We start from the raw sequence: 57,671 nt of genomic DNA on the forward strand, positions 1-57,671 counted from the left end.
AAAAAACATTAGTGTGAGACCTAGCGATCTCACTCTAACCGACCCAGGTAAAGGTTAGGTGATCGTTAGGTTAGCGGGAGTATAAGCTTTATCTACATTCAAATTCTGTATCAACAATTACTCAAGCTATGAGTGTGACATTGCTCAGAGTATCGTCGGAATATGTAATTTAAATGCTCAATAGCTTAAATTTTAAACATTATTTGAATCCCAATACGGTTCAGTTAAGACTGTCAATATAGATAAAATAACGATGTATAAAATAGACTTTGCGATTGCTTTCCTACGGCTCACGTTCATAAGATGGTTCCTTGCAACGACCAAAAAATACTAACCAAGCGTATTGAGTTAAATGCGAATTTGATATCACATACTCTTAAACTTTCAAGGTGATTAATTGAGCAATTTATTCAGTCTAAAAATCTAAAGCCATCTGCTTTCGACTTCGGGAATTACTTGCACATCATCAAGTTCGGTGACTGCTTCTTCAAATCTGAGCCAGCGAACAACAGCGGTAAATGCGTGACAGCGTGCAGGAATGTCCCGCGCGATCGAATATTCGCCAAAAACCAGGCGTTGCTGATTTACGGTATGAAAGGCTAAATATGCCAGTCATAGAAACCAGTATCGACAAAGCTTGGGGATTTTCAACTTATTTTTTTTCATACCCTGATTAAGCAACGCAATTTTTATATGATGAGAATAAAACGGCATTGCGTCGCAGCCCCCGCACCCTGAGGAGTCGTGAAGCTCGATCGCCCTTCCGAACTGACCATTTGCTGCGACAACCTTCAAGAACTTCTAAAATAGTTCCAGCAGTATCAAAAGACAAGTCAGGTTTTTCATGGCCGATCAATTAATTCGCGCTACAGCCGCAGATGGTGGAATTCGCGCTGTAGCCGTCATTACCACCCGCCTCACCGAAGAAGCAAGAGGGCGGCACAAGCTCTCCTACGTCGCTACAGCAGCCCTCGGACGCACAATGTCAGCAGGGCTGTTACTCGCTTCCAGCATGAAGCGGCCCGAATCGAGAGTCAACATTCGCATCAAAGGAGATGGGCCCCTAGGCGGACTTCTGGTTGATGCGGGACTTGATGGCACGGTTCGAGGTTATGTCAGCAATCCCTCAGTGGAATTGCCGCCCAATGCTAAAGGCAAACTTGATGTCGGCGGCGCCATCGGTGACGGCTATTTGTATGTGGTGCGCGACGCTGGATACGGCTTCCCTTACTCAAGTACGGTAGAATTGGTTTCCGGCGAAATTGGGGACGATCTGACTCACTATTTGGCAACCTCGGAACAGACTCCTTCGGCTCTGGTTTTGGGGGTGTTTGTGGGGGCGGCGGGGGTGCAAGCTTCTGGGGGCGTGCTGTTGCAGGTTATGCCGAAGGCGGCGACGGATGAAGAACTTGTGCAAACTCTAGAATCTAGGGTGACTGCACTGTCGGGCTTTACGCCGTTGCTACAATCGGGCAAAACGCTGCACCAGATTCTGGAAGAGTTGCTGGGTGATATGGGCCTGGAAATTTTCCCGGAAACTCAGATGGTGCGCTTTCACTGTGGCTGTTCGTTCGATCGAGTTTTGGGAGCTCTGAAAATGTTGGGTGAAGCCGAACTTCAAGACATGATCGAAAAAGATGGCGGGGCTGAGGCTACTTGCCATTTCTGCAATGAGGTTTACAAGGCTAACACCGAGGAACTTGCCGAACTGATCGGGGATTTGCGATCGAATTCCGGTTCTTGAGACCATAATGTGTAATTGGCTCTATTGAGTGCGAGTTGGGGATGACCGAAAAACCAGGAGCAAGCCCCTGGCGACCGACTTGGGGATAAGCCGGAGGCGACTTCAGTCGCCTAGAACTCTACGTCGAGGAATTTGAATAAACGGAATATTATTTATTCAGGCTGGTTGTAAAATGGTGCAATGTTGAATCTCACCTACGAATACAAACTCATTCCCACCGACGCACAACGCGAAACTATCGACCAGTGGCTGACTATCTGCCGCAAGGTCTACAACTTTGCATTGCGAGAACGGAAGGATTGGGTGAACTCCCGTAAGTGTGATGTCAACTCATGCAGCATCCGGCAGGAATACATTATCCCCGCTGATGCACCCCGTCCAACCTTTGCGCGGAGCGTGCAAAACGCTTTCCCAGGCAAAGCAGTTGATTCCTGAACTGAAGCTACCTCATACCCATGTCTTGCAACAGGTGTTGCGCTTTCTTAGAGGCAGCGTTTGTGGCGATGTGCGATCGGGGGCACGGGTTTCCTAGGTTTAAAAAGCCGATGCGCTCATTTGTGTTTCCGCAATTAAACCTAGAATCCGTTCAACGTTTTGAGGGTGCAGACTGGGTTAATTTGCCTAAGATTGGCCCCGTCAAGATACATCTATCGCGCCCGATTTTAGAGGGGTTTGAAGTTAAGCAAATTCGTATTGTGAAGCGAGCATCTGGTTACTATGCCATGCTCACTTTGCAATGTGATGTTGAAGTTCCTCAAGCATTGCTATCGGGACAATGGGTCTAAAGCCCCGTCCTTATAGGACGGCTTTAATTATTCCTGACTTTTTTGGCAAAACCTAGTATAATAGAGCAAGAACAAAAGTAAAAAAATGAAAGCAAGGTATCAATACAGATTTTATCCAACCGACCAACAAAAACAGAGCTTGGCTCAATTATTTGGTTGTGTTCGAGTGGTCTGGAATGATGCACTTGCACTTTGCAAGCAATCTGAAAAGAAACCCAAATCAGCAGAACTTCAGAAACTAATAATCACTCAGGGTAAGCAAACAGAAAAGAGGGCATGGCTGAGTGAAGTATCGGCAATCCCCTTACAACAGTCAATAGCAGACTTAGAGACAGCGTTTAAAAACTTCTTTGAGTCTTGCAAGGGACAAAGAAAAGGGCGCTCAAGCGGCTATCCCAATTTCAAAAAGCGCGCAAACAGTCAGTCTGCAAGATTAACTCGCGGGGGGTTTTCAATCAAGGGAGATGGGGTTTATTTAGCCAAGATTGGAGTTGTTAATCCAGTCTGGTCTAGGAAATTGCCGTCAGTTCCTAGTTCTGTAACCGTTATCAAAGACTGTGCCAATCGCTATTTCTTAAGCTTTGTTGTAGAGATTAATCCCGATCTAGTCGAAGCCAAAAACCACAGCATCGGCATCGATCTGGGCATTAAAACCTTTGCAGTAATGAGTGATGGAACATCAGCTCAAAGCCCAATCTACAAGCAGCTAGACCGAAGAATTCGCTCTCTTCAACGCAAGCTAGCAAGGCAACTCAAAGACTCAAAACGCCGAAATAAAACCCGGCTTCAAATTGCCAAACTGCATAACCAAATTGCAGACACGCGCAAAGACTTCCTGCACAAACTGTCAAGCAAAATAGTTAACGAAAACCAAGTAATTGTTTTAGAAGATTTGAACGTGTCTGGCATGGTCAAGAATCGCAAACTTGCGCTTAGCATTAGTCAGCAAGGATGGTATGAGTTTAGGGTACTGTGTGAGGCTAAATCTGAACAGCTAGGCAGGGAATTTAGGGTAATTAGTCGCTGGGAACCTACCAGTCAGGTGTGTGCAGATTGCGGGTTTAAGTGGGGCAAATTAGACCTCTCTATTCGTTCGCTGTTGTGCCTTAATTGTGGCACTCAGCAAGACAGGGATTTGAATGCTGCGAGAAATATAGAAAAAGTCGGGATAGGGCATTGCCACGACTCTAAACGGGCGCAGAGGGGACGTAAGACTACTTCGGTAGCAGACCCCTGTGAAGCGTCAAGAATCACCGCACTTTTAGGGCGGTGAGTATGTCAACTAATCACGAAATTTTGTTTGGGGCGTTGTGGGCGATGGCGTCGGGCCCCGCAAGCTACGGCTCTTGCAGTGTTCCGCCTGCAGGAGTATTTCATTCAGTTGACAGTTGACAGTTGACAGTTGACAGTTGACCTCTACCTAGAAGGAAGTGGATTGGAGTAATGAATAATCTTCTTTTAAATTATCCCCATAAGGGATAGGCTTGAAACCAATTCTTTCTGGTAAAAGTGATGGATACATTCTATAGAGCAGTAGATATCAGCGATCGCAGTTTTAAAATAACTAACACTGGCTGGTTGCTGTTTGTGGTGAGCGGAGATTTATGAGTCAAGATCGCAAAACACCAGGCCGTTGGTCTGCATCAGAATCCTTGGAGTCAAAAAAGGATACTTCCTCGCTAGTGCCAATTCCAGCCAGGAAAAATCGCGCTGAGCGACTTAAAGAAATCCGAGATTTGGTTACTTCAGGAAAACTGCCGGGAGGGCATCTGGAACAGCAGCCGAAAGAGTCTGGAGAAAACTCGCAACCGCCACGTGACCCCTATCGGCTGTGGCGCTTCTGGTCGAAAAAATGGCAGTTTTGGCTGGCGGTGAGTTTGCTGATGTCGGTGGGTATGGGGTTTGTGGCAATTTCGTCTTTGCTAAACCTAACCTCGCAGTCGAATTGCTCGAAGATTTTTTGGCCGACGGCTTCTGCTAACGATCGCTTTTTTTGCGCTCAAGAAGCAGCCAGCAAGCGGACGGCGGATGATTTGCTGCGCGCGATCGAATTAGTGAATGCTTTGCCACAAGACCACCCGCTGCGATCGAGAATTAACGGTCAGATCGATCGCTGGTCGCAGGATATTCTCAGGTTGGGAAATTCTAGTTTCCAAGAAGGAAAGCTGGATGAGGCGATCGCGATCGCCCGCAAGGTTCCTCAAGACGTTCCCGCTTACGCGACGGTGCGACAGCAGATTGAAAAGTGGCAGTCAACATGGAGCGATGCAGAGAAACTTTACCGCACGGCAGAAGACCACTTGCGTCAGGAAGAGTGGGGGCTGGCTTTCCGCCAAGCTACTCTGCTGTTGGATACGGGAAATACTTTTTGGGAATCGACGAAGTATGAGGAACTCACTAAGGTAATTCAGACGACAAAGGCTGAGGGCAATAAGTTGGTAAAAGCCAGGAATACAGCCTCGGAGGGAGGGCTGGACAATCTGGTGACAGGGATTAAGCTGGCTCAGGGCATCGATCAAAAGAGTTATTTGTATCAAGCTGCCAATAAGCTGATCGCGGAATTTAGCAAGAAAGTGATGGCGATCGCCCAAAAACGCTTGCAAGCAGGGGATTGGCAGCAGGCGATCTCGATCGCTAACAAGATTCCAGAGGCTGCAAATTTAAAGGAACAAGTACAGGATTTTAACGAGTTGGCTCAGGCTACGGCTCAGGCTTTGACCGGCTCTGTTGATGGTTTGTCTAAGGCGATCGATCTGGCTCAAAAGTTGAAAGACGGCCGCCCTTTGTACAAACAAGCTCAAGATTTAGTCGGCCGCTGGCAGCAAGAAATGGCTGATGTGAAAATTTTGGATTTGGCAAGTAGGCTGGCAGCGCCGGGAGGGGTCAAGGACTTGAGGGCTGCGATCGGCCAATTGCAAACAGTCCCGGAATCAAATCCCCGCTCTAAGGAAGCTCGGACTCAAATCGATCGCTTGAGCCGTCAAATCGAACTGCTAGAAGACAGTCCGTACCTGCAAAGAGCTAACGATTTAGCGACTACGGGCGATCCAAATTCTCTGGAAGCAGCCGTAGCTCAAGCTTCTCGGATCGGCCAAGGAAGAGCGCTTTACGGGGAAGCTCAAACCAAAATTCAAGCTTGGATCGAGAGAAGACAGCGCCTTCAAGACCAGCCGTTTTTGGAGAGAGCTCAGCAACTAGCGGCTAGGGGGAATTTGACCGAGGCCATTGATATAGCCCGCCGGATTCGATCGGGACGGGTGCTATATGAAGAAGCTCGATCGAACATTCGGACTTGGGAAGCTCAATTGCAGGGCGAGCAAGGCTTGCAGAGCGCCCGTCAGGCCGCCCAAGCGGGAACTGCTGACTCCTTGCAATCAGCAATTACGCTGGCGCTTCAGGTACCCGATACGAGTTCGCTCCGCTGGCAGGCTAGCGAAGCGATTGAGGAGTGGAGCCAGCGAATTTTGGCGATGGGTGTGGAACAATCGTCGTCGGATCTGGCTGGGGCGATCGCGACTTTAAAGAAAATTCCCTCCGGTTCTCGGGCTTTTGAGCAAGCGCGATCGCAAATCAAAATTTGGGAGGAATCGCTGAATCCTCCGGCTGCTGAGTCACCGACTGTGGCTCCCGAACCCCCGGAAACCGAGCCACCAAGCCGGTCTCCGAGCCGTTAGGCTATACCATTTTGGATTTGGGATTTTTAAGTTTTCCGTAAGGTGTGTCGCCATAGCCAATCTTCAAAAAAGACCGACAATCTAATAGCGACGCACCAGGGAGCTTCAAGGGTGAGAAGACAACCCTTCGTTTCACTCCGCCCAACATTTTTGTTGTAGCAAGCTTTTTTATGAATACTATAAAAATGATGCAATAGTATTTGCAAACAGTCACCGTGAGATTGTCGATTGAGTAGAGAAATTGTTTATGGTGACACACCCTACACACCCTACACACCCTACACATCTTTCCTTCTTCCTTCTTCCTTCTTCCTTCTTCCTTCTATCAATTAAACATCCGCCGGATTCAGGTGCATCATCGCCCAAGTCGTGTAAGTGCCGATCGGACTCCAGAGTATGTAAGGCAGCAATAACAAGGTCGCTGATTCAGAAACTGGCAACACGCTCAAAGCTAGCAGCACGCTTAAAATTGCGCCAGTTCCGCCGATTATCGTACCGACTTTGAGGCTCCTAACTTTGCACATAACCGACGTGTAAGACATAGTTACTATTTCTAAAAGCAGGTACAAACCCATTCTCAACCAAGTCTCCTGAGTTCCCGGTGCTTGCTCCCAAACAATCACTGCTGACCAAGCTCCACAAATAAAAATTACTGTCCAAATTATGGGAATTGCTGCTTCAATTTTTAGCCATCTCGGACGCACTAATCGGTTGAACCATTGGATGTCACTGGTCGAGATTCTGTTAATCGCCAAAGCTACTATCAAGACGACTGCTCCAATTACCATCCATGATTTAATCATTTCTCTACCTTTAGCTAGATTAACTGTTTCAATTAAACCTATATTTTAGGTAATTCCGAGGCAAAGCACATCTCTCTCCAGTCTTAAATTGATAATTGCAAGGTAAATTAGGCTGTTCAACAGTTGACAGTTGACAGTTGACAGTTGACAGTTGGAGAGCGACCTCTACCTATAAGTCCTAGGAATGAAACAGTGAATAATTTTGTTTTATTTCTCCCTCGAAGGAGGAGGCTCTAAACCCATTCTTCTTGGTTAAAAACAGCAAGTTTATTGCCTTCACAATCCCGGAAACATAACCTAATTATGTAGGGTGCGCGACGCGCACCTTACCGCGACAAGTAGCGCTTAGCCTTGCAAATCAATCGGCTAGCCGAGCCGGTGATGGTGTTCTAATTCTAAACTAGAGTCATCATCTTTTCTGGGAACCAGAAGCGTATTTTCACTGCTCGGTTGCAACACAGCTTTAATTACTTGGAGAAAACGGTTGGGTTTTTTAGTTTGGCCGTTGAGTGTGCGACGATCTTTAACTTTTTGAGAAAGGTGTCGCATCACAGATAAATCGAGTTCATCGATGAAATGATCTGCTATACGTTCTCCCATTAAATCAATAGCTTCTGAATACTGATCTGTCAGCATTTCTATGGCATCGTATGCTTCATCAGCAACTTGACTTGCTACTGTTTTATTTTGATCCCCTGATGTCTGAGAATGGCTGCGGCGCCGGTCTAAAAGACTTTGATACTCAGCAACACTCATTCCCAAATTGTAGAGGTGATGGTGAGCGTGATCCATCAAATCTACTTCACTAGGATAGAAGAAACCGCGAGTGCTGTTGATGCCGTGCAGTTTTGCCCAACGCCGCAGAATAGTCTCATCTTGTAGTTGGTATCGCTCCAACATTTGAGCTGTATTCAGCTCCACTTCTGGCGTAACTTTGAAATCGCTCATCGGTAAATCCTCACTGGTGAATAGATGAATACACTTGAAACTTAAAATCAGTAGTTTGGGCGCAGTCTGAAATGACGATAAATCCTTTGACGGCATTCAGAGAAGTCTTGGGGGCATTTGCTAGCCGTCGATCGAGTCAGAGGATTTCAGGGTAGCGTAGTATTGGGCTTGGTCTCGATCGCATTCGGGAGCAACTGCACAGGGTTAATAATATAGCTGATTTGCTGTTTCAACAACCATTAAAAATAGTAAACTTTGCTTTTTTGACTTGAATTGTTAGTAATTTTGAGTTATAATACTCACTGTTACCGTGCAATTAGTAATTTTAGTAGTTGCAAGCGAGATTCTTAGTATGCCTGTATACGATTATTTTTGTCCCACAAACAACCAGCAGTTAGAAGTTTCGCACAGCATGAACCTGGAAGTTTCGACTTGGGCCCAACTATGCGAGTTGGCTAAGTGCGAACTTGGGGATACTCCTGGAGATACTCCGGTACGCCGAATGCTGAGCGCTCCGAGGTTGATGAAGCCGACATCCGACACTGATTACAAAAATCAGGGCTTCAGCAAGTATGTGAAGCGAGATGAAGGGGTTTATGAAAATGTCACGGCTAAAGATGGTGAAAGCCGTATTATCAATCGAGAAGGTAAGCCGCTGAAAGACTGAGAATCCACAATCACTAAGTTCGTAGTGAGGACTTCAGTCCTTCTTAAAAGTTCGTAGTCAGGACTTCAGTCCTTCTTAAAAGTTCGTAGTGAGGACTTCAGTCCTTCTTAAAAGTTCGTAGTGAGGACTTCAGTCCTTCTTAATTTTTAAGTTTAGCAGGACTAAAGTCCTTACTACAAACCTGATAAGATTATTTACCAAACCAATCACTCATTTTCTGCTGTGCTTGTGCTTTAGTTTCAGCATTAATGTATACTGAAACAGTCGCTATCGCCGCCAGCAACACCCCCAAATCGTCTGTAAATCCAACACCGACTAATATATCTGGAATCGCATCAACCGGAGATATAAAATAAGTCAAAGCTCCCACAACAACGGTTTTAGCCCAAGCCGGTACGTTGGGATTTTGAGCAGTATAATAAAGCGTCAAAGCTTTTTCAACTACTTCTCGGCCAGCGGTTAAAGCAAATTTTTTAAGTTTTGCCCAAAAACTTTCATCGGAATAGTCTGGTTGCGGATTGCTGAGGTTTATTGGGGTTCTTTTGGGGTCAATTAAATCGATAGGAATGCCCTTGTTTTTGAGATGGGAAACAGCAGTATTAAATGATGCTGATGCTTGATTATTTTTGGGTGCAGCCTCCTGTATTTGTTTCATGTCTGCGATGAATTCTTGCATGGCTTGAATTTGCAAATCGGAAACTGCGAGCATTTTTTTCGCGGATTGAATCGCCTCGCTTTCTGTGGGATGCAGCGTATTATTTGCCAAAGCAATGCTGATTAAAAAATACATAACTCCCAAGCGCAGCGGTTCTTTTGACTGACTGAGTGTTTGCAAACAGTCGGCCAGAGATGGTGGAGTCGCAGTGTAGGATTGGATTTGAGCCTTGGCTGAATCCGAAAACTTGTCTAAATTTATGGTTTTAAACAACAAATTTAGTTCGTCAATATCAACAGAACCGTCGGCGGCTGCGATCGCAAATAAAGAACCGTAAAAAGCTAAAAGTTCGGTTTCTGAAGATGTAGCAAAAATATCTTGTTCGGACATGATGCAACTGGGATCGCTCGCGACGATCTCGATCGTACCACAAACCTGACCTCGAATCTTCGCAAAAACCGGCAATAATCTTAGAGGCTAGGACAAAATGGAGAATTTTTGATGAAAGTTGCGATCGTCGGCTGCGGTTATGTGGGTACTGCGACAGCCCGACATTTACGCGGTAAATCTGATTGTACCGTGACGGCGACAACTACGACGGCGAGCCGAGTTAGTGAATTGGAGGGTGTCGCCCAGCGGGTAGTTGTGCTTAAGGGAAATGATGCAGGTGCGATCGCGAGTTTACTGCAAGACCAAGATGCTGTTATGCTGTGCGTCGGTGCTCGAAATGCTGATGCTTATCGAGAAAGTTACTTAGAAACTGTGACAACTTTGGTATCAGTTTTACAGCAAACACCGACAGTCAAGCAGGTGATTTATACGGGTACTTATTCAGTGTACGGCGACTGTCAAGGTAAACTGGTAAACGAAGAATCACCCGTCGCGCCCGCCAATCCCAACGGTGAAATTCTCGCCGAAACCGAACGAGTTTTATTAGCAGCATCGAATCCAAACCTGCAAGTTTGCATTCTCCGTTTGGGTGGCATTTACGGGCCCGGGCGAGAATTAGTTAAAATCTTTGGACGTTGGGCTGGGACAACTCGTCCGGGCGCCGGGGAAGATGCGACAAATTGGGTGCATCGAGATGATATTGTTGGGGGATTGACCTTTGCATTGGACAATCGATTGCAGGGGATTTATAATTTAGTCGGGGATGTGTCGCTATCCAGTCGCGAATTAGTCGATCGCATTTTTGAAACTCACAATCTACCGAAAGCTACTTGGGATACATCTGTGAGCAGCGTGCGGCCTTATAATGCGAGGGTATCGAATCAAAAAATTAAGGCGGCTGGCTATCAGTTTATCCATCCTGAAATTAGTGAGTTTTAATTATCTAAATTTAGATCGTGTCCGCCGTTATAAAGTTCGTAGTGAGGACTTTAGTCCTCATAGTTTAAAGAGGACTAAAGTCCTTACTACAAACCTATTTTATCGTGCTACTGACTGCGGACACGATCTTGCCAACTCGCCACAATAAAAGCCAGTTTGTCCGTAATTCCTGATGCTATATTTTCCCTTTAACCCAAGTCCTAAAAGATTTCAGCAAAGCAATTTCCCCCATCGTTTGAGTGCGAGTGAAAAAAATAGCCATTTCCGCTGCTGATACAAAGGGAAAAGCAATACTAAATTCGCGCTCAATATATTCTGTTTCTACCAACTGATAAAATTTCAAAACTCGCCCGTTATATAGCCAGAGTTCCGGGACTCCAAGTGCTGAGTAAATGGCAAACTTATTAATTGAACTGCTGGTAATATCTATTTCAATGGCTAAATCTGGCGGTGGGGCAGTTTCTAAGTCTAGTTCTTGCCTACCTCTAACTGCTGGTTCATTTGGGATATAATAACAGTTATCTGGTTCTATGCCTTTTTTAGCATTTTTGAGTTTGAGAGTAGTTGAGCCAGCACTTTTAATTTCAATGTCGAGTTCTTCTGCTAAAGCAATGATGAAATTACCGAAATTGCTCTTGTAGTTCTCATGTTCAAATAATGGCGCCATAATTTCCAGTCTCCCTTCATCGTAAGCTATGCGATAACCTCGCTTATCGCCTATTTCTTTGAGCAAGGTTTCAAAGGTTGACCAGCTAATATTTTCTAGCAGGGTTCTCTGTTCGGCTAAACTTGAAGTGGTAGCAATCATCTCAAAATCTCCTTGAGCTGAGAAAACTCTGGTTTTATTGTAGCACGGGCAAAGTTAGTTCCCAAAAAGCGTTCTTTTTTGAGCCGCGGATGCACGCGAATGAACGCGGGTTGTATTAAATCTTATTTGATGACACCGCTAATTCTTTCTCTTCTTCCCAAGACAGCGATTTTTGAAGTTCTCCTGATGCTGTAAATGTTTGGGCTGCCAACAGTGCAGTCTCTAAATTCACACACATTTTGGCGGAATAATTGCCTTCTTGTCCGCCGACAACTAGCTTTTCTATTGCATCTGGTTTTGATGGCTCTACTAAATTATAGAAGCTAACGTTATCAAAAGTTATGTTAACAATATATTTGCCGAATTCACCACCACCAATGCTCATATAAGACTCGTCATCTGCACCCAAGGTAACTAAAGTTTTAGTTTTCCCATTCAACTCGCGAATGGCTTGTTCTATTTGATTCCAAGTAGGACTTTTTATTAAATTACCTTCATCCTGGTTGCCAACCCAATTTTCTGCTGACAGGTTTAATACAAACATTATTGCCTCCTTGTATTTGGCGGTTTAATGGTTATTGTCTTACTTCCACTGGGAGTAATAATTTCTAATTCTTCTATATTTAACTGCCAAGCCATAGAGTTTACTCCACCTCTTAAGCCGCAGGCGGCACAAAGTTCACGATCGCAAATCAAACGTGCTTTACCTCCTCTAATTCCCGCATCGGCTGCTTGTTGAAAAGCATCGGCTTCAGCGTGGGTTTTGGTGATAGGATTGACATTAAAGGTTATTTGCCGACGATTGGGGTTGCTGCCAGAGTTGATGCCAAAAAAACTTTTACCCGCTATTTCTACTTTAGCTATGGTTGATTTATCGGTTTCGCTGCCAGCCGGTGGTAAACCTAGGCTTTGTCTATATGCACCTAGTTCATCTAACACACTTTATATTTTTGCCTTTCCTTTGGGTTGACAGCCCAATTTTACCATGTTACGTTCTGGTTTTGGGATTTGGGATTGCGAATCTGAGATTTATCATATTACTAGGGGGTGGGCAAAAGCCCACCTCACCAAATTACCCCATCATCTCACCAAAAAAGTCGATCGTCTCTTTCAACGCTTTGACAAACACATCAATCTCCTCATAGGTATTGTAAAAATACACACTCGCCCGTGCAGTAGATGAAATGTTCAAATAGCGGTGCAAAGCTTGCGTGCAGTGATGCCCGGAACGAATCGCGACGCCCTCCTGATCCAACATCGTAGACAAGTCTTGAGGGTGAAGTTCTCCGGCGCTAAAGGATGCTAGCGCTGCTCTACCTTCGCCGTTGCTGTCTGGTTGTGGCCCGTAAATCTTGATCTGGGGAATTTGCCGCAATTGTTGGAAGAGATAAGCTGTCAAGTCGGCTTCGCAGGCGTGAATCTGCTCCATGCCTATGTTACTAAGATAGTCGATCGCAGCACCAAGGGCGATCGCCTCACCGATTGCCGGAGTCCCCGCCTCAAACTTGTGCGGCAAATCAGCATAGGTGGAATATTCGAGAAACACATCAGCAATCATCTCGCCGCCGCCGAAAAACGGAGGCATTTCTCTCAGCAAGTTTAGTTTACCGTACAGAAAACCGATACCAGTCGGAGCGCACATTTTGTGGCCGGAAGCAACCAGCCAATCGCAATCCATTGCTTGCACGTCTACTACCATGTGCGGCACGCTTTGGCAAGCATCAATTAAAACTTTGGCGCCGAAACTGTGGGCAATTTTGCATATTTCTTTGACTGGATTGATGCAGCCTAAAGTATTGGAAACGTGAACCACAGATACCAACTTAGTTTTGTGGGAAACCAGGGTTTTAAACTGTTCCAAATCAAACTCGTAAGTTGCAGTCAACTCTACAAACTTTAACACCGCACCAGTTTTTTGAGCAATCATTTGCCAGGGAACGAGATTGCTGTGGTGTTCCATCACCGACAGGATAATTTCATCTCCCGCTTGCAGATTGCTTAAACCCCAAGAATAAGCAACTAAGTTAATTGCTTCGGTGGCGTTGCGAGTGTAAACAATTTCTTGTCGCGATGCTGCATTGATAAATGCTGCAACTTTGTCTCTCGCACCTTCGTAAGCATCAGTTGCTTTGGCGCTGAGAGTGTGGGCGCCGCGGTGGACGTTGGCATTGTATTGTTCGTAGTAATCGCGCCAAGCGTTGAGTACAGCTAGGGGTTTTTGGGAAGTCGCTGCGTTGTCTAAATAAATTAGCGGTTTACCGTTGACTTTTTGCGTCAAAATGGGGAAGTCGGCGCGAACTTTTGAGGCTAGAGTTTTTTCTTGAATAAGTGTCATATTTTCTGAGTTAACAATGAGAAGTTATTTTTTTGCAAGATTAGGGCGCAATTCCATTTTAAACGATTTTTTGCATCAATAGGTACGTTGTTGGGCTTTAGCCCTTTTTATATATGTCTAAAGAGGGCTAAAGCCCAACAACGTACTTTAATTAATTCCGCTTTTTGGCTGCGGACTGAAGTCCGCACTACAAACGAATCTTACTGCGGTTAATTGATCGGACACGGCTTTGAGGGGGAAAAGTCAATTTGGATTTTGGGATTTGAAAATCCAAAAGCCTTTCGAGTCTAACTAGAGCTTTTCTCTAAAAGATGAGGTATGACTGACAGCTTATATAATACACTAAGAGGGCTAAAGCCCAACAACGTACCTCACCTATCTGAGAAGGGCTATAATCTTGATAAATCAAGACACCACCTACAAAATTTGACTAATCTTTCACTGGCCGCATTGTCGGGAACATTACGGCATCTCGGATGCTTTGAGTATTAGTTAAAAGCATCACCAATCTATCTACGCCGATGCCCATTCCCGCACAATTCGGCATTCCCAAAGATAGCGCTTGGATGAAGTCTTCATCCATGGGATGCGCTTCGTCGTCGCCTGCGTTTTTCTGCGCTAGCTGTTCTTCAAAGCGCTTTCTTTGCTCTTTCGGATCGTTCAATTCTGAGAAGCCGTTCGAGTATTCTGTGCCATTAATAAATAGCTCGAAACGTTCGACAAATCCCGGTTTGCTGCGGTGTCCTTTGGCTAGAGGACTGACTTCGACGGGATAGTCGATGATGAATGTCGGTTGAATTAGTTTGGGAACAACTAATTTGTCAAAAACTGCGTACAAGACGTAGCCTAAACTTTGTTGTTCTAACTTTGACAGATGCAGTTCTAGCTTGCTTGCAGAGCCGATCGCACTTTCCAAGTCCAAACTGTCAAAATCCAGCCCAAACTCGTCTCTGACAGCTTCCACCATCGTTTTAACTTGCCAGTGTTTGCCGCTAAAACCGGGATATTTGTCGCTGTAGTCGAACTTGCGCTCTAAACTGATGGTTTCTCCCTGATTTTCAATTTCCACGACATCTCCAAAGACAGCCGCCGCCGCAAAACACATCACATCTTCGACAACTGTTAAAATGTCGAACACATCTGCATAAGCTTGGTAAACTTCTAAGGAGGTAAACTCGGGATTGTGAGTGCTGTCAATACCCTCATTTCTAAAGGCTTTTCCTAGTTCAAATACTCGCTCAAAACCGCCGCAAATAGCTCTTTTTAAGAACAGTTCCGGTGCCACTCGCAAATATAAGTCTACTTCCAAAGCATTGTGGTGCGTCATGAACGGCTTAGCAGCAGCACCACCGTAAATAGCTTGGAGTGTCGGTGTTTCTATTTCGTAAAAATCTGCTTTCCAGAGATAGGAACGGATGCTTTGAACGATGCGGCTGCGGAGCATGAAACGGTTGAGCGCATCTTGGTTGCTAGCCAAATCCATTTCGCGGTGGCGGCGGCAAACTTCGGGGTCGTTAATGCCGTAATAAGCATCGGGAAATTGGATTGTAGCTTTTGATAAAAGGGTGAATTCCCGCACTAAAATAGAAAGTTCTCCCCGTGGCGTGCGGCAGCCAATACCTTGGACGCCGACAAAATCGCCGATATCAAGCAATTTTTTAATTTGTTCAAAGCTCAAACCGACTTCACCGGTGACGATTGCTTTCTCGATTTTGAGTTGAATTTTGTCTGTGGCGTCTTTTAAATCGATGAAACCAATTTTGCCGCTGTCTCGCTTGGAAATAATCCGGCCTGCTAATCGCAGGGAAATTTCTTCGGGATCGCTTTCTCCGTTGGCGAGTTCTTTTCCCGGCTGACTAAATATTTCGCGAACTTGTTGGGCTGTGTGCGATCGCGCGTAGGATTGGCTAGGATACGGTTCTATGCCTTGCGATCGCAGTTCTTCTACTTTTTGACTGCGGACTTCGGCTTCACTCAGAGTCATTACTTATTGCCTGGTTAAAATTACCAATATCTTACATCTTGCACTATTCTCGTGCTGGCGCTCCGGGCGGGCTCGCCTGCTCACCCCACCAGAAAATTCACTCTTTGTGGGACAAGCATCTTGCCTGTTCCTGACCAAGCTGCAAAATGTGAGAAACACTAGACTTTATCATAACCGCGCAACAGGGATGAATTTTTCAAACAACTAAGATACACTTGCGATCGTCAGGCGTGCCTTAACTGTTGACTAACATCTGCGATCGCAACCGCCACATCCGGCGCAGACGTAAATAATCTCACAAAAAAAAACTAAACTCCTTACAGATAAACGGTTTGATTCCCACTCTCAACTGCCAACTGTCAACTGCCAACTGCCAACTGCCAACTGCCAACTGCCAACTACCAACTGTCAAAGCGGGCGAAACCTTAAAAAATTAAGTTGTCTGTCGATCGCAAGTGGTGAGATGATATGTAGTGCAGCCTCACGGCAGTTCCACAGAAACTGAACAGCAGAGACGCGGGCGATCGAACTCGACTCATCGCACCTCTGCCACAATCGACCACACATATCATGTCCGGTCGATCGATCGTACTATTTGGGTCGGGGCGGGTTTACTAAAACTCTGGTTTTCATTGGGGATTATTGGTGAACCCGCCCCTACAAGAATTACGATCGATTGACCCGATATGATATCACACACACTCTCTCTTAACATATAAAAACCAGAATTATGGCTGTTGCAACTCAATCACTCGAAGAACTCTGCATCAACTCTATCCGCTTTCTCGCCATCGATGCGGTAGAAAAAGCAAAATCAGGACACCCGGGACTGCCGATGGGCGCTGCTCCTATGGCCTTCGTGCTGTGGGATCGGTTTATGCGGTTCAACCCCAAAAACCCCAAGTGGTTCAATCGCGATCGCTTCGTCCTCTCGGCCGGACACGGCTGTATGCTACAGTACGCCCTCATGCACTTGACCGGCTACGATAGCGTCAGCCTCGACGACATCAAGCAATTCCGTCAGTGGGAATCCAAAACCCCCGGACACCCAGAAAACTTTGTCACCGAAGGCGTAGAAGTTACTACAGGCCCTCTGGGACAAGGCATTGCTAACGCCGTCGGTTTGGCAATGGCAGAAGCTCACCTCGCTGCCAAGTTTAACAAGCCCGGTAACACCATTGTTGACCACTACACCTATGTCATCATGGGTGACGGCTGCCACATGGAAGGCATTTCCGGCGAAGCTTGTTCCTTGGCTGGACACCTCGGACTCGGCAAATTAATTGCCCTGTACGATGACAATCACATTTCCATTGAAGGCGACACTAGCTTGGCCTTTACTGAAGATGTCGGCAAGCGTTTTGAAGCTTACAACTGGCACGTTATTACAGTAGACAATACTGCTCTAGACAACGATACTAACCTAGAAGCAGTTCACAAAGCTATTGAAGAAGCGAAAAAAGTCACGGACAAACCGTCCATGATTAAAGTCCGCACCATCATTGGTTACGGTTCTCCCAACAAGCGCAATTCTTACAGTTCTCACGGTGCTGCTTTGGGTACCGATGAAGTGAAAGCAACTCGCGATTTCTTGAAGTGGGAATACGCACCGTTTGAAATTCCTAGCGATGCTTTGTCACACTTCCGCAAAGCAGTTGAACGCGGCGCTCAATCTGAGCAAGAATGGAATCAAGCTTTTGCTGATTATAAAGCAAAATATCCCGCAGAAGCAGCGGAATATGAGCGCACCGTTGCTGGCACACTTCCCGAAGGTTGGGATAAAGTTCTCCCGACTTACAAGCCGGAAGATAAGGCAGATTCCAGCCGGAATCATTCTGGAAAATGTTTGAATGCTTTGGCTGCTGTCCTACCTGAATTGATCGGCGGTTCCGCTGACTTGGCATCTTCTAACATGACTTTGCTCAAGGGTGAAAAAGATTTCCAAAAAGGTCAATACGAAGGACGCAATCTGCGGTTTGGTGTGCGGGAACACGCTATGGGCGCGATCGCCAATGGTATGCTCTTGCACGGTGGCTTAATACCTTACTGCGCCACATTCTTAGTATTTGCCGACTATATGCGCGGCGCAATTCGCCTCTCTGCACTCTCCGAAGCCGGAGTCATCTACGTCATGACTCACGACTCCGTAGCCTTGGGCGAAGACGGCCCCACCCACCAACCAGTCGAAACCATCGCTTCCCTGCGCGCCATCCCCAATTTATTGGTAATGCGCCCAGCCGACGGAAACGAAACATCCGGTGCTTACAAGGTGGCAGTTGAAAGCCCCAAACGCCCCACTTTGATGGCTTTGTCTCGTCAAAACTTGCCCAATTTGGCCGGAAGCTCGATCGAAGGAACAGCCAAAGGTGCTTACACTTTGTCCGACGACGGCGGCACTCCCGACATCATTTTAATCGGCACCGGTGGCGAAACATACCTCTGCGTTGATGCCGCTGAAAAATTGCGCGCCGCAGGCAATAAAGTCCGCGTCGTTTCAATGCCTTGCTGGGAATTGTTCGACTTGCAAGATGCCGCTTACCGCGAATCTGTACTACCAAAAGCTGTTACCAAACGGTTAGCAGTTGAAGCAGCTTCTAGCTTCGGCTGGGGACGTTATTTAGGTTCCGAAGGCGACAGCATCAGCATCGACACCTTCGGCGCTTCTGCACCAGGCCCCGTTGCTCTAGAAAAGTTTGGCTACACCGTTGATAATGTCGTAGCTAAGGCTAAGGCGCTGTTGGGTTAATCAATAGCAGCAGCATAATTTTGGATGGGGCGGGCTTGGGGCTCGCCCCTTTTTTTATGGGTGAAGGAAGAAGGAAGACGGAAGAAGGAAGACGGAAGAAGGAAGAAGGAAGACGGAAAAAGATAAAACTTCAACCCGCGGAGGCGGGTTTTGTTTGTGTAGCCGCGAATGACCTTCGCCCGGTCTTCTGTAGATTTTTGAATTTTGAGATAACTTATAAGTTATTGGGTTAAATTTTCCATTCCCCATTACCCATTCCCAATTACCAATTACCAATTCCCAATTCCCAATTCCCGATTCCCCATTACCCATTTCTTTATCATGTGGACTGTTTTAAATAACCTCTTATTCATCGGGAATTACATTCCTCACGGTCACTGTTACCTTTGGCAGCGAGAGCTTGTCGCGCTGCATATAGTATCAGACTCGATAATTGCCCTGTCCTACTATTCCATACCCCTATCGCTAATTTATTTTATCAGTCAGCGAAAAGACTTGCCATTTCGCAACATTTTTTGGCTGTTTGCCGCCTTTATTATCTCCTGCGGTACTACTCATGTAATGGAAGTTTGGACGCTTTGGCATCCTGTTTATTGGGTTTCTGGCTGTCTAAAAATGATTACCGCCGCGATTTCTGCTTACACGGCTTTTGCATTAATTCCTTTAGTTCCCCAAGCATTAACTCTCCTGAGTCCAACTCAATTAGGGATGATCGATCGCATACTGCAACAAGAAATCATCGAACGCCGAGAAACAGAAGCTCGCTATCAAACCTTAACTGAAGCTTCGCCGGTGGGAATATTTTATGCAGACGCTATAGGAGATTGCTTGTATGTCAACGAGCGCTGGTGTCAAATTTCGGGAATGGGCTGCGATGAAGCTTTGGGTAAAGGGTGGTTCCAAGGCATTCATCCAGACGACCGCCAGCGGGTTTTTGACCAATGGTACAGCGCCGCTGCCGAGAAATTGCCGTTTAAATCTGAGTACCGCTTTCAAGGCATCGATCGCACTAAAATCAGTTGGGTATTCGGTCAAGCTGTCGGTCAAGTCGGAGAAAATGGGAAGGTTAAAAGTTATGTTGCTACTATTACTGATATTACAGAACGCAAGCAGGTAGAAGAAGAAAATCGACTGCTCAATGAAACTCTGGAGCGTCGAGTAGTCGCTCGCACTGCTCAAATTGAAATTTACAACCACAAATTGCAAAAAGAAATCGCCTACAGACAAAAAATTGCGTTCACTTTGTTAGAATTGACGCAACTGCAAAATGCAATTCTTAATAGCCCTAACTACACAATTATTTCTACCGAACCAGACGGTACGATTAAAACATTTAATCTGGCAGCCCAGAAACTTTTAGGCTATTCCTCCGAAGAAGTGGTGGGAAAATTTACGCTAGCAATCATTCACGATCCTGTGGAGGTCGGTAAAAGAGCAGAAATTCTTTCTCAAGAATTGGGAGTAAAAATAGAGCCGGGGTTTGAGGTTTTTGTTGCCTGGGCGCGTCGGGGAATAGCTGACGAAAATGAATGGAGTTACATTCGCAAAGATGGTTCGCGGTTTCCGGTACTGCTGTCTGTGACTGCCTTATTTGACAACAACGGAAATATTAACGGTTTTTTGGGTATCGGTCAGGATATTAGCGATCGCAAACAAGCTGAAAAAGATTTCCGCGACCTCACCATTGCCCTGCAAAATGCCGTGGAAGGCATTTCGCGACTGGACATTGAGGGACGCTACGTCAATGCTAACCGAGCTTACGCTCATACCTGCGGTTACGAACCCGAAGAAATGGTCGGTATGGAATGGATACTCACCGTACATCCTGATGATATTGAGATGCTAATCTCAGCTTATGAGGAGATGCTAATTTCTGGCAAAGTAGACGTGGAAGCTAGAGGAGTCCGGAAAAATGGAACGTTTTTTTACAAGCAAATAACTCTGGTAAAAGCTTGCGACGCCCAAGGGACATTTAACGGTCACCACTGTTTCATGAAAGATATCACCGATCGCAAACTAACTGAAAGAGCCTTGCAGGAAAGCGAATTCAAGTACAGACAAATAGTTGAATTAGCAGAAGAAGGTATTTGGGTAATTGACAGCAATTCCCTCACGACTTATGTCAATCACGCAATGGCACGAATGCTTGGCTATAGTGAAGTAGAAATGTTAGGTAGACCGCTTTTGGATTTCACGGACGAACCGGAAAGAACATCAAATCTCTATCCTGTGGATTGGCGCCAGCAAGCTATTGGTGAAAAACGTGAAGTACAACTAAAAACTAAGGAGGGTAAAGATGTTTGGACTTATATTTCTACCAGTCCAGTATTCGACAATCTGGGGAATATGCTGTCTTGTTGTGCGTTGGTTTACAACATTACAGGCCGCAAAGAAGCAGAGGAGCAAATGCTGCAACTTACAGAAGATTTGAAGCGTTCTAACGAGGAACTAGAACAATTTGCTTATGTGGCTTCCCACGATTTGCAAGAACCGCTCCGAGCCGTTACCAGTTACACTCAATTACTCGCCCAGCGCTATCAAGAAAATTTGGACGATCGCGCCGATAAGTATATTAATTATATTGTTGACGGCGCGACCAGAATGCAACAATTGATTAATGATTTGTTGGCGTATTCGCGACTGGGAACGAGGGGTCAGGAGTTTGAGCCAGCCGACTGCAATGCTGCTGTTAAGCAAAGTTTGTGCAATTTGCAAATTGCGATCGCCGAAACAAAAGCTGTCATCACCTGCGACGCGATGCCAACGGTGATGGCAGATGAATCTCAACTGGTGCAATTATTCCAAAATTTGATCGCCAACGGCATCAAATTTTGCCGCGAAGACATCCCGTTCATTCAGATCGCTGCCCAAAGGCAAGAGGGCGAATGGCTGTTCAGCGTCCGCGATCGGGGCATTGGCATCGCTCCTGAGTATGCCGATCGCATTTTTATCATTTTTCAACGCCTGCACGGACGCCGCGAATATTCCGGTACTGGCATAGGTTTGGCGATGTGCAAGCGCATTGTGGAACGCCATGGCGGGCGGATATGGGTGGAATCTCAGGAGGGAAAAGGAGCGACTTTTTACTTCACTATTCCTATAATTAATAGCTGAAGGGTCAAAGTTCAATTTTTTTTCCTCTAATCAAAAGGATACGCCAGTTATGAGCGATCGAAGCACTGTTAGACCCGTTGAGATTCTGCTGATTGAGGATTCGCCCAGCGACGCCGATTTGGCAATAGAAGCCTTCGGTCAGGGTAAAATATTGAATAACTTACATTTTGTGGAGGATGGAGTTGAAGCAATCAAGTTTTTACGCAAAACAGCACCCTATCTGGGCGTACCCCGTCCTGATTTAATTTTGCTGGATTTGAATCTGCCCAAAAAAAGTGGCGTTGAAGTGCTAGAAGAAATTAAAACTGACCCTAATTTAAAATTAATTCCTGTAGTGATTCTCACCACTTCAGCAGCTCCGGAGGATATTGCCAAGTCCTACTCGCTCCACGCCAACTGTTACATAACTAAGCCTGTAGACTTCGTACAATTTACTAAAGTAGTCAGGTTAATTGAGGAATTCTGGCTCGCAGTCGTCAAACTTCCTCTAAATTAAACAACAGATACTTTGCTGATGGCCAATAGAAAAATTTTTCAACTTTTTGAAATTCGGTATAGGAGGATTCACCCAGCAGTCCTGATATCGGTAAAAAATGCAAATGTAGGCTAACTGCAAACCCCAGAGCCATTTCTCATGCCAGAATCGCAAATAGTATCACTTGGCTAGAAAAAGTCTGGCAAAAAGCATTTTTTTCACAAGTGGCATAAGAGTGGAAGATGGAGTTTGATACTCCCCATGCCTAAAGGCGAGGGGATTCTTGAAGAAACCATAATCGGATCTACAAAGGCGCTATCAATTCGCCGCTACTCGCTCAACTTGAATTTCTTCAAGCATTGCGTATACTTTAGTTTTTTTTGCTTTCAGAGTCCATCACTAGCCAAAAGTTACGGTACGCTCAACAACCAGCCTTTTGTTTGCCCTTTAACTATTCCGAATCAAGTCGGATATGTCCGTTGCCGGGATTGCACCGTACTAGGTTGTTTCAACACGTAGATGGTTATTCCTACTCAATCTTCTTAATCATAACATCAATTTTCGATATGTTTCATTGATCGATAGTTCGGACAGTTTTTTAACGACTCTGTAAGCGTTACAGACTAAGCCCTGGCATTTTTAATGATTTTTTGAAACGAGCGGGCTAGACTTAAAGATTGAAAAAATAGTCAGCCCTATAGCCATCAAGGGTTTGAGATACTCGATCAGATCTAAAACTGTCCTTCGTATTGATTGATGTATGTAAAGAAATATTGAAGGCGGTTGAAACCGCTACCGACTTGGATCCGTGTCGTTAGCCCGGGGCTTGCGTTTCGCTCTTCGGTCAGCAAGGATTTTTTTCCAGCCAGAAAGTTTGTAGTGGGCGTACCCCGTCTTGATTGCATTATGCTTGACTTGAATTTGGCTAAATAAAGTGGTTTGGAAGTGTTACCAAATAATAATTTTCAAGTTGCAAATGGCAGGGTCAAGAAAAAAAGTTTAAGCTGAGATTGATACGCCGTGAAAATGTTACAGCCAAAAACCTCTAAGCTATGTGGATTAAGATTCTGTTAATAGAAGACAATCCCGCTGATGCTGATTTGCTTGCAGAACTTTTAGAAGTATCTGGGGGCGTTCAGTGGGAACTCGTGTCTGTTGAGTTCCTGCATGAGGCGATCGCCCAACTGTCCAAACAACACTTTGATATAGTATTGCTCGACCTTTCTTTACCCGACAGCCGCGGTTTGGAAACCCTAACTCGCCTGCGAGAAGTTGCTCCCGATACAGCAATGGTGGTAATGACAGGCTTGGACGATGAGGCGATCGCCCTGGAATCAGTTCGCTTGGGAGCTCAAGATTACATTGTTAAAGGTCAAATTACTACTCCATTATTAGTGCGGACTATCCGCTACGCGATCGAACGATCGCAAACATTCCAAATGCTGCGGGAAAGCGAGCGACGTTTTCGGGCGATTTTTGACTCTTCGTTTCAACTCACCAAGCTGCTGACTCCCGAAGGAGTCGTGCTGGAAGTCAACGAGACAGCCCTCGATTTTGCCGGAGTGCGATCGCAAGATATAGTCGGCCGCCCGATTTGGCAAATGGTGATTTGGCCTCAAACCCGAAATTTTTCCGAACAACTGCAATTTGCGATCGCCAAAGCCAGCCGCGGCGAGTTTTTCCGCAGCGAAATCGACTTGGTAGGCAAAAACGGCCAAATTGTCACAGTTGATTTCTCACTCAAACCTGTTAAAAATGAGACAGGACAAGTTTTGCTACTCATTGCTGAAGCCCGCGACATTAGCGATCGCAAACGCGCAGAAGCTGAAATTCTCAAAGCCCTCGCACGAGAAAAAGAACTTTCCGAACTGCGAGCCAAATTTGTCACCATGGTTTCCCACGAATTCCGCACCCCCCTGACAACCATCCAATTTTCCGCTGGATTGCTCCAAGATTACAGCGCTAAGTGGTCAGAAGAAAAAAAATCTACTCATTTTGTGCGGATTCAACTAGCCATCAAACGCATGACAGAGTTATTAGAAGATATCCTCGTAATTGGCAAAATAGAAGCAAACACCTTACCATTTCAACCGATTTCCTTAAACCTCGAAAAATTTTGCCGTCAACTCGTAGAAGAACAGCAGCTCAACGATAGCAACCAACATCCGATCGCCTTTATACATGAAGGCGGCAACTGCGACGCTCAAATGGATGAAAAACTGCTGCGGCAAATGTTGGGAAACGTCCTCTCAAATGCCATCAAATATTCCCCCGCCGGCAGTTCAGTTTCCTTGCGACTAAATTGTCAAAACGGCAAAGCTGTTTTCCAGGTTCAAGACCAGGGCATCGGGATTCCCCAAACCGATATAGAGCGGATCTTAGAAACTTTTTACCGAGCTACAAATGTCGGCACTATTTCAGGAACAGGTCTCGGTTTAGCAATTGTGAAAAGAGCCGTGGAACTTCACGGCGGCAAACTGGCGATCGAGAGTCAAGAAGGAAAAAGCACAACTTTCACTATTACCTTACCTTTAATTTGTGCTAGCCAATAAGCTGCTGCGCCAGAGAGAGAGTGCGAGAGGGGAAGACGAGTTGATTAATGTTAATAGTTCATTCAAATATATAGCGGTTCTCATAAAGACGAGGTATGTCACATTCTGCTACGATCGTCGGATTGATAACACACACGCGCCCAGAGCCTCTTTACCGGAGTTTAACCTCAGAAAGCTTGGAAGCATCTCAGTTTTGGAAAAAGCATTTTTTTTACAGTGCGAGCGTCCCCGCTCGCGTGCTTTATAAAGCACGCGAGCTCCCGACACCACTACAAATACAAAACTGAGATGCTCCCGAAAGCTTATAGGAAAGAAACTATCGATTACCAATTACCCATTAGCCATTACCCATTACCAGACATACATCATTTTTTGGATAAAGGTTATACAATTTAAATGCAGTACAGCTTCACAACTAAATTATCAACTATAAGCATCCGCCACTTAACGCTCAGTTAACAACACAAACAAACAAATTTGTCAAGTATCCTCACACAGATCTTTTGCAACAACTACTAACGAAAAGGAGCAATAACCGTGGCAAAGATTTTAGTAATAGAAGACGAAGAATCGATTAGAGAAAACATTTTAGAGTTGCTGGAAGCCGAGAATTTTGAAGGCATTGGAGCGAACGACGGTAAAGTCGGTATCAAATTGGCGATCGCACAAATCCCCGATTTAATTTTGTGCGACATGATGATGCCGGAAATTGACGGTCACGGCGTCCTCAAAGCTTTGCGTTCCGACCCCATAACTGCCACAATTCCGTTTATTTTCCTCACAGCCAAAGCCGATAAAAGTGACATTCGCACTGGCATGGAAATGGGAGCAGACGATTACATTACTAAACCTTGTACGCCACAAGAACTGCTAAAAGCAATTGCTATTCGACTTGATAAACAGAAAACAATTAGCAAGCAATCTCAAAAAACCCTAGACGAATTACGCATTAATATTAGTATGTCGCTCCCCCACGAATTGCGGACTCCTTTGAATGCTATTCTGGGCTTTTCCGAGTTAATTTTGTCAGAATATCAGGTGTTCGAGGATTCAGACATCTTAGAAATGATCGGTCAAATTAACACTTCAGGTCATCGCTTATATCGGCTGATTCAGAACTTTTTGCTGTATGCAGAACTTGAGATAGCAGGCACAAATCCCGAACTGCTAAAAGAAATGCGCTGTAGCCAATTTAGCTGCGTACAATCTTTGCTCACTCAAAAAGCGCTCCAGCAAGCGAAACAGGTGAATAGAACAGATGATTTAAAATTAAATTTGCAGGATGCGTCGGTAGCTATTGATTCTATGAGACTTACAAAAATTGTTGAGGAACTGCTGGACAATGCCTTCAAATTTTCTTTAGAAGGAACGCCAGTTTTATTAAGCACTTTCGTGGAAAATGAGACTTTTATTCTGTCTGTCAAAGACCAAGGCCGCGGCATGACTCCCGATCAGATTGCACAGCTAGAAGCTTACAGGCAGTTCGATCGCAAACTTTACCAACAACCAGGTTTGGGATTGGGCTTGGCCATTGTTCAACGCCTAGCAGAATTGCACGGAGGAAAATTTAAAATAGAAAGTTTGCCACAGCAAGAAACAATAGTTTCCGTTTCCCTGCCAATCTAAACAATTTTAGATTTTAGATTTTATATTTTAGATTTTAGACTTGGGGATGATTTACTAAATCGGGGTTGGGATCTTCCCTAAAGTTACATTATTTTGGGAAAAAGTAAACCAGAATTATGGTATTCTAGATTAAAATTGCATATTTAAATCTAGAATACCCATCTCCCCCTCTCCCGGGAGCATCTCAGTTTTGTATTTATAGTGCGAGCACGCAAGAGCTCGCGTATTGTACAATACGCGAACTCTTGCGTGCTCGCACTCAAAGAAAAAATGCTTTTTATAAAAATGATATGCTCCCCATTCTTCCCCTCTCCCCCTCTCGAACATAACAGACAATCTCTCGGGCAAACAAAGCTTATGCAGGAGCGATCGCCCGTTTCACACATCGGTGCATATAAATTTGAGCTACCTTATCCCCAGGATTGACTTGCAAGCACGCCGAAAACAATCTTGTAGCTTCGAGAAATTTGTCACTATTGTAGAAAACCAAACCTTGCTCAAACATTGTCTTTGTATCTAACTTTTTCTGCCGCAACTCGGGCGGATCGGCCGTAAATATTTCATAAACCGTTACCATGCGCGATTTGCCTTTGACTGTAACGCGATCGATCAACCTAAAATCATAAACATCATTTAACTGTACAAAAGTATTGTGAGTAATTAACATCGAAACTCCATACTCTTTCGTCAAACTTTCCACGCGAGAAGCTAAATTAACCGCATCGCTAATCACCGTGCTATCCATCCGATTTTGCCCCCCCACCGTGCCTAACATCAAAGAACCCGTATTGATGCCAATGCCAATTTGTAGCGGCGCGCGATCGGGCCGACTGCGACTCATATTATACTCGTTAAGCTGCTGTAGCATGGCAATTCCAGCTTTCACCGCATCGTCCGCACTGCCATTAAACAGCGCCATAATTGCATCGCCAATGTATTTATCAATAAACCCAAAATTTTCAGTAATTGCAGGCTCCATCCGCGACAAATAAGCATTAATAAATTGAAAATTTTCTTCAGGACTCATCTGTTCTGAAAGAGCCGTGAAATTCCGAATATCTGAAAACAACACCGACATTTCTTTCTGCACCTGATCGCCTAATTTTACATCCAGAATACTTTCATATCCCAGAAAGTGTAGAAATTGGTGCGGCACAAACCGCCCGTAAGCATCTGTTAATTTTTCTTCCGCTGCTAAAGCCTTTTGCAGCTCATCTGTGAAGTTGCGGCGCTCGGTTTCTACCTCTTGACGCTCTGTGATATCTTGAAAAACTGCGATCGCGTAAACAATGTTTTTCCGTTCGTCGTAGATTGGAGTCGCCCAAATCTCGATCGGCACAATCCTCTCCGGGCGGTGAATTTCTGCATCATCAGAGTGCACCACTTCCCCCCCCAGCGCCCGCACAATCGGTTGTCTCTCGCTTGGATACAGCTCATTAGTTCCGGCGCAGTAAGTTTGATAAACTTCCGGCAAAGTGCTAGGAATAACATCAGAAACCAAGCCTTTGCCAAGTATTTTCTCAGCCCAAGAATTCATGTAACAAGGTTTCCCAATACCATCAACCACAAATATACCCACCGGCACCGCTTCCAGCAATTGAGTCAGCCGATTTTCGCTTTCTAACAGCGCTTCATTGAACTTTTCTTCAGCTATCAAAGCTTTTTCCAAATCATTCGTAAACTTCAGGCGTTCCGCATCTACAAGTCTTCGCAAAGTAATATCCTCAGCAAAACCCTGGTAGTAAAGCAGTTCACCCCTAGCATCAAAAACAGTACGTGCATCCTCAGAAATCCAGATAATACTGCCATCTCGGCGGTAAACTTCCGACTCAAACTCAGACACAGTACCGTACTGTTCCATCAACGCAAAAAACTCTTGACGGCGGTGCGGTTGCACGTACAATTGCCGCTGAATCTCATTAACACTTGCCATCAATTCTTCAGGGGAATCATAGCCGTAGATTTGAGCGAGAGCAGGATTAGCGCTAATCAAAGTTCCGTCAGGTGCAGTCTGAAAAATACCTTCGAGAGCATTTTCAAATATCCGGCGATACTTCTCTTCAGCTTGCACCAGCGCTGCTTCAGCTTGCTTGCGTTCCGTAATATCAGTAAAAGCAATAATCCCGTAGCAAATATCCCCGAGAGAATCATAAATAGGAGTCGCCCAACTCTCCACCGGAATAACCTTATTACCAGTCCGAATTTCTACACCCTCAGTCCGCACACTTTCGCCCCGCAGCGCCTGCATAATTGGCAATTCTTCCACAGGACATCTCTGATTAGTTCCGGCTTTATAGAATTGATAAATTGCTGCTTTCTGCTCCGAATTAATATGGGGTACAGTGCCTTTCCCAAATACATCCCGCGCCTTTTGATTAGCATAAAAAGATTGACCGTTCGCATCAAGCACGCACACGCCCAACGGCATCGCTTCCAGGTATTGCGTCAACCGACTTTCGTTTTCGTGGAGTTTAGCAATCAGCATCGCCTGCTTGCGGTTTAATCTTGCCAACTCCTGATTCATTTCCTGAAGTTCTATTTGTTTTTCAGCTAATTGTTTATCTTGAAAATATCTGTAGATTGCCTCAGTAACAGTTAATTTTAAATCATCGGTTTGCCAAGGCTTAGGTATGTATCGGTACAATTTAGCATAATTAATAGCATTGGCTACCGCCTCCAAATTAGCCTGCCCCGTCAGCATAATCTTGAGAGTTCTCGGCGAGATGGCATGAACGCTTCTCAATAGCTCGTCTCCTTTCATATTCGGCATGATATGATCGGAAATAATCAAAGGAACTTCATACTGTTCTGCTAAAAGTTCAGACAGCAATTCCAAAGCTTCTTCGCCGCTTTGAGCAGTTTCAATTAAATATTTATCTTCAAAGGCTTTTAGCAGGTCTATTTCCAGACTATCGAGTATAGTCTGCTCATCATCCACACAAATAATCACAGGTTTTTTCATAACTTTGCTAGACCAGACTTAATCGCTTCAATTAATTCTTGATTTTGCCAAGGTTTTTGTATAAAAGCATGAAGATTGGCTTGAGATTTTGTGCGTTCAATTGCTTCTTTGTCCGCTTGTCCTGTCAGCATAACTGTCACAATCTGCGGATATTTTTGATGAATTTTAATCAGCAACTCATCTCCTTTCATTCCAGGCATCAACCAATCAGAGACAATAACTAGAATGTTAACCTCATCTTCACACAGCTCTTCAATAATCTCCAGTGCTTCGGCAGCACTTTCAGCAAATTCGCAAAGATATTTACCCTTAAATGCCTGTTGCAGTTCAATTTCCAGACTTTCCAACACCGCTACTTCATCGTCAACACACAAAATTGCTGGTTTAGACATCGCTAGTTTCCTCCTTTCGTCTGGCAGGGTGAACCCGGATGGGCAGCACGCCGTTTTCCAAATTCTACATTCCGCGCGCCTAGACTGCAAATTTTTAGCCCCAGATTTCAGTCTGGTGTTTTACCTACTCAATTAAATTAATCGGCAAAGACACTGTAAATGCAGTTTGACCGGGCACCGACTCCACATCAATTGTACCCTGATGTTTTTTAATGATTTTTTTGACAATATCCAATCCTAATCCGCTGCCTTCTCCCGCTGGTTTGGTCGTAAAAAACGGCTCAAAAATTTTCGGCAAAATCTCCGGTGAAATTCCAGCGCCACTGTCGGTAATTTTTACGGCAAAGTTGGTATCTTGCTCCCAGGCGTCAATTGTTAAAGTTCCTTGATTGTCCATCGCTTGTAAGGCATTGTGAATTAAATTTGTCCAAACTTGATTGAGTTCGTCTGGATAACACAATACCGGAGGCAATTGAGCTTGATAGTTTCTGACGATTTCTACACCTTGTTTTAGCTGGTTCTGATAAAGAGTTAATACAGTTTCAATTCCATCAGTGATATTCACTTCTAGTTTATCCCCATGCACATCGTAACGCGCATAATTTTTGAGAGCAAAAACGACTTTTGCAGCGCGTTCTGTAGCGGTAGCGATGGTTCTGGCGCTTTTTTGAATACTAGCAAAATCGTAGGCGGTTTTGATAATATTTTCGCTGTCAGGGTCTTTGAGCAACGGCACGAATTCTTGCACATTTCCTTGCAATCCGATATTGACTAAAATGCTAGCAAGGCTGTCAGCATTATCAATCCCTTCCGCATCTAGTTGCTGCTTCACGCCTCTTTTAAATTCCCGTTTTTCTCGCGTAGATAAAGAGTAAGTTTGTTGGCGGGAACTGTACATTAAACTCAAAAAATCGTGCTGGCGTTCGGCAGACAGTTCTTTAAAAAAAACTGGCAAACTGTCGAGATTGTTATCCAAAAAGCCGGTAATATTCCCAATAGACGATCGAATCGCCCCTAGCGGCGTATTAATTTCGTGAGCAATGCCTGCAATCAGTTGCCCTAAGGCAGCCATTTTTTCCGATTGAACTAATTGCTCCTGAGTTGCTTGCAGTTGCTCTAAAGTGATTGTCAGTTCATCGTTTTTCTGTTTGAGTTTTTTTTGCAACTGGCACATTGCTAAATGGGTTTCTACTCTAACTAGCACCTCTTCCATCTGAAAGGGTTTGGTAATATAATCTACTCCGCCTACAGCAAAAGCTTTAACCTTATCTAGTACGTCATTTATCGCGCTGATAAAAATCACCGGAATGTCGCGAGTGCGTTCATCAGCTTTGATTTTTTCGCAAACTTCATACCCGTTCATTTCGGGCATCATAATATCCAGCAAAATCAAATCGGGAGGCATACCTTGTGCGGCCGAAAGTGCTAACTCGCCGCTCGGTACGGGGCGGACTTTATAGCCCTTGCCATTCAAAATTCCGGCTAGCAGTCGCAAATTCGCTGGGGTATCGTCCACTACTAAAATATTACCGGGAGGGGTACTAGGAATGTCATTATTCATGTGAGCTTGCTTGAGAGATTAACTTTAAAACTTTGTCGTACTCGAAATTTTCTATACAATTGGCGATCGCAGCAGCAGTTACTGTATCCTTTAATCTAATTTGGTCGATCGAACTCTCAATGAAATCCATATCCACTTTTAGTATGGCCAGCTTTAAATCAGCTACCAGCGACTCAGGCAATTTAAGGAAGTCAGCCGCAGTCATTTCGCGATCGCGCTCTTTGACTGCCGATGAGTTAGCTTGCCCCGGATCTTCATAAATATAGCGTACTCCGATATGTTTGTGCATAGCATCGAAAATATCGGCTTCCCGGAAAGGTTTCCGCATAAAAGCATCGCAGCCCGCCGACAAAATTACAGCCCGTTCTTCCTCCAAAACGCTCGCAGTCAGCGCAATAATAGCAGTAGCTTGACCTTTAATAGTGCCTTTAATGTATTGTGTTGCTTCGTAGCCGTCCATCACGGGCATTCTCATGTCCATCCAAATTAAATGCGGCTCCCAATTGTCCCAAATCTCAATAGCTTCTTGACCGTTAGTAGCTTCTTTCAGTTCAAAACCCAGAGGATTGAGAAGCTTAATCAACAGTTGGCGGTTGAGCAGTTTATCATCTACTATCAAAATTCGATAGGGGTGTTGGTTGGGTTCCAAGGCAATCACATTGCGAGTTTGTTTTGGGATAGAAATATCAGCCGCCTCCACCGCAATAACTTGAATATCAAACTGAAAATTAGTGCCCTTCCCAACAGCAGAATTGACGCTGATTTCGCCACCCATTAATTCCACAAATTTGCGGCTGATTGGCAATCCCAAGCCTGTACCTTCTTGGGAATCTTTGCCTGTCTGGGTTTGCACGAAAGCTTCAAAAAGATTGTCTAATTCATTGGCAGCAATACCTGGGCCAGTATCTTCGACTTCAAAATGAATAAAGAAGGATGAGGCAGAAGTTGAACCGTCATTGTGGCTTTTATAACTCGCATTTTCTGACAAAGTTAAATGTGGAGATTTAATGTTATTACTGACCTCAATTCCTGTATTTTTGTAGGTTTTTGATACAAGATTATTTACTGATTTTTTCTCTCGGTCTTGGCTGATTAAATGCTTGCTAGCTCTGACACAAACACCGCCATATTCTGTGAATTTAAGAGCGTTATTTAGCAAATTAATTAATATTTGCCGCAATTTTAACTCGTCAGTTTCTACGTATTGCGGTAAGTCGGGACTGCGATCGAAAACTAACTGCAAATGCTTGTCGTCTGCTTTGAGTTGAAACATATCGTCCAAGTCGTGTAGCAGGCGATAGAGGTCGAATTTTTTGGGATTGAGGGTGGTGCGCCCCGATTCAATTTTAGATAAATCGAGCACGTTATTAATCAGGGTGAGCAGGTGTTCTCCGCTGCTGCTAATTATGCTAAGATTTTCTTGGTGTTCTCGGGATAGGGTTTGGCTGCGAGTCATCAGTTGGGAAAAGCCGAGAATTGCATTGAGGGGCGATCGCAATTCGTGACTCATGTTAGCCAGAAAGGCACTTTTAGCTTGATTGGCTACTTCCGCCTTGTCCTTGGCTACAGCCAATTCGGCAGTCCGCTCTTGCACTCGGTGTTCTAAAGTTGCAAAAGATTGTTGCAGTTGTTGAGCCATGCTGTTAAATGACTTGGCTAATTCTCCCAATTCGTCGGAACGTTCGCTTTCTACTGTGGTGTCCCATTCGCCTTTAGCAATATTTTTAGCTGCTGTATTTAAGCGCAAAATTGGATTTGTCACCCACCGAGAAGTCTGAATGCCGATAACTACAGCTATGGCTAAAGCTGCCAAACAAAGCCAAATTGTCATGCGAGTATTGGCATCGATTTGTTCGGTGAAATCTGCTTCAGGAACAACTACCACAATCAGCCAGTCCAAACCTTTGCCGTCTTGGAAAGGTAGGACTTTTACAAATTGTCGCTTGCCGTCTATTTCAAAATTTAAGATATAGGAAGTTTTAATTTCCTTTAATTCCCGAAAACGAGCTGCTACATATTTAGCTGTAGCTTGAGTCGAGGGGTCAACACTCTCTTCTGCTTTAAACAGTTCTTTTTTATTATCTTTGGTACGGAATGGTTGTTCGGCTGTTGAAGTTGCGAGTAACGTACCATTTCTTTCGACAATAAATGCTTGACCGGATTTGCCGATCTTGAGACTGTTTAAAAATATTCCAATATGGTCGAGACGCAAAGCAGCAATTAATACTCCTTCTAGCTGGTTGTTATCGTATACAGGTTGGAGTGCGCTGAGTATTAATGTTGGTTCAAGAAACGAAATATAAACTGAGCTCCAAGTTGGTTTGCCGACATTAGCTGCATTTTGGTACGAAGGATGTTCGCGGATGTCAAATTTTTTGACCATTGCTGCTACGGTAGTGCGATCGCCTGTATTGTTAGTATTGTATGAATAAAAATCAAAGCCAGTAGATTTGCCTGACATATTAATCATGAGAGGGCCAGTTGAGAGTTTTTCTCCGGTTCTATAGTCTCCCTTGTTGTTAGCAATAGATGTAAAATTTATATAAGGATATAATTGTACTTGTCGCCAAAGATATTTCTCCCAATCTGATAAATTTTCCATGTTTAACAAGCCCAGTTTGACAGTATCGAGCTTGCTTTGATTGATTTGATGGGGAGTAGTCAGGTAAACTTGCAGGTTTTGCTCGACACGCAAACTCACCTCGCTCATTAACTGAGTGGCAAGATTATTAACTGCTTTTTGTCCGTTTCTAAAGGAGAGATATCCTACGAGTCCCACGGCTGCGACGATTTGCAGCACAAATGGAACTATGAGAACAGTTCTCAGCGATAATTTATCTAACATTTTATCAATCATAAGATTCAGAGGTTTGGTGAACTTAGCCTAGAACCGTTCTTGGAGAGCTTATCTTAACAGCAGCGCCATCTACTACCTACTAGCTAGAGGAAATTGATGCGGGCTGTATTAGCTGTGGTAGACGCTGAACCGCGATCGAATGTGAGCCTAATCTTTGCTTAGATTAAAGTATATTATTTTACCCATTGTCCTATTATTTTGAGGATAATTGTCAAAATTTGCCGTCTCAGGCTGCGAGAAGTGCCTGATACACGATACGCGCGGGCGAGTAGAACCCGCATCGGCCCAGCGGTTTGGAGAGGGTCGATCGAATTTGCTCGATCGACTAGCCATTTTCGACAAGACGTGTTATACTCGAAAAAGTCGAGGGCACGTAGCTCAGTGGATAGAGCATCAGGTTCCGGTCCTGAGGGTCGGGGGTTCAAATCCCTCCGTGCTCACTGAAATTAATAAAAAGATCGATCGTTCGCGATCGATCTTTTTTATGACCAATGTTCAACAGTTGACAGTTGACAGTTGACAGTTGACAGTTGACAGTTGGAGAGCGACCTCTACCCAGAAGGATGAGGATTGGAGTAATGAATAGTCTGATTTTAATTTCTCCCGGGCTTGGGGCTTTCAATCAATTATTTCTGGTAAAGGAGTTCTGGCTGTGCGGGCGATTTCAGAACACAGCAGCGCGCACCGCACACCCTACAACAGACTGCCGATTGTCAAATATCGTCATCGTTTTGACCTTGCACGCCCTGGAGAATCCGCGATAACTCACTCTTCTCATTAACCGAAATCCGAGTTGGAGAACCGCTGATTATCCGTTCGTAGCCACGGAACGAATCTTTAATTTGTGGGCCTCTTTCAGTAATCGTGTATTCTCGAATTCCTTTGTCGTGCCACGAACCGCGCATCTTAAACACATTAATTGCCCGCGACATTTCGCCTCGAATCTCTACATACTGAAGCATGATAATCGTGTCAGTAATTGTAGAAATATGGGAGTCCGTAATCGAATGAGAACCCATAAACTGGTCGCTGGTATTCGTAAAAAAGCCGGTGATTTCTTCCTGCTTCGCAAAACCAGTCACCCCAATCACAAATTGTCTGAAAGCATTATTGCTGACACCCCTAGCTAGGGCTGAAAGCGAGTCTATGGCAATTCGAGAAGGTTTGAACTCAGCAATTTCTGATTTAATCGTCTGCAAGTGGTCTTCCAAGCCCGCAGATTCGGGGTAAGTACACAGCAGCTTCAGCAGTCCTTTGTGTTCCATTTCCTCAAAATCAATGCCCCAAGAATAAGCATTGCGGAACAACTGAGCTCGCGACTCTTCATAGGCAAAAAGTAGTGCCCGATTGCCGTTCATACAAGCATTCTGCAAGAACTTGCTTACCAACAGCGTTTTGCCGGTTCCCGTCGCACCGGTAGCCAAAATAATCGAGTCTTTAAAGAAACCGCCGCCGCACATCTCGTCGAGAGTTTTATCGCCGGAAGAAACCCGCACGTTAGAAGACTTTTGAGTTAATCGCATGGCCCCCAAGGGGAAAATATTAATACCATCATTGGTCATAGTAAAAGGATATTCACCCTTCATGTGAGTTGTACCGCGCAACTTCAAAATTTCGATGGTGCGGCGGCGGCGTTCGCCTTCCAAGACGTTGCGAACAATCACGACATTATCCGACACAAACTCTTCCACTCCAAACCGCGCCACCGGGCCGTATTCTTCAACCCGTTCGGTAGTCATAACTGTAGTTGCGCCTACTTGTTTGAGGCGCGCAACTAAGCGAAAGATTTCTCGGCGCACCACAGATGCAGCTTCGTACTGCTGAAATACGGCTGTTACTGAATCTATAGAAACGCGCTTGGCTTTGTACTTGCGAATGGCGTACTGAATTCGCTCGATTAAAGCAGATAAATCAAAGTTTCCCACAATATCCTGACCTTCTGGATCGGGGGAAGCATCTAAAATAAATAGCTTGCCTTCATCTATTAGCCGTGCCAAATCCCAACCGAAACTGCAAGCATTTTTAATAATATCTGTCGGAGATTCTTCAAAAGTTACGAGGACTCCAGGTTCGTCAAAATGGATGATTCCGTTATATATAAATTGTACGGCAAATAAAGTTTTTCCCGTTCCTGACGTGCCGCTGACTAGGGTGGTTCTGCCGATCGGCATTCCGCCGTGACTGATGTCATCGAAACCCTCAATCATCGTGCGAATCTTTTCAACGCCTGCCGTTACCAATCCTTCTGGTTGCACCGTTTGACTAATTTCATTCATGTCGATTTTTGTCAACTCTCAGTATTCTTTATTTCTCACTCATTAACCCAGCCCATGAGTCTTTATACCCAGCTTGTAATTTGGGTTCTTGCTCAATAACTAATGACTGCTGACTGCGGATCAATGACTGTCTTCTGATTATCTTATGAATTCAGGTCTTCTTCGCGAAGTTCTTCATAGAGCAAATCTAATCCTATCAGAACTTTCTCACGATCGGACAAATCGCCGATAATTTTTCGCACCGGCGGCGGCAGGATTTTCGCCAGGGTGGGGGTTGCTAGAATTTTGTCCTCTTCTGCTAGCTGAGGATTTTTGAGAACGTCTATGACTTTCAGGGCGTAGACTCCTTGAAATTCCTGTTCTAGGATGTCTTTTAGGGTTTTCAAAGCTCGCACTGAGTTGGGAGTGTTCCCGGCAACGTACAGCTTCAGAATGTAGGTTTTCTTCAGAGGACTCATGAACTTTTTTAAATGTTGAGTGTTAGTTGTCAGATGTTAGTTGTAGTTGTTATTGGTCTTGAATCCGCTGTTCTTTGTTATTTTATAATAATTTCAGCGTCACGATCGCGCTGCCGACTGTCTTCTCCTTTCTAGTTTGTTAAATTTTTCCTTGCTTCTTGCTTTTTGCTTCTTGCTTTTGCCAGAAAGAATTGGTTGAAAGCCGGAACCCTTGTAGGGAGAAATTAAAATCAGACTATTCATTACTCGAATCCTCGGACTTCCAGGTAGATGTCGCCCTCATCCCTTCGACTGCACTTGGGGGGCAAGCTGTCAACTGTCAACTGTCAAACGATTTAGGATTTTGGATTTTGGATTTTCGATTGGGGATTGAAGATTTTTAATTGTCAACTGTCAACTGTCAACTCTTCCTTCTTCCTTCTTGCTTCTTCCTTCTTCCTTCTTCCTTCGTGACAACTGTCAACTGTCAACTGTCAACTGTCAACTGTCAACTGAACTTGAGATGTTTCTTTGGGAATCGATCGCCTGTACATCTCGCATAGATGAGCGATCGCGTCAATCAGAGTCAAGCGGTAATCGAGCAATATTTCCTCGCTGCGGCCTTCTAATTTTAGCTGTTTAGCAAATTCGTCCATCAATTCCATGTGAATTTCTACAACTTGAGTCACGGGAACATCGGCAAAAAAAGCTAAATTTACAAATTCATCTATTTGATTGTTGACCGCAGTATCTTCATCAAAATAATTTAAAACGATGTCGCGATAACTTGACTTGAGTTGCTCCAAAAACTTTTGCTTCTCTTCTCCCGAAAGATTTCGTAAAAAAATCTGAGAATTTCTTTTATAATACACACCTAAGTATCCTAATCGCTCCCGTAATTTTTCCGCAAGTCGGCGCTGCTGTCGTTGGAGTAAACTTTGAGCAGTCAATTGGGCCGTGGCATCGACCCTTGCGGATTGGTCATTGACAGGAACCGGAGTTGAAAGTTTCAGAAATTGTGCGATCGCCCGATCGATACTTGTACCTAGGTCGCTCGATCTCGCGATTGGTAGTTGCACCTCAGCCGGGTGATAAAAAAAAGCACAACTTTTTTGATCTTGACTCTTCTCGGCGGTACTCGCCGCGCCCTCCAAAGCATCTGAGGGTGGTGCTTCTTGGCTGCCATCCCCTGCCGGCTGGGGCAAAAAAAACACAGCAGGTAAAAAGAGCGATCGTTCTTGCAGCTTGCTCAAAAGCAATTGCAAATCCCTATCTACGTCATCTACGTCAAAAACCAAACAATCGAGGTGGTAATTGTGCTTGAGGAATCCCAAAAACTCCACCGCCGATTTAATGTGCGTTAACGTATAGCGTTCCCCGCTCAAAAGCTCGATCGCATCGCTGGCATTTTTTTCAGAGCGGATAAAAATACCGATCGACAGTTGGGGCAGCAAACCTGTAGGTGAACTACCCAAGTTGCCCGAAAGTGCTGGATCGCTCAGAGTTGATATCTCCTTATATAATAAAATACTTAACATTTTAACAATCATTTAAACATTTATTGTAACCAATCTTAACTGCAAAATATGGCGATCGGCTTTTAGCAGCGGGATCGTCAGAGTGTACTTATTGGCAGATGTGTCAAGCACCCCTATCCTGATTTCTGCAATTAAGCTTAAGGCTTAAAATAATTGGTAGTTGCCTCAAATCAGGTGCAGGCATCAAATTCGTAGGTCTCGGTGCAGATCCGGGGCTCGATCGAGAACTGGTATAAAACTAAATAAGATACAAAAGATCGGCAGCTACATTGGTATCAAAAATATTACTGCTATTGATAGCAGACTCTCAGGTTTGTTATGTCAACCACCAGCCCCAGTCTCAAAAATTTTATCGAGTTAGTGCCCCTGTGCCTCCAAACGGCGGCGCTATCATCGCTACAGTCAATTTTCAGCCAGGGCAACTGCGATCGAATTGCAGTAGTCAACGAACAGCTACAACCCCTAGGATTAGTTTACCTGAGCCGCTTTTGGGTCTGGGCGATCGATCGCACAAACGACTGGGAGCAACCTTTGTCAGCAAGTTCGCTGCCGATCGAGCCGATCCGGGTAATCCCTGGGACTCTGAGCGTCAGCGAATTCTGGGAATATTTGCAAATAGAGGAACTTAACACCCCTGCGGAGTCTGGCCTTAGCGCCGGTGGTGGCTCCAAAAGCCCGATCGGCCTGACAGATGCCAGCGGGAAATTTTTAGGAATGCTAGAGTGTCAGAGCCTGCTGCAATTCGCCGCAGTTAACAGCAGCCTGAGGCCCGAAGCCACAGCAGTCAAAGAAATTGAATTAACCACGGTTTCCGCAGCCATCGCCACAGCCCTAGGATCTCAAGTGCGCTTCCTAGAAGCAGGATTGAAACCCTCGGAAAACCTCAACTCCCTAGTCCAACTCCTAGAAAAACTGCCCCTACCCCTGAGATTGCAAACTCCCACCGGCCAAATAGTCAGCCAAAACGCAGCGTGGCGGATTTTGCTGGGAGCTGGCCCAGATCCAGTTCCCGAACCAACAGCAAATTTGGGCAAACACTCGCCCCACAAACCAAGCCATGTAGCAACAGAATACAAGAGCGTTGAAGTAGATGCCGTCACATCTGAGTGCAGGAGCCTAGTAGGAGCAAGTCGATCGGGCGAGGGGCTGCGGGATAGCTTCGCCGCGCGTGATGGAACCGCAGCCACCAGTTGTCCGCTACCCCTGTACGCCGCCGCCTCTCCATCTACCTTAACCGCTCCAGCTTGGTGTCCCACCGCCGGCAAACCAGATACATATATTTGTGATTGTCCCGTACAAACAGGTCAAGAACGGATCTGGCAATTTGTCAAACAGCCTCTCTCAAATCAACTAATTTTAGTAATGGGACAAGATGTCACCGAAGAACATTTAGTCGCCAAAGAACTAGCAGCAAAAAACGCAGATTTAATCCACCTCAACCGACTCAAAGACGAATTTTTGTCCTGCATCAGCCACGAACTAAAAACCCCTCTCACCGCCGTCCTCGGTTTGTCCAGCCTCCTCAAAGATAAATTGATCGGAGAACTCAACGATCGCCAAACACGCTACGCCAAACTAATCCATCAAAGCGGGCGGCATTTGATGACAATAGTGAACGACATTTTAGACTTGACCCGCATGGAAACCGGGCAGCTAGAACTAATTCCCGAACCAGTCGAAATAGCAGCCACCTGCAAAAGAGCCTTTGAACAAGCAAAACAACTGCAACAGCAAGAAGAAAAATCACCTTCCCAGCCCAGCCAAACCAAGGGCGAAGCTTCTCAAGAAGAACCACCTGTAAAAATTGAATTTACACTCGAAATAGAGCCGGGACTGAGCTATTTAATTGCCGACGAACTAAGGCTGCGGCAAATGCTCGTTAACTTGCTTTCCAACGCCCTAAAATTCACCGAAGCTGGCGGCAAAATAGGATTGAAAGTAAATGTTTGGGAAGGTTGGCTCGCCTTCACAGTTTGGGATACCGGCATCGGCATCCCGGCTGACAAACAGCACCTGATCTTTCAGAAATTTCAACAGCTTGAAAGCCCGCTCACCAGGCGCTTTCAAGGAACCGGACTGGGACTGGTACTGACTCAACGGCTCGCCCGTCTCCACGGCGGAGACGTTTCGTTTATTTCCTCAGAAAACCAAGGCTCTGAATTTACATTGTTGCTGCCCCCAAATCCTCCGGGAAATAGCGGGGAAGAATTCCCAGCACATACAGGGAACGAGGAAGAATTATTCAAACCAAAATATCAGATTCCGATCGCCAATTCTCGCTCTCGTTTAGTGTTAATAGTCGAAGCAGTTCCTAAATATATCGAAGATTTAAGCAAAGTCCTCTCTGGTTTGGGCTACCAAGTAATAGTCGCCCGTTCCGGCACCGAAGCGCTGGAAAAAGCTCGCAGGTTCAGTCCCGAAGCGATTTTCCTCAACCCGCTGCTGCCGCTGCTGTCCGGCTGGGACGTGCTGACGCTGCTGAAGAGCGATCCGGATACTCGATCGATTCCGGCGATCGTCACAGCCACCAGAGGCGAAAAAGAACGGGCTTCTGTCAACCGCGCCGAAGGCTTTTTGAGCTTGCCGGTGGAAGAAGCCGCTTTACGGCGGCTGTTGGCAGACTCGATCGGTCGCCCCGATGCCAGTACGAGCAAGGTCAGGAGTTCTTTAACCGTGTTGTGGCTCAGCCCGCAAAACAGTTCCTCTCAAGGTTCTGCTTTACTCCTCAACCCCAACTACTGCCGAGTTTTGGAAGCAGACGACCTCGGCCAAGCAGAACTCGTGGCCCGAATTTGGCGGCCCGATGCGATCGTCTTGGACAGTACCAGCCAACTGCAAAATCCCTTAGCTTTTATCGAACAGTTAAGTCTGTCTCGAAATTTGGGTTCTCTGCCCTTAGTGACTTTAGACCCCGTAACGACGCAACTAGCAAATCAAGTCAAAGGATTGTCGGTATTTCCCTGTTTGTCAGGCGGGAGTCCTGAAGGCAGTGAAACCTCAGGCACCGGGTTGGGGGCATCTGCCTTGTGGCAAGTGATTCAAGTAGCTGCGGGCATGAGTTGGAAGCCCAGCATTTTATTTGCTGACATTTTGACATTACCGGACTTGCACTGCACGACTCGGGGGAATCCGACGGGAGAATTGGCAAAGGGCGATCGATCGACCAAAGCCGAGATTCCCGTACCCCATGCCAAGTTTTCTACTCCCAACTTTCAAGCTTTGATTCAGTACATCCAAACCGCAGGCTTTCGAGGGGCGATCGCTCCCTGCTGGACAGAAGTTTTGCAGCAGTTGCAATATCAAAGCGTGGACTTAGTGTTGCTGTGCTTGCGCGATGCTCCCTCAGAATCGTCCGCGATGCTGCAAGCGCTATCGAACCTGCGGCAAATGGCTGTCAAACTGCCAATTTTAGTCTGGGACGATCGCTCTGCTGTAAATTCGGAATCGGAGGCGATCGACTTTCTGCTGCAAGAAGTATCTGCCAAAATTTTGCCTTCTTCCTTGTCAGCAGCACAATTGTTAGACAAAATTCAACAGACTTTATTAACTAAATAAAGTCGATTCATTCAATTGACAGTTAACAGTTGACAGTTGACAGTGACAAGCGAATTTCTGCATATGGTACCCGCCACGTGATTTATCCGTGGAATCAATCCCAAATCGAAAATCGAAAATCCTCTCTTCCCCCGAATTTATCCGTGGGGTCGCCTCTAAAATCTCGATTGACCTTTGCCTGGAAGTAAGAGGATTGGAGTAATGAATAGTCTGATTTTAATTTCTCCCGATCGGGCGCAAGGGCTTTCAACCAATTCTTTCTGGTAAAAATGAATAAATTATATCGTTTCCGGTTGCATCGGAATTATATATTTGAATCGTTGAGCGTGCGAGCGTCACGAAGAGCGATTCAGGCCGCTCTTCGTGACGCTCGCACTACATAATTTCGATGCAACCGGATTTGATATTACCCATTTACCGTGAGAATTTCAGCGCTCTCGAAAGCAGTTAATAAAAAGTATTGCTTAGGAGTAAAAACAAATTCAGGAAACTATTTTAGGGAAAACCGCGCAGCGTTGCGAGTCAGGAAACAAGAAAACATCTGATTTTTGTAAAAAGGATTTTTTTATTGGAGTGCTGTCCCCGCTCGCTTAGTTAGATAAACCAGCGAGCCTCCCCGCTCGCACTATAAAATCAAAATTGAGCTGCTCCCAGAAACAATATCAAAAGTCAAAAATATGAGTTATTATAGGCGCGAGAAACCATTATATTTTTTTCTGGGGCTATACAGTGCCTAATCGTCTTCCTCTAATATCTCTGTTACTCGCACTCGGTTTGTGGACAATGCCCAAGCCCGTTGCCTGTCAGGCACTCCTGCCTTACACCCTGCAAATCGACTCAGCCGGACTCGAACAGACAGCCTTGAGCCTTGCAGAACGAGCCGTTCAGCTAGCGAGACTCCAGCAGTTCCAACTCGCCGTCCCCAGCGCCGAACTCGCGACGCAGTTAGCCCCCAAGAATGCTCAAACTTGGACTTTGTTAGGCAGCTTGTACCTTCAAATCGAGCAGTTTGACAAAGGCATTGAAGCTTTAGGGCAAGCTCAATCTCTGTCGCCAGAAAATGCGTCAATTAAATTTGTCTTGGGAGAAGCTCACTTTCGGAAAGCGAACTACGAGAAAGCAGCCGAATACTTGCAAGCAGGGTTAAAAATAAAGCCCGACACTCCGGGCGCATTATTTGATTTAGGTAACGCTTTTTACAAGCTAAAGCAGTTCGATCGCGCGATCGCCCAATATGAAAAAGCCTTTGCTTTAGAAAAAAAACTCTGGCCGGCTGTCAACAATATTGGATTAGTCAAATACGAAATGGGAGATATCGATAACGCCATCCGCCGCTGGCAAGAAGCGATCGCGATCGACGACAAAGCAGCAGAACCAATGCTAGCTCTAGCAGTAGCACTTTACACCAAAGGCGACAAAGAAAAAGGTTTATCCCTGGGAGAAGCCGCCCTGAAATTGGACAAACGCTATGCCACAGTAACTTTTCTCAAAGACAACCTCTGGGGCGATCGCTTGATTGCAGCCACCCAAAACTTCCTGGCAACTCCCCAAATTAAAGCAGCACTCGCCAAAATTCAAGACGCCCCACCATCTCCCCAATTGTAACTAGAATTCTAGTTAGGTTAGTCGTGAGGATGGAGAGTCCTAAAAGCATTTTTTAGCTGAGGAGCCGTGTAAAAATAACTTGATCAGGTGCATTGCTAAACTGTATTTAATTTAAAGGCTCCAATTAAAAAGTTACGCAACTTATTTTTACATGATTCCTGAGCAAAAATGTACTCTTGGATATGGATTCCAAGGCAGATCCTTAGAATCAGTTAATCCAATCTCCAATTTGAAATCTAAAATCTAAAATCCCAAGTCTAAAATAATATTACCAAGAAGAATGGGTTTAAAGTTTAAAGCCTCCTCCTTTTAGGGGAAAATAAAACAAAATTATTCATTGCTCCAATCCTCTTCGTTTTATGGAGAGATAGCTGTCCCAGCTCAACTGTCAACTGTCAACTGTCAACTGTCAACTGAACTATGACATCTACTACGATGATCGCCACTCCCCTAACCTGGACACAACTAGAAGCCCTTACCGACTTTCAAGTCGATACAGTCAACGGCCCCACCAACTCTCAATCCCGCTTGCGCCTCTTCGGAAAAACCGAATCCGATGTGAGAGTCACCCTGTACCGCGACAATCATGGCTGGTGTCCCTATTGCCAAAAAATCTGGCTGTGGTTGGAAGAAAAACAAATTCCCTACCGCATTGAAAAAGTTACCATGTTCTGCTATGGGGCAAAAGAAAGTTGGTACAAGCGTAAAGTGCCGTCGGGAATGTTACCCGCGATCGAACTAGACGGCCGCATCATTACCGAAAGCGATGATATCTTAATCGCCCTCGAACAAGTCTTCGGCCCCTTGAGTTTGGGCATGAAAAACCCCGAAGTCCTTCCGCTGCGGCGCCTAGAGCGACTGCTGTTTAGAGCGTGGTGCTCTTGGCTGTGCTACCCGGCGAGTTCAACCGCAATAGAACAACACAACCGCAAGCAATTTATCAGCGTCGTCGCCGATGTCGAAGCAGCACTCGCGCGATCGCCCGGGCCATATTTTCTGGATGAGTTTGGCACTGCGGATGTAATTTTTACGCCCTACGTCGAACGGATGAATGCCAGTCTTTATTACTACAAGGGATATTCCATGCGGGAAGAAAACCCGCGCTTTGCTGACTGGTTTGCAGGGATGGAAAGTCGCCCCACCTATCGCGGCACTCAAAGCGACTTCCACACGCACGTCCACGATTTGCCACCTCAAATGGGCGGGTGCTATGAAAACGGTGAACCGCAGATGCTAGTCAACAAAACCCGCGTAGATAATGGGCCTTGGGCCGGACTCCCGGATGTCATGTATCCAGAACCGGAAACCTCCCGCGCTGAAGCACTCCAGCGCGTCATCAAACACCGCCACAAGATCGTTCAAGTCAACCCTGCTGATGACAACTTATTCGATGAGGCTTTGCGCTGTGCTTTAACTTTGATGGTGACTGGCGAAAGTTGTACGCCGCCGGTTGGTTCTGATGGGGCTTTGCGGTATTTGCGCGATCGGGTAAATGTGCCCCGCGATATGTCCATTTACGCGGCCAAACGGCTGAGGGAAAGCTTAGAGGAAACTGCCGCCCTCGTGGGTGACGGTCAAGGTGAGCCTATTCCCGTGAAGCACCGGCGAGATCAAGATCCGGCTAATTTTGTATAGGGGGGCGATCGGAATCAGGCGAAACGATCGTTGCTGCTGCTGGCGCAATGACTCACGCGCTTAGTTGGTGATGCAGGAGAATAATCGAGCTGACGGGGTGACAGGTTGCCTGAAAATCAGACAGTCCGGCAATCCTAGACAAATCGCCTAAAAAAAGATAGGGCAAGAAAGCTTCGGGAGCATCTCAGTTTTGCATTTGTAGTGCTGTCCCCGCTCGCACTCAAAGAAAAAATGCTTTTTACCAAAATGAGATGCTCCCTTTAGAAACTTTCCATTAAGGTTTTTTCTTGAGCGTAAACATCGCGCAATTGTTGCAATGCTGAGGCAGAAATTACCAATTTAACTGTAGCGACTAATTTACCCCACTCGTGCAAGCTGTCAACTGAAACAGCGGCTTTGAAGTTGTACGTATAAAATTTAGTCCAAAATTCTGGTGCTTGGGTGCGTTTCCAGCGTTTGTACCAGCCGAGATAGTCTTGGGTGCAGGCCGGTTTTACTTCTAAGATTGGGGGGAAATCGGCGTAGCTGACGAATCTGCTGAGGCCTTTGGCGTGTACGTACACCATGTTGTGACAGCATTCGATTCGGTAAATTTGGTCGGGCGTGATGTTGAACAAAAGTGCTACGGTTTCTTCGGTGACAAATCTCGATCGCGGATTGACCGTCAACGATTTGTGAATAATTTTTGAGGCGCCGATCGCTGACGACGATCTTAACTGATTCTCTAATATCATTGTAGTTGCATCTGGTGGTGGTAGCTCAGTCTATCTGCTAGGTGCGATCGACAGTAATTATCTCTCGGCATTAATTATAACGGGCGATCGCCTTTAGTTTCGTTGACTCTGCCGCCAAACGGATACAAGCGCCGATTTCTCCCGTAAGCGGCCCCAAATTTTAGACCAACGTTCCAGCTTCTAGATTCATCTTTAGAGTCAATCTAAAATCTAAAATCTAAAATCTAAAATCGAATGACCTGGGCGATCGCTTTTTGCTATATTATACTAAATCCAAAATTTTGTAAATAGTTTATATGAGTAAAGGTTTAGTCAGGTTGCGGGTTCGAGAGTTGGCGGCCGAGAAGGGATGGACGCTGAAGGAGGTTGCCCAGCGATCGGGCGTGGGGTACAGTACGATTAGCAATTATGCCCGCTCTCAGGGGATGGCGATGGTTGACTTTGCCGCAGTGTACAAGTTGGCCCGCACTTTTGACGTGATGATTGAGGATTTTGTGGTCATCATGGAAAAGTAGGTGCTGTTTGGCGATCGAGTTTTGATTGGGCGATCGACCTTTTGGTGGAAATTATAGCAGTTTTAAATCGGATCGACAATTGCCCCGAAATTCGGACACGGCAGTGCCGTTTCCCTGCGGGAAATTTGACGATCAAAGCAACAGTAATTGTAGGGTGTGGATCCTGCGAAGAATCCCTAACTTGCATATCGAAAATCTCAAAGATCCGCACCTCTGCACTCGCCAGATCGCAAATAAAGTCGATCGCCTAAAATCAAACTAACCCCCTAGAGCCTGAAAATAGGATAACTGTCAAACTTTCTTTTGCATTCCGCCATTTCCTAACTCTTAAACTGCAAATACTCCATTTTAAAATCTAATACGGTTTACTTAAGATTGTCTTTCGAGAGGAACGAAGCAAACTGTATCTATTTTTCATGGGAGTTTCACGACTAGCAGTACATGAATGAACCGTATTGCTTTATATATAAGAAAGAGCGCTGAAGCGCAACTACGTACCTTTATTATCTTAAGTGAACCGTATTGCTTTATATATAAGAAAGAGCGCTGAAGCGCAACTACGTACCATTATTGTCTTAAAATCTACATTTTTCCATTACAAATGCAATCGATTGAAATATCGAGAACCAGAAATATTGATTCCAAATCTAAAATCCAAAATCTCAAATCGAATGACTCATAGCCTCAGCCAAATGCTTCTTCAAAGTCGCTTCTGGTAAGGGCCCTTTTAAATGACTCCAAGGCAAAACCTGATTTAAATCCCACTCTTGGAAAACATAAAAATCCATTTCCGGTAACTCTCCCCGCAACTCCTTAAAAGCCCGCCGATAACTTCCCAAAGTATCTCCGTAGTGTCGCACTAATTCCAACAGCTTAGACAATCTGCGATCGCCCTTTGATAGCAAACCCTGAATCACAGACCAGTTATAGCTTTCAGGTCTAAATTCTAATCCCAACTTCCGCAATTCTTTATCTAAAAACTTCAGCCTCTTCTCCGCATCTTTATTCACACCAAACCACTGAAAAGGAGTATGAGATTTCGGGACAAAAGTGCTGCATCCCAGAGTCAAGCGCAAACCCGGAGCGGCTTTTCTAATCGCCTTCATCATCGCCACTGTCTCCTCCAAATCCTCCATCTCTTCGCCGGGGATTCCCGCCATACCGTAAAGCTTAATCCCTTTTAAGCCACCAGCCTTAGCATTAATAGCAGCTTGAATAATTTCATCGTTAGTGAGTTTTTTATTCACAATCTTGCGAACTTGTTCGCTACCACTTTCCACCGCAATCGTCACAGACTTGCTATCTCTGTTTGTCAATATTTCCGCTAACTTAACTGTCACCGTGTTCGTGCGTACCGAAGAAAGACTCAGCCGCACTCCGTCGTATTTCGGATGGTTTAAATGCTCCAGCAATGCTTCAAATTCTGGGTGCTGAGTCACAGAAGCACCCAACAAACCCAAACGATTAGTCACAGCTAAACCGCGATCGATCGCCGGAATTAGCGAATCCTCCAAACTCGCAGTTCTAAATGGTAAAGTGAGATAACTTGCCAAACAGAAACGGCACATTTCTGGGCAACTCCGCACCACTTCCACCATATAAATATTTTCCCAAGCCGCTTTTTCTGTCACTACAGTAGAAGCAGACAAAGTATTGCCGCGATAAGTCTGTTTTTCCACCATACTAGGAATTTCAGAATCCACAGGATGAATCGATTTAATCCCCTCCGTGGCATCCAAATAAGTTACTTCGTACAAACTGGGAACGTAAACCCCAGGAACTTGCGCTAAATGCCGCAATTTAGTTTGTCTGTCGGCACTACGAACTTCTTTACAAGCATCAATAAAATTATCAATGAGATGTTCGCCATCTCCCAGCAAAATTACATCAAAAAATTCTGCAAAAGGTTCGGGATTCGCGGTAAGAACCGGGCCACCACCAAATACTATTGGATGATTGTCAGTTCTTTTTGATGCCCAAATCGGAATTTCTAGAGATTCCAATAAATTGAGAATATTTACATAATCGAGTTCCCAAGAAAGCGAGAATCCCAGCAATTCTGGATATCGGGGAAGTGGTTCGTTGATATCAGTAAATAAACGGCTGACTTCAATATCCGATCGCACGGCTAAAGTTGCCCACACTATCTGATAGCCGAGACTGGTAATCCCCACCGTGTACTCGTTGGGAAATGCAAAAATAGTCGGAATAGCATCAGCATCGGGGGTTGCTGGGGCAAATAGCAGGCGTTCTTCGGCAAATGGATTAGGAGTCACGGGCAAGTTTAGCTTTAGGAAAATAATATCTCTTTCTTTTCTAATTTTATGCTATGGACTGACCGCCGGACAGCGATCGCCACGGAGATACGGATAATAAATTTGTGTCATCCGCGTATCCATGTTGGGCGTTGATGACTAACAACCGTAGGAGTTACGCACTCGCCCACAAAGAAACCGGGTTTTTTTAACTCTTATTGAGAGTTTTAAGCAAGTATTTGGTTAAAAAATCCGGTTTTCCATCGCCAGTGCCGAAATCCTAAACTATTGAACCTTTTTGCCGCCCAACCAGTCTAAGGCATACAGAATTAACCAATAGTTCCCCCAGCAGCTACTATGAAACTGAAACTCAAACATGGGGCAGTATCGCTATACTTGTGGCTGGGACTGATCGCCTCCAGCAGCGCCGCCAGTCCCCCCGACAATTCCAAAATCCTGCATCTCCTCAACCGCATTAGTTTTGGCCCGCGATTGGGCGATATCGAAAAAGTGCGATCGCACGGCACAGAAAATTACATCCAACAGCAACTCTCCCCAGAAACCATCCCCGAACCTCAGAACCTTACCTCTCGCATCAACAGGTTAGAAACCCTGCAAAAAACACCAGCAGAACTCTTTGTCGAATACGGTGTCCGCCGATCGCAAAACGGTCAAAAACCAACGCCAGAAGCAATCAGAGCCGCCAGCATCAAGGCTCGGATAATTCTCCAAGAAGCAGTTAAAGCTCGTTTATTGCGATCGGCAGAAAGTCCCCGCCAATTGCAAGAAGTTATGGTGGATTTTTGGTACAATCACTTTAATGTTTACTCAGATAAAGGATTAAATAAACTCTGGGTAGGAGCCTACGAACAAGAAGCAATTAGACCCTACGCTCTGGGAAAATTCCGGGACTTGCTAGGTGCAACTTCCCGTCATCCTGCCATGTTGTATTATTTAGATAATTGGCAAAATACCGATCCAAAAAGTATCGGAGCCAAAGGCGGATTTCGGGGATTAAATGAGAATTATGCGCGGGAGTTAATGGAGCTGCATACCTTAGGCGTCAATGGGGGTTATACGCAACAAGATGTTATCGCATTAGCTCGCATTTTTACAGGCTGGGGATTTGGGCCGCGACCATCTGAAAAGGACGGTTACAGCTTTTATTTTGATGCCAAACGCCATGATTTTAGCGATAAAATATTTCTCGGGAAAACTATCAAAGGTTCGGGCGAAACCGAGGGAAAACAAGCTTTAACTATTTTAGCCAAAAGCCCAGCCACAGCCAAACACGTCAGTTATAAATTAGCTCAATATTTTGTGGCTGACAGCCCGCCAAATGCGTTAGTCGATCGCCTCAGCCAGCGCTTTCTCGAAACTGATGGAGATATCCGCGAAGTCTTAAATACTTTGTTCCGCAGCCGAGAATTCTGGGATAAAAAAAATTACAGCGCTAAGTTTAAAACTCCCTACCAATACGTTATATCGGCGGTGCGATCGACAAATAAGACAGTAGAAAATTTTCAACCGCTGTACACAACTTTGCTACAGCTAGGAATGGCACCTTACGGCTGCCCAACTCCCGACGGTTACAAGAATACTCAAGATGCTTGGCTGAATCCAGATGCGATCGCCCGTCGGTTGAGTTTTGTCACGGCTTTGGCCACCAATCCCTTGTATTTAAACTCTCCTCCCGCTGACAACAATCAGTCGGGATGGATGTTACCTGCGATCGCAACTCCTTCTAACTCCTCTTTGCCAATGGGCCCGAGAAATAGCAACCAGTTAATAGATCCGTCGCAGTTAGCTAATATTTTGGGGAATGATTTCTCGGCGAATACCAAAAGTGCGATCGCCTCCAGTCCGGCTAATTTACGCCCCGCTTTGATTTTGGGCAGTCCAGAATTTATGCGCCGATAAAAGAAGGAAGAAGGAAGAAGGAAGAAGGAAGAAGGAAGAAGGAAGAGGGAAGAAGGAAGAAGGAAGAAGGAAGGGAGCATCTCAGTTTTGCATTTATAGTGCTGTCGAGAACTCGCGTGGGTGTATAAGCACGCGAGCGGGGACAGCACTACAATAAAAAATGCTTCTTGTAAAACTGAGATGCTCCCAGAGGGAAGAGCGTTAGCACTTTAACTTCCAATTACCAATTCCCAATTACCAATTCCCAATTACCAATTACCAATTACCAATTCCCAATTACCAATTCCCAATTACCAATTACCCATTACCCATTACCCATTACCAATTACCCATTACCCATTACCAATTACCAATTACCCATTACCCATTACCGATTACCCATTACCCATTACCGATTACCCATTACCCATTACCCATTACCATGAACAGACGCCAATTTTTAATCCAAACCGGATTGCTTTCAACTTCGACAATTATGTCTGTCGGACTCCACGGTTTAGCCGTGAAAGCCGCCGCACCCAAGAACAGCAAACGATTAATTGTCATCTTTTTGCGCGGCGCAGTCGATGGCTTAAACGTAATTGTTCCCTACCAAGAAGCGAATTACTATCAATCTCGACCCAAAATAGCTATCCCAAAACCGGGGCTGCAAGGCGGTGCGATCGACCTTGACGGCCGTTTTGGACTCCACCCCGCACTCAGCGCGATCGCCCCGCTGTGGCAGCAAGGAACCCTCGCATTTGCCCACGCTTGCGGTTCTCCCGATCCCACCCGATCGCACTTTGAGGCGCAAGACTACATGGAAAGTGGCACTCCCGGCAAAAACAAGACCCCCGACGGCTGGATGAACCGCCTGCTGTCAGTCATATCCGCCAATTCCCCCGTCCAAGCCCTGAATGGTGGCACCTCCACACCCCGCATCCTGTCGGGAAAAATGGCAGTTGCCAGCTTTAGACTAGGTAAAAATGCCAGCCGCCCGATCGCCATTGACAAACCCCAAATCGGTACCGCATTCGATCGACTTTACAGCGATAGCGACCAACTAGGTCAAGCATATCGAGAAAGTCGCGCCGCCCGCCAAACCCTGCTGGCTAACTTGGATGCAGAAATGAAAGCCGCCAATAACGGCGCACCCTTAGCCGATGGTTTCCCCGGCGACGCGACGCAATTGGGGCGGCTGATGGCGAGAGACTCCAGCATTCAGCTAGCTTTCCTCGCCCTCGGAGGCTGGGATACCCACATCAATCAAGGAAGTTCCCAAGGCCAATTAGCCGCAAGATTGCGCCCCCTGGGACAGGGTTTAGCGAATTTGGTGCAGGGATTGGGTGATGTTTACTCCGAAAGTGCGATCGTAGTTATCTCAGAATTCGGCCGCACTGTGCGCGAAAACGGTAACGGCGGCACGGATCACGGACACGGAAATGCGATGTGGCTTTTGGGTGGTAATATTAAGGGCGGCAAAGTTTATGGCGAGTGGCCGGGATTGGATGAAAGTCAGTTGTATCAAAAGCGCGATTTAGCCGTGACGACGGATTTTCGAGATGTAATTGCTACTTTGTTGCAGAGTCATTTACGGCTGGATGGGGAAAAGGTCGATCGAGTTTTTCCCGGTTATAAATCAAATCGAATCGTTGGGTTAGTTTCAACAGTTGACAGTTGACAGTTGACAATTGACAGTTTGATAGCGACCTCTACCCTTAAGTTCGAGGATTGGAATAATGAATAGTCTGATTTTAATTTCTCCCTCAAAGGGAGAGGCTTTCAACCAATTCTTCTGGTAAATGAGTGAGAAAGCCGTAGGGTGCGTCGCCATTCACAATCTCTCAAAAAAATCGACTTTTCGAGTAGCGAAGCACCTGTGTTATCGCCAGCAGAGTGCAAACAACATTCGTTTGACTCCGCCAACAATTATGTCGTACAAAGAGTTGAGAAAAATCCTATTACTCTGAAATAGAATCGCTATCATCTCGGTTTCTCGGCGGCGGTGCACCGTGAAAAGTTGCAATCAACAAACAGATAATCCCAGCATTAATAAACACATCGGCCAGATTAAATACCGGGAACCGAATGATCCGAAAATCGATAAAATCTACAACGTGGCCCAAAATAAATCGATCGATCCCGTTACCCAGTGCGCCCCCCAAAATCAAACCGTAGCCAGCTTGTTCCCAGCGGTTAATTCGCGGCCCGAACCAAGCCAAAATCATCAATCCCACACTCACACCCAAAGACAGCCAGCGCAACCAACTCGCCCCACCATTGCTAAACAAACTAAAAGCCGCACCGGTATTAACAACATAAGTGAAGTGAAATATCCCCGGTAACAGCGGCTGAGTCTGCGGAGGAACCGTCAAGTCAAAATTTTGCACCACCCAAAACTTGCTCAGGTGGTCTAAAACTAAACTGATAATAGCAGCAACCCAGAACAAGGGATTTCTTTTAAAACGCATGGATTAGGGAATAAAAGATAGGGCATCGGGCATGGGATAATTCACTCAAATCTCGCGTTTCAGCAGTTTAGCCGATCTTTCCCACCCGCAGCGAGATGACTTTCCCGTTGCAGAATGATACTATAACCCAATTTTGCACAATTACCAATGCCCTATGCCCTATGCCCTATGCCCTATGCCCTATGCCCCAATTCCCCAATTAATAAAACATCAAGCGGCGCAAAGTAAATGACAGAAGTGCGATCGCACAAACCACAGCCAATTGTCCCGGTAGAGGATAAACAGAATATTTTAGAATCTCATTCAATAAAGGTGTTTTTTTGCCCGGAATCAGCAAGTAATTAAAAATCAGATAAATTAAGCCGATCGCGTGAACTGTAAATAAACCGCACAAACAACTAAAAGCGATCGATTCCAACCGCGAAGCAACCTTAAAAGCGACCCAGCCGCACACCCAAGCACCAGGCACGAAACCCAACAAATACCCAAAACTCGCTTCTTTAATGTAGCCGATGCCGCCACCTTGAGCAAAAACTGGCCACAAAGTCAATCCTAATACCAAATAGGCAATTTGCGAGAGAGCCGCCGCATTTTTGCCACCCATGCAGCCTACTAGCAATACTGCTCCAATTTGATAGGTAACACCTAAAGAGTACGCCTGAAGTCCGCGATCGTCCCAAAACCCGATCGGCATTGTCACAGATGCAGGCAAAAAAGTGCCTCCTATCGTTAGGAGCAAACCAATAACAGCCCAGATTAATTCGATAGGAGCAGGCATGATCGTCAAACGGTGTTCGTCAGAAGGTATTCCTCAGATGCCAGCTTCAACGCTAGCAGCATTTAAGTTCTCAATACTAGCACCTTGTCAAAACAACCACCATTGTAGGGTTTTATGGTTCTCAAGTCTGGATGTGCCGATCGCCTAATGTGGAATTGTTCGCGATCGCGCGATCGCATCCTTGTTTCTCTACTAATTTATTTGGCATATATCTAAAAAAATCACACTTGTCAAGCTCATGAATGAATTTAATCTTGGTTAACATTAGATTAAGATAAAATGTAAAGATTTTTAACCTAAGCTTTACTTTCGCGCGATATGCTAGTGCGCGACACCCGTATAACGATCGCAAATTTCTATACTTATGATTTTTCGTATCAACTTGATAAATCCGAATCGTGTTACCACAGCAATTTCTGCTATGGCGATCGCCCTCAGCTTAGCAGCTTGCGGCGGTGGCAGCACCACCAGCAGCAGCCCCAGCCCCGGCAGCGACACCGCAGCAACCCCCGGCGCTGCCCCCGTTGCAGCAGCAACCAACACCAAACTCGCCCTCGCCTCAGACGTAGCAATCACAGCAGCAGGCGCATCATTCCCCGCACCTCTATACCAGCGTTGGTTTCAAGACTTCAACAAAATCAACCCCAAAGTACAAATTAACTATCAATCAGTAGGTAGCGGCGCCGGAATCGAACAATTCACCAAAGGCACAGTAGACTTTGGCGCTAGCGACACCGCCATGAAAGACGACGAAATCGCCAAAGTTCCAGCAGACAAAGGCGTGATTTTGTTGCCCATGACAGCCGGCAGCATCGTTATCGGCTACAACCTGCCAGACGTACCCGAACTCAAACTGCCACGGGATGTTTACACAGAAATCTTCCAAGGTAAAATTACCAAGTGGAACGACCCCAAAATTGCCGCAGCCAATCCAGGCGCTAAATTGCCAGACCAAGCCATCACCGTCATCCACCGTTCCGACGGTAGCGGTACAACAGCCGTCTTCACCAAACACCTGAGTGCCATCAGCCCTGACTGGAAAACCGCAGTAGGTGACGGCAAAACAGTAGAGTGGCCCAAAACAGGTACTTTTATTGGTGCAAAAGGCAACGAAGGCATCACAGCCCAAATCCTGCAAACCGCAGGCAGCGTCGGCTACATAGAATACGGCTATGCCAAAAACAACAACGTCAAATTTGCATCTTTGCAAAACAAAGCAGGCACCTTTGTCACACCTACCGACGACTCAGCTTCTAAAGCTCTAGCAACAGTGCCCCTGCCGGAAAACCTGCGAGCATTTATCGAAGACCCAGAAGGCGCTGAATCCTATCCAATTGTCACCTACACTTGGATGCTCGTCCCCAAAAAAGTTGCTGACCCCAACAAAGCTAAAACCATCGAGGCAATGGTTGAATACGGCTTAAATGAAGGTCAAAAAGTTAGTTCTGAATTGGGCTACGTTCCTTTGCCTGCAAGTGTTAAAGAAAAAGTAGCCGCGGCGGCCGACGGCATCAGCGCCGACTACAAAATTGAAGTTGCCAAATAGCGATTGAAGGAAGAAAGAAGAGAAATATTTCTGTAGGGGCGGATTCACCAACAATAATTGCCTAAAACCAATAATCTCGTAAACCCGCCCCCACCCAAAGGTAAATCACAATCTACGTCTTTCAAAATCAAAGCGGCGGGCTTCACCAGAAATATTTGTTGAAAAGTCACGGGATTAATCAACCCGCCCCTTTGATTTTTTTATTCTTTTTCTTTCTGCTTTCTTCCAGCTAGCTTTTTCTTAAAATTAATCTTTCTCACTACTATTATTTGGGTTTTTTGTTTATGGTTTCAGATAATAATAGCCCTCAATTAGAGAGTCGATCGCGCTCAAGAGCAGAAAAGTCGTTAGACCAAGCCTTTATCTGGCTGACGCGCATTTTGGGCATCGGAGTGGGTGTAATCTTGCTGGTAATCGCCGTGACGGTTGCTTATAGAGCGTTACCTGCGATTCAACAGTACGGTTTGGGATTTCTATTTAGCAGTAGCTGGAATCCGGTTAAAGAAGAGTACGGCGCGCTGCCGATGATTTATGGGACGATCGTCAGTTCGGCGATCGCGCTCCTAATTGCGGTACCATTAGGAGTAGGGACTGCAATCTTCCTGAGCGAAGATTTTTTGCCGCTCCCAGTACGCACAGCTTTAGTTTTTTTAGTAGAACTTTTAGCCGCCATTCCCAGCGTAGTCTACGGTTTGTGGGGAATTGCTGTATTGATTCCCATACTTACCAGCATCGGAAAGTTTCTCAACGGTAACTTTGGATGGCTGCCGATTTTTAGCACTCCGCCAGTTGGCCCGGGAATGTTACCTGCCGGAGTAATCTTGGGAATCATGACTTTGCCCATTATTACTGCTATCTCCCGCGACTCTTTAGCCAGTCTCCCGCCCGAATTGCGACAAGCATCTCTAGGTTTGGGAGCAACTCGCTGGACAACAATTTTTAGAGTGCTAGTACCCGCAGCTTTTTCCGGGATTGTCGGCGGAATCATGCTCGGCCTGGGCCGCGCGATGGGAGAAACAATGGCAGCCACCCTGTTAATTGGCAATTCCAATCAGTTAAGTGCTTCAGTGCTAGCTCCTGCAAATACTATTGCTTCTTTGATGGCAAATCAATTTGCCGAAGCTTCCGGCTTGCAAGTGTCTGCTCTGATGTACACGGGACTAATTCTGTTTATCATGACGCTGATTGTTAATGTTTTGGCCGAGTGGATTGTTTCTCAAGTAAGAGCCAAGTACAACTAGAAGTTTGCCGCAATTTCCTAATAGCTTTATTTATGTCAAATCCCGTCCCTGACGAGAATTCTTTAGAACAGAAAGTAGGCAGTTTAAAGAAGGTCAAAAATAGCCCTAGAACTCTGTTAAATCTGGCGATGACCGGAATAGCTGGAGCTTGTATGGCTATCACTCTGCTGCCTTTGTTTGCAGTCCTTTCCTACGTAACCATACAGGGTTTTAACCGCCTAAATTTAGACTTATTTACCAAATTGCCACCCCCGCCTGGACTGTCGGGAGGCGGTATCGCTAACGCAATTATCGGTACATTAATGACCGTAGGAATTGCTTCTCTAATTGCTGTTCCTTTTGGCGTATTAGCCGCCGTTTATTTGTCAGAGTTCAGCAGCGGTGAAATCGCTCGCTGGGTGCGCTTTGCAACTAATGTCCTCAGCGGAGTTCCATCGATTATTGCAGGTGTATTTGCCTACGGTTTGTTCGTGGTAAATATGGGAGGTTTTTCGGCAATTGCAGGAGGCGCGGCGCTGGCTGTGCTCATGTTACCGACGATTGTGCGGACTACTGATGAAGCTCTACAAATTGTCCCGCAAGATATTAGATGGGCGTCGGTTGGTGTGGGTGCTTCTAATTATCAAACAGTGTTGCAGGTGGTTTTACCTGCGGCAATTCCGGCTATTTTAACTGGTGTGACTTTGGCAGTTGCTCGCGCTGCTGGTGAAACTGCTCCTTTGATTTTCACGGCGCTGAATTCGCCTTTTTGGCCGGCTGGATTTGATAAGCCAACTCCGAGTCTTTCGGTTTTGGTTTACAACTTTGCAACGGTTCCTTTTAAGGCACAAAAAGAGTTGGCTTGGGCTGCTTCTTTAATTTTGGTGTTGATGGTTTTGCTGACGAGTATTCTTTCTCGTTGGGCTACTCGCCAAAAGGTTTATTAGTCAGTTGGCAGTTGGCAGTTGGCAGTTGGCAGTTGGCAGTTGGCAGTTGGCAGCAAGCAGGAAGAAAGAAGAAGTAAGATTTGTCGATTTTCGTTATTTTCCCCTCTCCCTCTCCCACTCTCCCACTCTCCCACTCTCCTACTCTCCCCCTTTCCCCTATACAATTCGATTGGAGTATTCAGTGTATGATGAATTTGGCAAACAAGACTGAAACTGTTTTACGTACTGAGAATATCAATATTT

Annotated in this window: 47 protein-coding genes and 1 tRNA gene (1 of these 48 running past the window's edge); 26 read left to right on the plus strand and 22 right to left on the minus strand. The window is 45.5% G+C overall.

The window, feature by feature from the left end:
* The first annotated feature begins 518 nt into the window (after nt 1-518).
* From JGK14_RS04965 to JGK14_RS04990, 6 genes are all read left to right on the plus strand, one after another.
* Nucleotides 519-677 (plus strand): hypothetical protein, encoded by a 159-nt coding sequence (locus JGK14_RS04965; RefSeq protein WP_293175701.1) that lies wholly within the window; start codon nt 519-521, stop codon nt 675-677.
* 167 nt (nt 678-844) lie between these two features.
* Nucleotides 845-1,744, plus strand: coding sequence for an Hsp33 family molecular chaperone HslO (gene hslO, locus JGK14_RS04970; protein WP_293189771.1), 900 nt, complete (start codon nt 845-847; stop codon nt 1,742-1,744).
* 180 nt (nt 1,745-1,924) lie between these two features.
* Nucleotides 1,925-2,179, plus strand: a complete 255-nt coding sequence (locus tag JGK14_RS04975; protein WP_293175697.1) for a helix-turn-helix domain-containing protein — start codon at nt 1,925-1,927, stop codon at nt 2,177-2,179.
* Between the two features lie 20 nt (nt 2,180-2,199).
* Nucleotides 2,200-2,529, plus strand: a complete 330-nt coding sequence (locus tag JGK14_RS04980) for a hypothetical protein (RefSeq protein WP_325314819.1) — start codon at nt 2,200-2,202, stop codon at nt 2,527-2,529.
* An 85-nt stretch (nt 2,530-2,614) separates the two neighbouring features.
* A complete protein-coding gene (locus JGK14_RS04985; protein WP_293175695.1) occupies nt 2,615-3,802 on the plus strand; it encodes an RNA-guided endonuclease InsQ/TnpB family protein in 1,188 nt (395 codons plus the stop codon).
* Nucleotides 3,803-4,133: 331 nt separating this feature from the next.
* Complete coding sequence (locus tag JGK14_RS04990; RefSeq protein WP_325314820.1) at nt 4,134-6,203, plus strand: hypothetical protein; 2,070 nt, start codon at nt 4,134-4,136, stop codon at nt 6,201-6,203.
* A gap of 329 nt (nt 6,204-6,532) precedes the next feature.
* Here the strand turns inward: JGK14_RS04990 and JGK14_RS04995 are convergent, their stop codons facing one another.
* Nucleotides 6,533-7,006: a TspO/MBR family protein gene (locus JGK14_RS04995; RefSeq protein WP_293216935.1), complete on the minus strand. Its 474-nt coding sequence runs from the start codon at nt 7,004-7,006 to the stop codon at nt 6,533-6,535.
* 366 nt (nt 7,007-7,372) lie between these two features.
* Nucleotides 7,373-7,954, minus strand: a complete 582-nt coding sequence (locus JGK14_RS05000; protein WP_293175687.1) for a hypothetical protein — start codon at nt 7,952-7,954, stop codon at nt 7,373-7,375.
* Between the two features lie 352 nt (nt 7,955-8,306).
* On the opposite strand from JGK14_RS05000, the gene JGK14_RS05005 reads away from it, so the two are divergent.
* A complete protein-coding gene (locus tag JGK14_RS05005; protein ID WP_293175685.1) occupies nt 8,307-8,621 on the plus strand; it encodes a zinc ribbon domain-containing protein in 315 nt (104 codons plus the stop codon).
* A 190-nt stretch (nt 8,622-8,811) separates the two neighbouring features.
* On the opposite strand, the gene JGK14_RS05010 is transcribed toward JGK14_RS05005, so the two are convergent.
* A complete protein-coding gene (locus tag JGK14_RS05010) occupies nt 8,812-9,666 on the minus strand; it encodes a DUF1232 domain-containing protein (protein WP_325314821.1) in 855 nt (284 codons plus the stop codon).
* A 111-nt stretch (nt 9,667-9,777) separates the two neighbouring features.
* On the opposite strand from JGK14_RS05010, the gene JGK14_RS05015 reads away from it, so the two are divergent.
* Nucleotides 9,778-10,605, plus strand: a complete 828-nt coding sequence (locus JGK14_RS05015) for an SDR family oxidoreductase (protein WP_293224415.1) — start codon at nt 9,778-9,780, stop codon at nt 10,603-10,605.
* A 175-nt stretch (nt 10,606-10,780) separates the two neighbouring features.
* Here JGK14_RS05015 and JGK14_RS05020 read toward each other — a convergent pair whose 3' ends face one another.
* The 5 genes from JGK14_RS05020 to lysS all read right to left on the minus strand — a co-directional run bounded on the left by JGK14_RS05020 (nt 10,781) and on the right by lysS (nt 15,732).
* Nucleotides 10,781-11,413 carry a Uma2 family endonuclease gene (locus tag JGK14_RS05020; protein WP_325314822.1) on the minus strand — a complete coding sequence of 211 codons (633 nt, stop codon included), beginning with the start codon at nt 11,411-11,413 and terminating at the stop codon, nt 10,781-10,783.
* Nucleotides 11,414-11,528: 115 nt separating this feature from the next.
* Nucleotides 11,529-11,957, minus strand: coding sequence for an Imm1 family immunity protein (locus JGK14_RS05025; protein ID WP_293204513.1), 429 nt, complete (start codon nt 11,955-11,957; stop codon nt 11,529-11,531).
* Entirely contained in the window at nt 11,957-12,352 is a 396-nt protein-coding gene (locus tag JGK14_RS05030; protein ID WP_293204510.1) for a deaminase, read from the minus strand. The genes JGK14_RS05025 and JGK14_RS05030 overlap by 1 nt, the downstream gene beginning before the upstream one ends.
* A gap of 133 nt (nt 12,353-12,485) precedes the next feature.
* Nucleotides 12,486-13,748 (minus strand): SufS family cysteine desulfurase, encoded by a 1,263-nt coding sequence (locus JGK14_RS05035; protein WP_293230047.1) that lies wholly within the window; start codon nt 13,746-13,748, stop codon nt 12,486-12,488.
* 430 nt (nt 13,749-14,178) lie between these two features.
* Complete coding sequence (gene lysS / locus JGK14_RS05040) at nt 14,179-15,732, minus strand: lysine--tRNA ligase (protein WP_293204507.1); 1,554 nt, start codon at nt 15,730-15,732, stop codon at nt 14,179-14,181.
* A 473-nt stretch (nt 15,733-16,205) separates the two neighbouring features.
* Here lysS and JGK14_RS05045 point away from each other — a divergent pair, with 473 nt between their 5' ends.
* The 6 genes from JGK14_RS05045 to JGK14_RS05070 all read left to right on the plus strand — a co-directional run bounded on the left by JGK14_RS05045 (nt 16,206) and on the right by JGK14_RS05070 (nt 26,245).
* The gene (locus tag JGK14_RS05045; protein ID WP_293175671.1) at nt 16,206-16,412 is read left to right on the plus strand and encodes a hypothetical protein; all 207 of its coding nucleotides are present in this window, start codon (nt 16,206-16,208) and stop codon (nt 16,410-16,412) included.
* A gap of 50 nt (nt 16,413-16,462) precedes the next feature.
* Nucleotides 16,463-18,478 (plus strand): transketolase, encoded by a 2,016-nt coding sequence (gene tkt / locus JGK14_RS05050; RefSeq protein WP_293204501.1) that lies wholly within the window; start codon nt 16,463-16,465, stop codon nt 18,476-18,478.
* 321 nt (nt 18,479-18,799) lie between these two features.
* Complete coding sequence (locus tag JGK14_RS05055) at nt 18,800-21,592, plus strand: PAS domain-containing sensor histidine kinase (RefSeq protein WP_293204499.1); 2,793 nt, start codon at nt 18,800-18,802, stop codon at nt 21,590-21,592.
* A 49-nt stretch (nt 21,593-21,641) separates the two neighbouring features.
* Nucleotides 21,642-22,088 (plus strand): response regulator, encoded by a 447-nt coding sequence (locus JGK14_RS05060; protein WP_293175665.1) that lies wholly within the window; start codon nt 21,642-21,644, stop codon nt 22,086-22,088.
* Between the two features lie 1,031 nt (nt 22,089-23,119).
* Nucleotides 23,120-24,619 carry a sensor histidine kinase gene (locus tag JGK14_RS05065; protein ID WP_293175663.1) on the plus strand — a complete coding sequence of 500 codons (1,500 nt, stop codon included), beginning with the start codon at nt 23,120-23,122 and terminating at the stop codon, nt 24,617-24,619.
* Nucleotides 24,620-25,156: 537 nt separating this feature from the next.
* Nucleotides 25,157-26,245 (plus strand): hybrid sensor histidine kinase/response regulator, encoded by a 1,089-nt coding sequence (locus JGK14_RS05070; RefSeq protein ID WP_293175659.1) that lies wholly within the window; start codon nt 25,157-25,159, stop codon nt 26,243-26,245.
* Nucleotides 26,246-26,600: 355 nt separating this feature from the next.
* On the opposite strand, the gene JGK14_RS05075 is transcribed toward JGK14_RS05070, so the two are convergent.
* From JGK14_RS05075 to JGK14_RS05090, 4 genes are all read right to left on the minus strand, one after another.
* Nucleotides 26,601-29,207: a PAS domain S-box protein gene (locus tag JGK14_RS05075; protein WP_293189780.1), complete on the minus strand. Its 2,607-nt coding sequence runs from the start codon at nt 29,205-29,207 to the stop codon at nt 26,601-26,603.
* The gene (locus JGK14_RS05080) at nt 29,204-29,599 is read right to left on the minus strand and encodes a response regulator (protein WP_293175655.1); all 396 of its coding nucleotides are present in this window, start codon (nt 29,597-29,599) and stop codon (nt 29,204-29,206) included. Before JGK14_RS05080 ends, JGK14_RS05075 begins: the two co-directional genes overlap by 4 nt.
* 124 nt (nt 29,600-29,723) lie before the next feature.
* A complete protein-coding gene (locus JGK14_RS05085) occupies nt 29,724-31,160 on the minus strand; it encodes a response regulator (protein WP_293155928.1) in 1,437 nt (478 codons plus the stop codon).
* Nucleotides 31,153-34,017 (minus strand): hybrid sensor histidine kinase/response regulator, encoded by a 2,865-nt coding sequence (locus tag JGK14_RS05090; RefSeq protein ID WP_293204496.1) that lies wholly within the window; start codon nt 34,015-34,017, stop codon nt 31,153-31,155. Before JGK14_RS05090 ends, JGK14_RS05085 begins: the two co-directional genes overlap by 8 nt.
* A 367-nt stretch (nt 34,018-34,384) precedes the next feature.
* Here JGK14_RS05090 and JGK14_RS05095 point away from each other — a divergent pair.
* Nucleotides 34,385-34,457: transfer RNA gene (locus JGK14_RS05095), tRNA-Arg, on the plus strand.
* Between the two features lie 273 nt (nt 34,458-34,730).
* Here JGK14_RS05095 and kaiC read toward each other — a convergent pair.
* The 4 genes from kaiC to JGK14_RS05115 all read right to left on the minus strand — a co-directional run bounded on the left by kaiC (nt 34,731) and on the right by JGK14_RS05115 (nt 38,280).
* Nucleotides 34,731-36,293 carry a circadian clock protein KaiC gene (gene kaiC, locus JGK14_RS05100; RefSeq protein ID WP_293175649.1) on the minus strand — a complete coding sequence of 521 codons (1,563 nt, stop codon included), beginning with the start codon at nt 36,291-36,293 and terminating at the stop codon, nt 34,731-34,733.
* A 143-nt stretch (nt 36,294-36,436) separates the two neighbouring features.
* Nucleotides 36,437-36,751, minus strand: a complete 315-nt coding sequence (kaiB, locus tag JGK14_RS05105; RefSeq protein WP_265233654.1) for a circadian clock protein KaiB — start codon at nt 36,749-36,751, stop codon at nt 36,437-36,439.
* A gap of 99 nt (nt 36,752-36,850) precedes the next feature.
* Complete coding sequence (locus JGK14_RS05110; protein ID WP_293189783.1) at nt 36,851-36,994, minus strand: hypothetical protein; 144 nt, start codon at nt 36,992-36,994, stop codon at nt 36,851-36,853.
* A 230-nt stretch (nt 36,995-37,224) separates the two neighbouring features.
* Complete coding sequence (locus tag JGK14_RS05115) at nt 37,225-38,280, minus strand: circadian clock protein KaiA (RefSeq protein WP_325314823.1); 1,056 nt, start codon at nt 38,278-38,280, stop codon at nt 37,225-37,227.
* 306 nt (nt 38,281-38,586) lie between these two features.
* Between JGK14_RS05115 and JGK14_RS05120 the strand changes: the two genes are divergently transcribed.
* From JGK14_RS05120 to JGK14_RS05130, 3 genes are all read left to right on the plus strand, one after another.
* On the plus strand, nt 38,587-41,823 hold the full coding sequence (locus tag JGK14_RS05120) for an ATP-binding response regulator (protein WP_325314824.1): 3,237 nt from the start codon (nt 38,587-38,589) through the stop codon (nt 41,821-41,823).
* A 729-nt stretch (nt 41,824-42,552) separates the two neighbouring features.
* Nucleotides 42,553-43,428 (plus strand): tetratricopeptide repeat protein, encoded by an 876-nt coding sequence (locus JGK14_RS05125; RefSeq protein WP_293204491.1) that lies wholly within the window; start codon nt 42,553-42,555, stop codon nt 43,426-43,428.
* Nucleotides 43,429-43,848: 420 nt separating this feature from the next.
* Nucleotides 43,849-45,063 (plus strand): glutathione S-transferase family protein, encoded by a 1,215-nt coding sequence (locus tag JGK14_RS05130; protein ID WP_293189787.1) that lies wholly within the window; start codon nt 43,849-43,851, stop codon nt 45,061-45,063.
* A 260-nt stretch (nt 45,064-45,323) separates the two neighbouring features.
* On the opposite strand, the gene JGK14_RS05135 is transcribed toward JGK14_RS05130, so the two are convergent.
* Nucleotides 45,324-45,797, minus strand: a complete 474-nt coding sequence (locus JGK14_RS05135) for a hypothetical protein (protein ID WP_293155973.1) — start codon at nt 45,795-45,797, stop codon at nt 45,324-45,326.
* 296 nt (nt 45,798-46,093) lie between these two features.
* Between JGK14_RS05135 and JGK14_RS05140 the strand changes: the two genes are divergently transcribed.
* Nucleotides 46,094-46,312, plus strand: a complete 219-nt coding sequence (locus JGK14_RS05140) for a helix-turn-helix domain-containing protein (protein ID WP_293175639.1) — start codon at nt 46,094-46,096, stop codon at nt 46,310-46,312.
* Here the strand turns inward: JGK14_RS05140 and JGK14_RS05145 are convergent.
* Both JGK14_RS05145 and JGK14_RS05150 read right to left on the minus strand, forming a co-directional pair.
* Entirely contained in the window at nt 46,299-46,499 is a 201-nt protein-coding gene (locus JGK14_RS05145) for a hypothetical protein (RefSeq protein WP_293197537.1), read from the minus strand. The genes JGK14_RS05140 and JGK14_RS05145 overlap by 14 nt on opposite strands.
* A 475-nt stretch (nt 46,500-46,974) precedes the next feature.
* Nucleotides 46,975-48,588: a B12-binding domain-containing radical SAM protein gene (locus tag JGK14_RS05150; RefSeq protein WP_325314825.1), complete on the minus strand. Its 1,614-nt coding sequence runs from the start codon at nt 48,586-48,588 to the stop codon at nt 46,975-46,977.
* Nucleotides 48,589-48,924: 336 nt separating this feature from the next.
* Between JGK14_RS05150 and JGK14_RS05155 the strand changes: the two genes are divergently transcribed.
* Both JGK14_RS05155 and JGK14_RS05160 read left to right on the plus strand, forming a co-directional pair.
* Nucleotides 48,925-50,487 carry a DUF1800 domain-containing protein gene (locus tag JGK14_RS05155; protein WP_293281111.1) on the plus strand — a complete coding sequence of 521 codons (1,563 nt, stop codon included), beginning with the start codon at nt 48,925-48,927 and terminating at the stop codon, nt 50,485-50,487.
* A 421-nt stretch (nt 50,488-50,908) separates the two neighbouring features.
* Nucleotides 50,909-52,147 carry a DUF1501 domain-containing protein gene (locus JGK14_RS05160; RefSeq protein ID WP_293189792.1) on the plus strand — a complete coding sequence of 413 codons (1,239 nt, stop codon included), beginning with the start codon at nt 50,909-50,911 and terminating at the stop codon, nt 52,145-52,147.
* A 280-nt stretch (nt 52,148-52,427) separates the two neighbouring features.
* Here JGK14_RS05160 and lspA read toward each other — a convergent pair whose 3' ends face one another.
* From lspA to JGK14_RS05175, 3 genes are all read right to left on the minus strand, one after another.
* Nucleotides 52,428-52,937: a signal peptidase II gene (gene lspA / locus JGK14_RS05165; RefSeq protein ID WP_293175629.1), complete on the minus strand. Its 510-nt coding sequence runs from the start codon at nt 52,935-52,937 to the stop codon at nt 52,428-52,430.
* Nucleotides 52,938-53,136: 199 nt separating this feature from the next.
* Entirely contained in the window at nt 53,137-53,715 is a 579-nt protein-coding gene (locus JGK14_RS05170) for a biotin transporter BioY (RefSeq protein WP_293175627.1), read from the minus strand.
* A gap of 121 nt (nt 53,716-53,836) precedes the next feature.
* Complete coding sequence (locus tag JGK14_RS05175; RefSeq protein ID WP_293224395.1) at nt 53,837-53,980, minus strand: hypothetical protein; 144 nt, start codon at nt 53,978-53,980, stop codon at nt 53,837-53,839.
* 99 nt (nt 53,981-54,079) lie between these two features.
* Between JGK14_RS05175 and pstS the strand changes: the two genes are divergently transcribed.
* The 5 genes from pstS to pstB form a co-directional block, all read left to right on the plus strand.
* The gene (gene pstS / locus JGK14_RS05180; RefSeq protein ID WP_293175625.1) at nt 54,080-55,261 is read left to right on the plus strand and encodes a phosphate ABC transporter substrate-binding protein PstS; all 1,182 of its coding nucleotides are present in this window, start codon (nt 54,080-54,082) and stop codon (nt 55,259-55,261) included.
* Nucleotides 55,262-55,545: 284 nt separating this feature from the next.
* Nucleotides 55,546-56,502 (plus strand): phosphate ABC transporter permease subunit PstC, encoded by a 957-nt coding sequence (pstC, locus tag JGK14_RS05185; RefSeq protein WP_293175623.1) that lies wholly within the window; start codon nt 55,546-55,548, stop codon nt 56,500-56,502.
* 32 nt (nt 56,503-56,534) lie between these two features.
* The gene (gene pstA / locus JGK14_RS05190; protein ID WP_293175621.1) at nt 56,535-57,428 is read left to right on the plus strand and encodes a phosphate ABC transporter permease PstA; all 894 of its coding nucleotides are present in this window, start codon (nt 56,535-56,537) and stop codon (nt 57,426-57,428) included.
* A 4-nt stretch (nt 57,429-57,432) separates the two neighbouring features.
* Nucleotides 57,433-57,639 carry a hypothetical protein gene (locus tag JGK14_RS05195; protein ID WP_293281108.1) on the plus strand — a complete coding sequence of 69 codons (207 nt, stop codon included), beginning with the start codon at nt 57,433-57,435 and terminating at the stop codon, nt 57,637-57,639.
* Nucleotides 57,614-57,671: the beginning of a phosphate ABC transporter ATP-binding protein PstB gene (gene pstB / locus JGK14_RS05200; protein ID WP_442921428.1), read on the plus strand. It continues 740 nt past the right edge of the window; 58 of the gene's 798 nt are visible here — the first part of the coding sequence; it begins with the start codon at nt 57,614-57,616; its stop codon lies beyond the right edge, outside the window. Before JGK14_RS05195 ends, pstB begins: the two co-directional genes overlap by 26 nt.

It is taken from the genome of Microcoleus sp. PH2017_28_MFU_U_A, assembly GCF_020738035.1.
GTDB lineage: Bacteria > Cyanobacteriota > Cyanobacteriia > Cyanobacteriales > Microcoleaceae > Microcoleus.

What these genes read in the sequence shown, in the direction of transcription:
- JGK14_RS05175 (WP_293224395.1), bottom strand. Translation starts at nt 53,980, where the DNA reads ATGTTAACCAAGATTAAATTCATTCATGAGCTTGACAAGTGTGATTTT.
- JGK14_RS05025 (WP_293204513.1), bottom strand. Translation starts at nt 11,957, where the DNA reads ATGTTTGTATTAAACCTGTCAGCAGAAAATTGGGTTGGCAACCAGGAT.
- JGK14_RS05065 (WP_293175663.1), top strand. Translation starts at nt 23,120, where the DNA reads ATGTGGATTAAGATTCTGTTAATAGAAGACAATCCCGCTGATGCTGAT.
- JGK14_RS04985 (WP_293175695.1), top strand. Translation starts at nt 2,615, where the DNA reads ATGAAAGCAAGGTATCAATACAGATTTTATCCAACCGACCAACAAAAA.
- pstC (WP_293175623.1), top strand. Translation starts at nt 55,546, where the DNA reads ATGGTTTCAGATAATAATAGCCCTCAATTAGAGAGTCGATCGCGCTCA.
- JGK14_RS04965 (WP_293175701.1), top strand. Translation starts at nt 519, where the DNA reads ATGCGTGACAGCGTGCAGGAATGTCCCGCGCGATCGAATATTCGCCAA.
- JGK14_RS05170 (WP_293175627.1), bottom strand. Translation starts at nt 53,715, where the DNA reads ATGCCTGCTCCTATCGAATTAATCTGGGCTGTTATTGGTTTGCTCCTA.
- pstS (WP_293175625.1), top strand. Translation starts at nt 54,080, where the DNA reads ATGATTTTTCGTATCAACTTGATAAATCCGAATCGTGTTACCACAGCA.
- JGK14_RS05110 (WP_293189783.1), bottom strand. Translation starts at nt 36,994, where the DNA reads ATGAATAGTCTGATTTTAATTTCTCCCTACAAGGGTTCCGGCTTTCAA.
- JGK14_RS05145 (WP_293197537.1), bottom strand. Translation starts at nt 46,499, where the DNA reads ATGCAAGTTAGGGATTCTTCGCAGGATCCACACCCTACAATTACTGTT.
- JGK14_RS05130 (WP_293189787.1), top strand. Translation starts at nt 43,849, where the DNA reads ATGACATCTACTACGATGATCGCCACTCCCCTAACCTGGACACAACTA.
- JGK14_RS04995 (WP_293216935.1), bottom strand. Translation starts at nt 7,006, where the DNA reads ATGATTAAATCATGGATGGTAATTGGAGCAGTCGTCTTGATAGTAGCT.
- JGK14_RS05115 (WP_325314823.1), bottom strand. Translation starts at nt 38,280, where the DNA reads ATGATTGTTAAAATGTTAAGTATTTTATTATATAAGGAGATATCAACT.
- JGK14_RS05135 (WP_293155973.1), bottom strand. Translation starts at nt 45,797, where the DNA reads ATGATATTAGAGAATCAGTTAAGATCGTCGTCAGCGATCGGCGCCTCA.
- JGK14_RS05055 (WP_293204499.1), top strand. Translation starts at nt 18,800, where the DNA reads ATGTGGACTGTTTTAAATAACCTCTTATTCATCGGGAATTACATTCCT.
- JGK14_RS05020 (WP_325314822.1), bottom strand. Translation starts at nt 11,413, where the DNA reads ATGATTGCTACCACTTCAAGTTTAGCCGAACAGAGAACCCTGCTAGAA.
- JGK14_RS05035 (WP_293230047.1), bottom strand. Translation starts at nt 13,748, where the DNA reads ATGACACTTATTCAAGAAAAAACTCTAGCCTCAAAAGTTCGCGCCGAC.
- JGK14_RS05085 (WP_293155928.1), bottom strand. Translation starts at nt 31,160, where the DNA reads ATGAATAATGACATTCCTAGTACCCCTCCCGGTAATATTTTAGTAGTG.
- JGK14_RS05075 (WP_293189780.1), bottom strand. Translation starts at nt 29,207, where the DNA reads ATGAAAAAACCTGTGATTATTTGTGTGGATGATGAGCAGACTATACTC.
- JGK14_RS04990 (WP_325314820.1), top strand. Translation starts at nt 4,134, where the DNA reads ATGAGTCAAGATCGCAAAACACCAGGCCGTTGGTCTGCATCAGAATCC.
- JGK14_RS05015 (WP_293224415.1), top strand. Translation starts at nt 9,778, where the DNA reads ATGAAAGTTGCGATCGTCGGCTGCGGTTATGTGGGTACTGCGACAGCC.
- JGK14_RS05090 (WP_293204496.1), bottom strand. Translation starts at nt 34,017, where the DNA reads ATGATTGATAAAATGTTAGATAAATTATCGCTGAGAACTGTTCTCATA.
- kaiB (WP_265233654.1), bottom strand. Translation starts at nt 36,751, where the DNA reads ATGAGTCCTCTGAAGAAAACCTACATTCTGAAGCTGTACGTTGCCGGG.
- JGK14_RS04975 (WP_293175697.1), top strand. Translation starts at nt 1,925, where the DNA reads ATGTTGAATCTCACCTACGAATACAAACTCATTCCCACCGACGCACAA.
- tkt (WP_293204501.1), top strand. Translation starts at nt 16,463, where the DNA reads ATGGCTGTTGCAACTCAATCACTCGAAGAACTCTGCATCAACTCTATC.
- pstA (WP_293175621.1), top strand. Translation starts at nt 56,535, where the DNA reads ATGTCAAATCCCGTCCCTGACGAGAATTCTTTAGAACAGAAAGTAGGC.
- hslO (WP_293189771.1), top strand. Translation starts at nt 845, where the DNA reads ATGGCCGATCAATTAATTCGCGCTACAGCCGCAGATGGTGGAATTCGC.
- JGK14_RS05160 (WP_293189792.1), top strand. Translation starts at nt 50,909, where the DNA reads ATGAACAGACGCCAATTTTTAATCCAAACCGGATTGCTTTCAACTTCG.
- JGK14_RS05120 (WP_325314824.1), top strand. Translation starts at nt 38,587, where the DNA reads ATGTCAACCACCAGCCCCAGTCTCAAAAATTTTATCGAGTTAGTGCCC.
- lysS (WP_293204507.1), bottom strand. Translation starts at nt 15,732, where the DNA reads ATGACTCTGAGTGAAGCCGAAGTCCGCAGTCAAAAAGTAGAAGAACTG.
- JGK14_RS05080 (WP_293175655.1), bottom strand. Translation starts at nt 29,599, where the DNA reads ATGTCTAAACCAGCAATTTTGTGTGTTGACGATGAAGTAGCGGTGTTG.
- JGK14_RS05060 (WP_293175665.1), top strand. Translation starts at nt 21,642, where the DNA reads ATGAGCGATCGAAGCACTGTTAGACCCGTTGAGATTCTGCTGATTGAG.
- JGK14_RS05010 (WP_325314821.1), bottom strand. Translation starts at nt 9,666, where the DNA reads ATGTCCGAACAAGATATTTTTGCTACATCTTCAGAAACCGAACTTTTA.
- JGK14_RS05000 (WP_293175687.1), bottom strand. Translation starts at nt 7,954, where the DNA reads ATGAGCGATTTCAAAGTTACGCCAGAAGTGGAGCTGAATACAGCTCAA.
- JGK14_RS05155 (WP_293281111.1), top strand. Translation starts at nt 48,925, where the DNA reads ATGAAACTGAAACTCAAACATGGGGCAGTATCGCTATACTTGTGGCTG.
- JGK14_RS04980 (WP_325314819.1), top strand. Translation starts at nt 2,200, where the DNA reads ATGTCTTGCAACAGGTGTTGCGCTTTCTTAGAGGCAGCGTTTGTGGCG.
- JGK14_RS05005 (WP_293175685.1), top strand. Translation starts at nt 8,307, where the DNA reads ATGCCTGTATACGATTATTTTTGTCCCACAAACAACCAGCAGTTAGAA.
- JGK14_RS05140 (WP_293175639.1), top strand. Translation starts at nt 46,094, where the DNA reads ATGAGTAAAGGTTTAGTCAGGTTGCGGGTTCGAGAGTTGGCGGCCGAG.
- kaiC (WP_293175649.1), bottom strand. Translation starts at nt 36,293, where the DNA reads ATGAATGAAATTAGTCAAACGGTGCAACCAGAAGGATTGGTAACGGCA.
- lspA (WP_293175629.1), bottom strand. Translation starts at nt 52,937, where the DNA reads ATGCGTTTTAAAAGAAATCCCTTGTTCTGGGTTGCTGCTATTATCAGT.